This is a genomic window from Trichocoleus sp. Lan (assembly GCF_039961855.1).
GTDB lineage: Bacteria > Cyanobacteriota > Cyanobacteriia > Cyanobacteriales > FACHB-T130 > FACHB-T130.
Genome location: NZ_JAMPKA010000034.1, coordinates 1 through 57,671 on the forward strand (window position 1 = coordinate 1; position 57,671 = coordinate 57,671).

At 46.8% G+C, this 57,671-nt stretch carries 49 protein-coding genes (1 of these 49 running past the window's edge); 27 read left to right on the top strand and 22 right to left on the bottom strand.

All coding sequences use genetic code 11. The annotated features are described in order from the left end of the window. Positions 1-19 precede the first annotated feature (19 nt). A complete protein-coding gene (locus NDA03_RS23535) occupies positions 20-652 on the bottom strand; it encodes a Uma2 family endonuclease (RefSeq protein ID WP_348239305.1) in 633 nt (210 codons plus the stop codon). Between the two features lie 516 nt (positions 653-1,168). Between NDA03_RS23535 and NDA03_RS23540 the strand changes: the two genes are divergently transcribed. Continuing rightward, the gene (locus NDA03_RS23540) at positions 1,169-2,530 is read left to right on the top strand and encodes an NAD(P)/FAD-dependent oxidoreductase (RefSeq protein ID WP_190529562.1); all 1,362 of its coding nucleotides are present in this window, start codon (positions 1,169-1,171) and stop codon (positions 2,528-2,530) included. 83 nt (positions 2,531-2,613) lie between these two features. Here NDA03_RS23540 and NDA03_RS23545 read toward each other — a convergent pair whose 3' ends face one another. Further along, positions 2,614-3,387, bottom strand: coding sequence for an SDR family oxidoreductase (locus NDA03_RS23545; protein WP_348239306.1), 774 nt, complete (start codon positions 3,385-3,387; stop codon positions 2,614-2,616). 180 nt (positions 3,388-3,567) lie between these two features. Beyond that, positions 3,568-4,395, bottom strand: coding sequence for a nuclear transport factor 2 family protein (locus NDA03_RS23550; RefSeq protein ID WP_348239330.1), 828 nt, complete (start codon positions 4,393-4,395; stop codon positions 3,568-3,570). 147 nt (positions 4,396-4,542) lie between these two features. On the opposite strand from NDA03_RS23550, the gene murG reads away from it, so the two are divergent. From murG to NDA03_RS23615, 13 genes are all read left to right on the top strand, one after another. Continuing rightward, positions 4,543-5,601: an undecaprenyldiphospho-muramoylpentapeptide beta-N-acetylglucosaminyltransferase gene (gene murG, locus NDA03_RS23555; protein ID WP_190434002.1), complete on the top strand. Its 1,059-nt coding sequence runs from the start codon at positions 4,543-4,545 to the stop codon at positions 5,599-5,601. 147 nt (positions 5,602-5,748) lie between these two features. Continuing rightward, positions 5,749-6,099, top strand: a complete 351-nt coding sequence (locus NDA03_RS23560) for an S-layer protein (RefSeq protein ID WP_190411801.1) — start codon at positions 5,749-5,751, stop codon at positions 6,097-6,099. A gap of 138 nt (positions 6,100-6,237) precedes the next feature. Next, positions 6,238-6,753 carry a DUF29 family protein gene (locus NDA03_RS23565; protein ID WP_190411800.1) on the top strand — a complete coding sequence of 172 codons (516 nt, stop codon included), beginning with the start codon at positions 6,238-6,240 and terminating at the stop codon, positions 6,751-6,753. A 173-nt stretch (positions 6,754-6,926) separates the two neighbouring features. Then, positions 6,927-7,886 carry an RluA family pseudouridine synthase gene (locus NDA03_RS23570; RefSeq protein WP_190411799.1) on the top strand — a complete coding sequence of 320 codons (960 nt, stop codon included), beginning with the start codon at positions 6,927-6,929 and terminating at the stop codon, positions 7,884-7,886. Positions 7,887-8,442: 556 nt separating this feature from the next. Continuing rightward, complete coding sequence (locus tag NDA03_RS23575) at positions 8,443-8,961, top strand: phycocyanin subunit beta (protein ID WP_190411798.1); 519 nt, start codon at positions 8,443-8,445, stop codon at positions 8,959-8,961. Between the two features lie 92 nt (positions 8,962-9,053). After that, on the top strand, positions 9,054-9,542 hold the full coding sequence (gene cpcA, locus NDA03_RS23580; RefSeq protein ID WP_190411797.1) for a phycocyanin subunit alpha: 489 nt from the start codon (positions 9,054-9,056) through the stop codon (positions 9,540-9,542). Positions 9,543-9,674: 132 nt separating this feature from the next. After that, a complete protein-coding gene (locus NDA03_RS23585; protein ID WP_190986799.1) occupies positions 9,675-10,550 on the top strand; it encodes a phycobilisome linker polypeptide in 876 nt (291 codons plus the stop codon). Positions 10,551-10,615: 65 nt separating this feature from the next. Continuing rightward, entirely contained in the window at positions 10,616-10,993 is a 378-nt protein-coding gene (locus NDA03_RS23590) for a phycobilisome linker polypeptide (protein WP_242030379.1), read from the top strand. Between the two features lie 68 nt (positions 10,994-11,061). After that, positions 11,062-11,934, top strand: a complete 873-nt coding sequence (locus NDA03_RS23595) for a HEAT repeat domain-containing protein (RefSeq protein WP_348239307.1) — start codon at positions 11,062-11,064, stop codon at positions 11,932-11,934. Positions 11,935-12,181: 247 nt separating this feature from the next. Then, complete coding sequence (locus NDA03_RS23600; RefSeq protein ID WP_190529575.1) at positions 12,182-12,805, top strand: HEAT repeat domain-containing protein; 624 nt, start codon at positions 12,182-12,184, stop codon at positions 12,803-12,805. 72 nt (positions 12,806-12,877) lie between these two features. After that, entirely contained in the window at positions 12,878-13,711 is an 834-nt protein-coding gene (locus NDA03_RS23605; RefSeq protein ID WP_190411793.1) for a phycobilisome rod-core linker polypeptide, read from the top strand. 71 nt (positions 13,712-13,782) lie between these two features. After that, the gene (locus tag NDA03_RS23610; RefSeq protein WP_190411792.1) at positions 13,783-14,529 is read left to right on the top strand and encodes a phycobilisome rod-core linker polypeptide; all 747 of its coding nucleotides are present in this window, start codon (positions 13,783-13,785) and stop codon (positions 14,527-14,529) included. A gap of 80 nt (positions 14,530-14,609) precedes the next feature. Then, complete coding sequence (locus tag NDA03_RS23615; RefSeq protein ID WP_190411791.1) at positions 14,610-15,371, top strand: phycobilisome rod-core linker polypeptide; 762 nt, start codon at positions 14,610-14,612, stop codon at positions 15,369-15,371. A gap of 256 nt (positions 15,372-15,627) precedes the next feature. Here NDA03_RS23615 and NDA03_RS23620 read toward each other — a convergent pair whose 3' ends face one another. From NDA03_RS23620 to NDA03_RS23640, 5 genes are all read right to left on the bottom strand, one after another. Continuing rightward, complete coding sequence (locus tag NDA03_RS23620) at positions 15,628-16,074, bottom strand: NADAR domain-containing protein (RefSeq protein WP_348239308.1); 447 nt, start codon at positions 16,072-16,074, stop codon at positions 15,628-15,630. 57 nt (positions 16,075-16,131) lie between these two features. Further along, positions 16,132-19,008: a tetratricopeptide repeat protein gene (locus NDA03_RS23625; RefSeq protein WP_348239309.1), complete on the bottom strand. Its 2,877-nt coding sequence runs from the start codon at positions 19,006-19,008 to the stop codon at positions 16,132-16,134. A gap of 5 nt (positions 19,009-19,013) precedes the next feature. After that, complete coding sequence (locus NDA03_RS23630; RefSeq protein WP_348239310.1) at positions 19,014-20,174, bottom strand: AAA family ATPase; 1,161 nt, start codon at positions 20,172-20,174, stop codon at positions 19,014-19,016. A gap of 90 nt (positions 20,175-20,264) precedes the next feature. Continuing rightward, the gene (locus NDA03_RS23635; protein ID WP_348239311.1) at positions 20,265-21,854 is read right to left on the bottom strand and encodes an ADP-ribosylation family protein; all 1,590 of its coding nucleotides are present in this window, start codon (positions 21,852-21,854) and stop codon (positions 20,265-20,267) included. A gap of 486 nt (positions 21,855-22,340) precedes the next feature. Next, complete coding sequence (locus NDA03_RS23640) at positions 22,341-24,239, bottom strand: response regulator (protein ID WP_348239312.1); 1,899 nt, start codon at positions 24,237-24,239, stop codon at positions 22,341-22,343. Positions 24,240-24,509: 270 nt separating this feature from the next. On the opposite strand from NDA03_RS23640, the gene NDA03_RS23645 reads away from it, so the two are divergent. Next, a complete protein-coding gene (locus tag NDA03_RS23645; RefSeq protein ID WP_348239313.1) occupies positions 24,510-29,249 on the top strand; it encodes a PAS domain S-box protein in 4,740 nt (1,579 codons plus the stop codon). Between the two features lie 7 nt (positions 29,250-29,256). On the opposite strand, the gene NDA03_RS23650 is transcribed toward NDA03_RS23645, so the two are convergent. From NDA03_RS23650 to NDA03_RS23675, 6 genes are all read right to left on the bottom strand, one after another. Further along, positions 29,257-30,372, bottom strand: a complete 1,116-nt coding sequence (locus tag NDA03_RS23650; protein ID WP_348239314.1) for an AI-2E family transporter — start codon at positions 30,370-30,372, stop codon at positions 29,257-29,259. 379 nt (positions 30,373-30,751) lie between these two features. Next, on the bottom strand, positions 30,752-32,659 hold the full coding sequence (locus NDA03_RS23655) for an ATP-binding protein (RefSeq protein ID WP_348239315.1): 1,908 nt from the start codon (positions 32,657-32,659) through the stop codon (positions 30,752-30,754). Positions 32,660-32,727: 68 nt separating this feature from the next. Then, positions 32,728-33,618 carry a PhnD/SsuA/transferrin family substrate-binding protein gene (locus NDA03_RS23660; protein ID WP_348239316.1) on the bottom strand — a complete coding sequence of 297 codons (891 nt, stop codon included), beginning with the start codon at positions 33,616-33,618 and terminating at the stop codon, positions 32,728-32,730. A gap of 373 nt (positions 33,619-33,991) precedes the next feature. Then, positions 33,992-34,315 carry a hypothetical protein gene (locus NDA03_RS23665; RefSeq protein WP_190526401.1) on the bottom strand — a complete coding sequence of 108 codons (324 nt, stop codon included), beginning with the start codon at positions 34,313-34,315 and terminating at the stop codon, positions 33,992-33,994. A gap of 258 nt (positions 34,316-34,573) precedes the next feature. After that, positions 34,574-35,011 carry a DUF4079 family protein gene (locus tag NDA03_RS23670; protein WP_190411781.1) on the bottom strand — a complete coding sequence of 146 codons (438 nt, stop codon included), beginning with the start codon at positions 35,009-35,011 and terminating at the stop codon, positions 34,574-34,576. A 318-nt stretch (positions 35,012-35,329) separates the two neighbouring features. Then, positions 35,330-35,716 carry a DUF1830 domain-containing protein gene (locus NDA03_RS23675; protein ID WP_348239317.1) on the bottom strand — a complete coding sequence of 129 codons (387 nt, stop codon included), beginning with the start codon at positions 35,714-35,716 and terminating at the stop codon, positions 35,330-35,332. A gap of 655 nt (positions 35,717-36,371) precedes the next feature. Between NDA03_RS23675 and NDA03_RS23680 the strand changes: the two genes are divergently transcribed. The 5 genes from NDA03_RS23680 to NDA03_RS23700 all read left to right on the top strand — a co-directional run bounded on the left by NDA03_RS23680 (position 36,372) and on the right by NDA03_RS23700 (position 42,490). Next, entirely contained in the window at positions 36,372-37,943 is a 1,572-nt protein-coding gene (locus tag NDA03_RS23680) for a photosystem II high light acclimation radical SAM protein (protein WP_190526405.1), read from the top strand. 99 nt (positions 37,944-38,042) lie between these two features. Continuing rightward, positions 38,043-39,455 (top strand): DICT sensory domain-containing protein, encoded by a 1,413-nt coding sequence (locus NDA03_RS23685; protein WP_348239318.1) that lies wholly within the window; start codon positions 38,043-38,045, stop codon positions 39,453-39,455. A gap of 140 nt (positions 39,456-39,595) precedes the next feature. Beyond that, complete coding sequence (locus NDA03_RS23690) at positions 39,596-40,243, top strand: pentapeptide repeat-containing protein (protein ID WP_190411776.1); 648 nt, start codon at positions 39,596-39,598, stop codon at positions 40,241-40,243. Between the two features lie 198 nt (positions 40,244-40,441). Further along, positions 40,442-41,695 carry a pentapeptide repeat-containing protein gene (locus NDA03_RS23695; RefSeq protein WP_348239319.1) on the top strand — a complete coding sequence of 418 codons (1,254 nt, stop codon included), beginning with the start codon at positions 40,442-40,444 and terminating at the stop codon, positions 41,693-41,695. A gap of 300 nt (positions 41,696-41,995) precedes the next feature. Continuing rightward, positions 41,996-42,490: a hypothetical protein gene (locus NDA03_RS23700; RefSeq protein ID WP_348239320.1), complete on the top strand. Its 495-nt coding sequence runs from the start codon at positions 41,996-41,998 to the stop codon at positions 42,488-42,490. Between the two features lie 4 nt (positions 42,491-42,494). On the opposite strand, the gene NDA03_RS23705 is transcribed toward NDA03_RS23700, so the two are convergent. Then, positions 42,495-42,710, bottom strand: coding sequence for an RNA-binding S4 domain-containing protein (locus NDA03_RS23705; RefSeq protein ID WP_190429907.1), 216 nt, complete (start codon positions 42,708-42,710; stop codon positions 42,495-42,497). Positions 42,711-43,033: 323 nt separating this feature from the next. Here NDA03_RS23705 and NDA03_RS23710 point away from each other — a divergent pair, with 323 nt between their 5' ends. Continuing rightward, a complete protein-coding gene (locus tag NDA03_RS23710; RefSeq protein WP_190984958.1) occupies positions 43,034-43,456 on the top strand; it encodes a pentapeptide repeat-containing protein in 423 nt (140 codons plus the stop codon). Positions 43,457-43,458: 2 nt separating this feature from the next. On the opposite strand, the gene NDA03_RS23715 is transcribed toward NDA03_RS23710, so the two are convergent. Beyond that, positions 43,459-45,033, bottom strand: a complete 1,575-nt coding sequence (locus tag NDA03_RS23715; RefSeq protein WP_190425591.1) for an ATP-binding protein — start codon at positions 45,031-45,033, stop codon at positions 43,459-43,461. A gap of 235 nt (positions 45,034-45,268) precedes the next feature. Between NDA03_RS23715 and NDA03_RS23720 the strand changes: the two genes are divergently transcribed. Beyond that, positions 45,269-46,675, top strand: coding sequence for an AMIN domain-containing protein (locus NDA03_RS23720; RefSeq protein ID WP_348239321.1), 1,407 nt, complete (start codon positions 45,269-45,271; stop codon positions 46,673-46,675). Between the two features lie 103 nt (positions 46,676-46,778). Here NDA03_RS23720 and NDA03_RS23725 read toward each other — a convergent pair whose 3' ends face one another. Both NDA03_RS23725 and NDA03_RS23730 read right to left on the bottom strand, forming a co-directional pair. Then, positions 46,779-47,318 (bottom strand): DUF3172 domain-containing protein, encoded by a 540-nt coding sequence (locus NDA03_RS23725; RefSeq protein WP_190434040.1) that lies wholly within the window; start codon positions 47,316-47,318, stop codon positions 46,779-46,781. Positions 47,319-47,553: 235 nt separating this feature from the next. Further along, a complete protein-coding gene (locus tag NDA03_RS23730; protein WP_348239322.1) occupies positions 47,554-48,276 on the bottom strand; it encodes a hypothetical protein in 723 nt (240 codons plus the stop codon). A 260-nt stretch (positions 48,277-48,536) separates the two neighbouring features. Here NDA03_RS23730 and NDA03_RS23735 point away from each other — a divergent pair, with 260 nt between their 5' ends. Further along, positions 48,537-49,367: an ABC transporter permease gene (locus NDA03_RS23735; RefSeq protein ID WP_348239323.1), complete on the top strand. Its 831-nt coding sequence runs from the start codon at positions 48,537-48,539 to the stop codon at positions 49,365-49,367. A 42-nt stretch (positions 49,368-49,409) separates the two neighbouring features. On the opposite strand, the gene NDA03_RS23740 is transcribed toward NDA03_RS23735, so the two are convergent. From NDA03_RS23740 to ychF, 4 genes are all read right to left on the bottom strand, one after another. Continuing rightward, positions 49,410-50,588 (bottom strand): clostripain-related cysteine peptidase, encoded by a 1,179-nt coding sequence (locus tag NDA03_RS23740; protein ID WP_348239324.1) that lies wholly within the window; start codon positions 50,586-50,588, stop codon positions 49,410-49,412. Between the two features lie 198 nt (positions 50,589-50,786). Beyond that, positions 50,787-51,485, bottom strand: coding sequence for a hypothetical protein (locus NDA03_RS23745; protein WP_348239325.1), 699 nt, complete (start codon positions 51,483-51,485; stop codon positions 50,787-50,789). Positions 51,486-51,504: 19 nt separating this feature from the next. Continuing rightward, entirely contained in the window at positions 51,505-52,440 is a 936-nt protein-coding gene (locus NDA03_RS23750) for a hypothetical protein (RefSeq protein WP_348239326.1), read from the bottom strand. Positions 52,441-52,655: 215 nt separating this feature from the next. Next, positions 52,656-53,747, bottom strand: coding sequence for a redox-regulated ATPase YchF (gene ychF, locus NDA03_RS23755; protein WP_190984951.1), 1,092 nt, complete (start codon positions 53,745-53,747; stop codon positions 52,656-52,658). A gap of 85 nt (positions 53,748-53,832) precedes the next feature. On the opposite strand from ychF, the gene NDA03_RS23760 reads away from it, so the two are divergent. The 4 genes from NDA03_RS23760 to NDA03_RS23775 form a co-directional block, all read left to right on the top strand. Then, positions 53,833-54,087, top strand: a complete 255-nt coding sequence (locus NDA03_RS23760) for a hypothetical protein (protein WP_190432282.1) — start codon at positions 53,833-53,835, stop codon at positions 54,085-54,087. A 271-nt stretch (positions 54,088-54,358) separates the two neighbouring features. Then, positions 54,359-55,858 (top strand): aminotransferase class I/II-fold pyridoxal phosphate-dependent enzyme, encoded by a 1,500-nt coding sequence (locus NDA03_RS23765; protein ID WP_348239331.1) that lies wholly within the window; start codon positions 54,359-54,361, stop codon positions 55,856-55,858. A 110-nt stretch (positions 55,859-55,968) separates the two neighbouring features. Then, on the top strand, positions 55,969-56,559 hold the full coding sequence (gene cbiT / locus NDA03_RS23770; protein ID WP_190411764.1) for a precorrin-6Y C5,15-methyltransferase subunit CbiT: 591 nt from the start codon (positions 55,969-55,971) through the stop codon (positions 56,557-56,559). A 277-nt stretch (positions 56,560-56,836) separates the two neighbouring features. Beyond that, positions 56,837-57,671: the 5' portion of a phosphatidate cytidylyltransferase gene (locus tag NDA03_RS23775; RefSeq protein WP_190411763.1), read on the top strand. It continues 38 nt past the right edge of the window; 835 of the gene's 873 nt are visible here — the first part of the coding sequence; the start codon lies at positions 56,837-56,839; its stop codon lies beyond the right edge, outside the window.

The following is a 57,671-nucleotide window of genomic DNA, read 5'->3' on the forward strand; positions in this document are numbered from 1 at the left end:
ATTGCTGGGATTTAATCATTTAATTGCTGCAATGAATCAATTTAAACCCGGTTTGGCTTCTGGATAATTTAACTGATTTACTACTTGCTTCTCCGGAAAGTGACAGAAGAGGGATAATATTGGGAAAAAAACGGCTACTGGTTACAATCGTGTAGCGATCGCTCTGCAATTGGTAAATCTTAAGTTGGTTCTTTTTATACAACCAAACTTCCGGCACTCGATAGGGCAGGTAGTCATTTACATCCGTGTAGCTGGTTACATCTATCTCAATTACCAAATCGGGCGATGGCTCTATTTCCCAATTGATGCGGTCTTTGCCTGCAACTGCTGCCCAGTTATCGATATAAAAGCAGTAGTCCGGTTCAATGCCGCTAATCTCTGGGAGTTCCATCGTTAGGGGGGTAAATGCCTCGTAGTCCTGCCCTAAATGGTCTAGGAGAGCTGTTACCACCATTGCAATAATGTGGGCTTCTCGTCCGTGTCGGGGTAGCGGTGACATTAACAAAATCTCTCCGGGTCGATACTTGATACGAGGAATCGAGCGATCGCCTAAGTGCTGAGTTAGTGTTTGATAGTCCTGCCAACTACCGGGTAGCCGCACCACTGCGCCTGCGGATAACTGGATTTTCTCTGGTGTGATAATTGCAAACATGGAACTTACACCTCCACCTCCACTGTAATCCTTGTATTGCGCCTAACCATCCTGTCGCAGCACAAAACAATAAAAATGTTTTGCCTCAAAAAAAGCATTAATTGTCCGATAAAAAGGCTGATTAATCTTTTCCTAAACTCATAAAAATTGATAGGGTAAATTGTTGGAAAACCCTCTCGAATCAATGAATCAGTAATTTAGGCAATGTGAATATTCGGGTTTAGAGTAACAAGGCAAGTCAAAACGGCGATCGCGTCTTTTTTCATCCTCATTGCGAACTGACAAGTCAGCGCTTCGCGATCGCGCCATTCCCAAACATCGGCTTAAACGTGTGCTGAATACCTCTTATGGCAGACTTTCCAGGCACAACAATCTACCTGTAGCCGTCGCTACGCCTGTTTTAACCCTGGCACACTAGGCTAATATGAACATCTGTAACGGAAGCCTTGCCAGTTGGTAAAGAAATGTTAGTTCAACCGTAGCCACGGGCAACATAAAACAAAGGATGTCAATTTTATGGTAGTAGCAGTGGAAAATCAGTCTCCTCACCATGTTGTGATTGTCGGTGGCGGCTTTGGCGGACTTTATGCTGCCAAGGCATTGAGCGGCGCACCTGTCCATGTGACACTGGTCGATAAACGTAACTTTCATTTGTTTCAGCCACTCCTTTATCAAGTCGCTACCGGAACGCTATCCCCAGCAGATATTTCATCTCCTCTGCGTGCGGTACTCAGCGAGAGCAAAAATACTAAAGTGCTGATGGGAGAGGTAAAGGATATCGATCCACAACAGCGAAAAGTCATCCTCGCTGGCGAAGAACTGATCTACGACACGTTAATCGTTGCTACAGGTGTGAGCCATTTTTACTTTGGCAATGACCAATGGGCAACTGTAGCGCCAGGATTGAAAACCGTTGAAGATGCGCTGGAAATGCGGCGTCGCATTTTTATGGCGTTTGAAGCGGCAGAAAAGGAAACCGATCCCGAAAAACGGCGTGCCTGGTTGACGTTTGCGATCATCGGCGGAGGGCCGACGGGGGTAGAATTAGCGGGAGCGATCGCAGAACTCGCTTACAGCACCCTCAAGCGAGATTTCCGCAACATTGACACCGCTGAAGCCAAAATTTTGTTACTGGAAGGGATGGATCGCATCCTACCTCCCTACACACCAGAGTTATCTGCAAAAGCAGAAGCCTCTCTTCAGCGCTTAGGTGTCACTGTGCAGACAAAGACGCTGGTGACAAATATTGCAGAGAATATTATCACCACAAAACAAGGCGATAAAATCGAACAAATTCCAGCGAGAACAACCTTATGGGCAGCGGGAATCAAAGCTTCACCAATGGGGAAAGTTCTGGCAGAACGCACAGGCGCTGCAATTGACCGGGTGGGGCGGGTTATCGTTGAATCCGACCTGAGTATAGCAGGACATCCTAATATCTTTGTGGTTGGAGACTTGGCAAGTTTTTCTCATCAAAATGAGAAACCACTACCAGGTGTTGCACCCGTGGCGATGCAAGAAGGGGAATATGTTGCTAACCTGATCAAACAGCGGATTGCCGGTTACAGTATGGCACCTTTCCAATATGTTGACCGAGGCAGTATGGCTGTTATCGGGCGGAATGCTGCGGTAGTCGATTTGGGTTATGTGAAGTTTTCCGGTTTGCTCGCTTGGCTCACCTGGGTATTTGTTCACATTTACTTCTTAATTGAGTTTGATAATAAACTCATCGTCATGCTCCAGTGGGGTTGGAATTATTGGACTCGCAAACGTGGGGCAAGATTGATTACCGGCGACGAGGTAATTGGGAAGGTAGGAGTTGACGCTAACGGCGATTATTACGTGCCACTGAAGAGTAAAGAAACGGTGGAAGTTTAAACGCAAAGGTACGCGAAGGTTTACGCAAAGGTTCGCCGAGGAAAGATATTTCTTTGGGAACCTTTGTGTTTAAAAAGACGAAATTAATTTCGTCGATTAACTTGGGTAGCAGTGGCTTGATCGGTGGGGACTAAAAGTAATTCGCTGATATTAACGTGAGCAGGTCTAGTGACACAGAAAAATATTACATCGGCAATATCTTCTGGTGTTAAAGGGGTTAAACCTTGGTAAACTTTTTGAGCGCGATCGCTATCTCCGTGGAATCGCACTTGACTAAATTCCGTTTCAACTAACCCTGGATCGACTGAAGTGACTCGCACGGGCGTTCCTAGGAGGTCTTGCTTCAAACCTTCGGAAATTGATTTTACAGCGGCTTTAGAAGCACAGTAGACGTTACCACCGGGATAGGTTTGATGACCGGCAATGGAGCCAAGATTCACCACATGGCCTTTACCCCGGTTTACCATTCCTGGCACTAAATAGCGGGTGCAATAAAGTAAGCCTTTAATATTGGTATCGATCATTTCTTCCCAGTCTTGAATGCTGCCTTCGTGGAGTTTATTTAACCCCCGGCTAAGACCAGCATTGTTAATTAAGATATCGACCTCAGACCAAGCCTCTGGGAGAGAAGAAAAGGCGGATTCAACAGAAGCGCGATCGCGTACATCTAGTGCTAGTAGATGCAACTGGCAAGAAAATTCTTTGCTAAGTTCATCTGCGAGTTCCTGCAAGCGCTCTTGGCGTCGAGCCACTAAGATCAGTTTGGCACCCGCTTGGGCAAACATCTTGGCACAAGCAGCACCAATTCCACTACTCGCGCCAGTAATTACAACGATTTTGTCTTTGATAGAAATCATTCGGTTTAACGAAATTTTATGGCAATCTAAGTAAATCTTAAAACCCTCTTTTTTCTTTTATTCGCGTTTTTTGCAGTCTTTAAAAAGACTCCTTTTAAATCAAACAAAATTGCTATAAATTCTGAAAATTGAGCTTTGAATTCTTAATTAAATTAAAAACTCAAAACTCAAAACTCAAAACTATTTGGAAGGGCGACTGCCTTCTACAACCCGCAGGCGCTGAGTAACTGTTGTCATGCCTTGTTCGCGGATTACAACCGTTGATACCCAATAATTCCCTTTTGTCAGGGGAGCGCGACCTACCTTAAAAATTCCACCCGATGACAGTAACTCCAGATCCACCGGCGCGGGTTTGGCAAAGCGATCGCCCCGCACGGGTTCTTCCACTGCTGCTCCCAACATCAAATCGTCGCCTAGGGGTTCTTGGACGACTGCATCAAGGCTATAGGATTGACCAATGCGTACCTCTTCCGGTAACTTCATGTCCACCGTGGGAGGCTTTACGCCTGCGGTCGTCTGAGTGCGTTCTCCCAGAATCTCCTGCTGGACAATTTTTTGACCTTGAAAGCGCTGACGCGATCGCAAGGCGGACTCAAACTTCATATTTTTGCCATCGATTCGCTGGGTGCCAGTAATCTGAGTTACCGTCTCCGCAACCAGGGCATCGCCTTCCTTTTCCCAAGATTTGAGTTCTGTACGATAATTCAGGTTTGGATAGCGCTTCCAGAGTTGAGTTAAAGTCTGTTGCAGGCTCTGACGATTTAAGCCATCAGAATGGGTAAAATTCTGGCTATAGAACTGCATCACCGTATTGACATCCTGACGATTGGCAGCCGCATCAATTTGCGTGAGAGAATTTTTTAGCTCGACGGGTGCTGTTTCTGGACTCGCTGCCCGAACAGTGTTTGGATGAAGCAGGGACGTAAAAACTATAAAGGCAAAAATTTTCGACTTTTGCTTGATGAGAGAGTGGAACAAGCTGACGGACGGAGTTATCTGGTTACGCATCACAGACGTGTTTGAATAATTGGATAAAGAAAACCGTGTCGAGCAACAGACGTGCTAAAGAGTAGAAATCCTGGATGCTCTATTGGCTAATTTATAACTGATTTTTAATCTTATCCGAGCCAGGACAGCCAGTAGGAGATAGAAACTTTGGCAAATGAACCGAAACGATTGTTAATTGCAGCGAGTGGTACTGGGGGACATTTATTTCCCGCGATCGCGCTAGCCGAGAAACTGCCAGACTATGAAATTGAGTGGTTGGGTGTCCCGAACCGCCTGGAAACCCAATTAGTTCCGGCTCAATATCCCCTCAACACCATTGAGGTGGAAGGGTTTCAACAAGGGTTTGGACTGGGGACATTGGGCATTCTGCTGCGACTGACGGGTTCCATCCGGCAGGTACGCCAGCTACTTAAAGACAAGAATTTTCAGGGTGTATTCAGCACAGGGGGTTACATTGCTGCACCGGCGATTATTGCCGCGCGGTCCATTGGAATCCCGGTGATTATGCACGAATCCAATGCCCTCCCCGGCAAAGTGACTCGCTGGTTGAGTCCGTGGTGTAATAGCGTGGCGCTGGGGTTTGAATATGGAGCGCATTACCTACCCCGCGCTGGAACCGCCTACACAGGCACCCCAGTTCGCGCCCAGTTTCGCACCCCCCAAAAGCTGGAGTTGCCAATTCCTGAAGATGTCCCCTTGATTGCAGTCGTCGGTGGCTCTCAGGGCGCTGTTGCCGTCAATCAAATCGTCCGCGAGTGCGCCCCAGCGTGGTTGAATGCCGGTGCCTGGATTGTCCATCTGACGGGCGATAATGACCCTGATGCCCAAAGTTTCCAGCATCCTCAGTATCTTTCCATGCCGTTTTATGACAATATGGCGGCACTTTTGCAACGGACGAACCTGGCAATTAGCCGCGCTGGCGCTGGGACATTAACTGAACTTGCGGTTACGCAAACCCCAGCGATTCTCATTCCCTACCCTTTCGCCGCCGAAGATCATCAAGTCTACAATGGGGCAATTTTTAACTCAGCAGGCGCTGGTTTGGTATTCCGGCAGTCAGAACTGACGCCTCAGTTACTAGAAAGTAAGGTATTGAATTTATTGCAGTCGCCCGAACAGCTACAACAAATGGCTCAAAAAGCTGCTACGCTAGCAGTTCCTGACAGTGCCGAACGTTTAGCCGATCTGGTGCGCCGAACGTTGTAGCTAAAAGGCTTTCAGTCACAAAGCCTTTGGATGAGAAATTAGGATTTATCCACAAATTGGAACAGCCAATTTAACGCCAGTAATTGTTAGTTTTGAGGAGGGGCAACTTTAAGAGAAAGTTGCCCGTACAGTTGTTCCTTGCAAACCATGAAACTCAAAATCGCAACAGCTATACTCCTTGCCACTATTGGCTTCGTGGCTCCAGCTAAAGCGCAAGATTCCGAACCACTCAGCCCAACAACGCCCTCATCTCCAGCGCAACCGACTTCAGATCCAGTTTTGGAAGCCTGCGCCCAAGACCAAGCCGATACTTTACCCAATCCTTTCTCAGATGTGCCGTCGAATCACTGGGCATTCAAAGCGGTTCTAAGTATGTATTATTGTGGCGCTTATCGAGGGTCAAGTTCACCTGAGAGGGTTAAACCATTTCTGCAACAACAGATTCCTCAACAAAGCAGCAATCTGCCTAAAACTAGAGTGAAAGTTCCTCAAACTTAGGAGGATTTTGTGTATAAGTAAGGATGCGATCGCTCTCAGAAAAGTGCCGAGAGCGATCGCATCCTTCTGATAGTCAATAGCCTAGTCTATACCCGCGTACCACATAATTTTGCGATGTAAAAGTGAGGTCAGTTGACAATGACTCAAGAACTCACCGACTTAAAAGCTTCCATTCTGGAAGGAAGATACGAAGATGCTTTGTCCCTGGTGGATGATTTGGAAGGGATGAGTAAAAAAGCTATTTTGCAGAATATTGAGAGCTTTCTCAGTAGAATGCTGGTTCACTTGATAAAGAATAAAATTGAGCAGCGTTTAACTAATTCTTGGGCAGTTTCTATTCGAGATTCGCTTCTAAAGATTCAAGCTTTAAATATGAAAGAAAATAAAACTTCCTTCTATATTAACCAGGATGAATGGGAATCTTACCTGGAAAATTCTTTTGAAGATGCTATATTCGCGGCAAGTGTGGAAGTTTTAAATGGGAATTATACCCCATTTCAACTACAAGATATGGTAAGCAGGACGGAGATAATTGTCGCAGCAAATAAACTTCTAAGCTTGACCTATTCCAATTCAGCCAAGGCATTGCGCGACATTATTAGTGAGGAATTGAGTAAATTACCAGGCGCGGAAGAGTGGAAATTAGGAAAATAAAGTAAATTTGTTTCGGCTAGGATGCAGTAATTACACTGCTACTCTTAAGAAACAAGTCTTCCCACTCGTACTAAAATGCGATCGCGCCGCCCTCACTAACCTTTGTTCCTGTTTCTCTTCCTCCGCGTCCTCTGCGTCCTCTGCGGTTCGTTTCCAACTTAAACAGTGAATTCGTGAATTCCCCCCATTCAATCTCTCTCGAAGTTCAAGAAACAGGCAGTCGCATTGACCGCTATCTTTCCCAACAACTACCAGATTTATCCCGTTCGCGCATCCAGAAACTAATTGAAGACGGCAACGTGCTACTGAACGGCACCGTCTGCACGTCCAAGAAAGCAACCATGCAAATGGGCGACCGCCTATCTTTAACGATTCCAGAAGTGCGATCGCTAGACCTGCAACCAGAAGAAATCCCTTTAGATGTTCTTTATGAAGATGATTCCCTAATTATCATCAACAAACCGGCGGGTTTAGTCGTTCATCCAGCCGCAGGACACGAAGCAGGCACTCTCGTCAACGCTCTTTTAGCCCACTGTCCTCTCGCGGAAATTGGCGGGGTGCAACGTCCGGGAATTGTCCATCGTCTTGACAAGGATACGACGGGGGCAATGGTTGTTGCCAAAACCGACCAAGCCCACCAACACCTGCAAGCTCAACTAAAAGCTAAAACCGCACGTCGGGAATATCTGGGCGTCGTCTACGGTTCTCCCCGCGCTGAGGGCGGCACAATTGACCAGCCTATCGGTCGTCATTCGGGCGATCGCAAAAAAATGGCTGTCGTACCGCTAGAGAAGGGGGGACGAGCGGCGATGACTCACTGGCGGGTGCAGGAACGCCTGGGAAACCACACGTTGATGCTTTTTCAACTCGAAACAGGTCGCACCCACCAAATTCGCGTTCACAGCGCCTACATCGGTTATCCAATTGTGGGAGATCCCGTTTACAGTTCCGGTCACTCTGTCGGGGTCAATCTTCCCGGTCAAGCGCTCCATGCTTGGCGGCTTCGATTGCAACATCCAGTAACCGGGGAGTTGATAGAAGCGATCGCACCCCTACCCTCAGCATTTGTAAAGCTTCTCGATGTGCTGCGAAGACGAATTGCTGCCACTAATCCACAATCGATAGACCGATAAGGCTTTATATATTTACATAAAACTACATAATTACATTTAGCTCCAAAAAACACCTAACCCTTGCCGAGAAACTTTTTAAACAAATATTAAGAAACTATAAAGACAAAAACCTTGGTTTTTTTGAGTATAAATACTTGGAGAATTGTAACGAAGTATGTGGGAAATAAAATCCAAGACCCCTGGAAGAGTAAGGATTTGAGCTTTTATTCATGGCTCTTGAGATTGCTTAATAAATCTTAAAAAACAAAGCTGCGAAGGCGTTGTATAAAAATAACCGGAGGGATCAATAACAGACAAAAGTTAAACAAGACACGGATTTATCAAGGTTGCAAATCTCTCATAAAAGCACGGACTTTTCTCATATTTCTGTGAAAACCAATTTGTTGCAGGTAAAGTAACAGAAGGGATGGGAGAGCGACTTAAAAAGCGTGTTGGACTTATGTCTGGGCTTGACCAATCCAAGAGCTGATTCAATAGATTGAAGTAGCTCTGCTTGACAAATATCGACGTTTTAAAAAACCACACTCATCCAAATCAGTAGTAGGAGATTGAGTTCATGTTAGATGCATTCGCCAAGGTTGTTTCTCAGGCTGATGCCCGCGGTGAATTCTTGAGCACCGAGCAGCTCGATGCCCTGACCAATGTTGTCAAGGATGGCAGCAAGCGTTTGGATACCGTTAACCGCATCACCAGCAATGCTTCCAGCATTGTTGCCAACGCCGCTCGTGCTTTGTTTGAAGAGCAGCCTCAACTGATTCAACCAGGTGGAAACGCATACACCAACCGTCGTATGGCAGCTTGCCTCCGCGACATGGAAATCATCCTGCGCTACGTTACCTATGCCACAATTGCTGGTGATTCTAGCGTGTTGGACGATCGCTGCTTGAACGGTCTACGCGAAACCTACCAAGCTCTAGGCGTTCCTGGTGGTTCTGTTGCTGCTGGCGTCCAAAAGATGAAAGAAGCTGCGGTCAAAATCGCTAATGACCCCAATGGCATCACCAAGGGCGACTGTAGCCAACTGATGTCTGAAGTAGCTAGCTACTTCGATCGTGCCTCATCTGCTGTTGCTTAAGAACAACTAGCAAGCTTGCTGTTGGATAGACGCGAACATTCGCGTTGTTTAGTCGAAAACTTTGCAAACACTTTTAGGGAGATACCTCAACAATGAAGACCCCGATTACTGAAGCCATCGGCGCAGCCGATACCCAAGGTCGTTTCTTAGGCAACACCGAACTGACTGCTGTTAACGGTCGCTTTGAGCGTGCCGCTGCCAGCATGGAAGCTGCCCGTGCATTGACCCAAAAGGCTCAGCAACTGATTGATGGTGCTGCTCAAGCCGTGTACCAAAAGTTCCCATACACCACCCAGATGCAGGGGCCTCAGTATGCTTCTGACTCTCGTGGTAAATCCAAGTGTGCCCGTGACATCGGTCACTATCTGCGGATGGTTACCTACTGTCTAGTTGCTGGTGGTACAGGTCCAATGGACGAGTACCTGATTGCCGGTTTGGATGAAATCAACCGCACATTCGAGCTGTCCAACAGCTGGTACGTAGAAGCCCTCAAGAACATCAAGGCCAATCATGGTCTGACTGGTCAAGCTGCTAACGAAGCCAACACCTACATCGACTACGCCATTAACGCCCTGAGCTAGTATTCAGGTGCGGTGCCCGGAAGAATCAGCGAGTGTTGGCGTGCTTGCTAGCAGTTGCTAATTTTTCCGGGCATTGTTTTTCTCAATTTGAGTATAAAAATCTTAAAAAGTTGTTGCGTTGGGAGAGCAAGAATGGCCGGTTTAGTGGCGTCGAATTTAGCAGCAGCAGGCCGCCTAGGTCTTTCTGCATTTGATGAAACACGGGTGGAACTGCGGCCTGACTGGACAGAGGACGATCTGCAAGCGGTAATCCGCGCGGTTTACCGTCAGGTACTAGGCAACGATTACATCATGAAGTCGGAACGCCTAACCTATGCTGAATCGCAGCTTCGGCAAGGAAATATAACGGTAAGAGATTTTGTCCGCGCGATCGCTAAGTCAGATCTATACAAAAACAAGTTTTTCTTTCGCAATTCCAATACCCGCTTGATCGAACTCAACTACAAGCATTTGCTAGGGCGGGCACCTTACGCAGAGGATGAGATAAACTCCCACCTCAATATCTATGAGGAACAGGGGTACGACGCAGAAATCGATTCCTACATCGACAGCGTTGAGTATGAAGCCAACTTCGGAAACAACGTTGTCCCTTATTATCGTGGATTTATGGTAGAGCCGGGAGTGAGAACGACCGGCTTTACTCGTATGTTCCGCCTGTATCGGGGTTATGCGAATAGCGATCGCTCCCAAGTTGGAGGAAAAACTCCCCGACTGATGGGCGAATTGAGCCGAAATGAGGCTTCTACAATTTTCCAACCCTCTGGCAGTTCTTCGTCCTGGAGATCGGCAGCGATTCCTCAAGACGCAGCCCCCAGAAAAGCCCTCGGCGGTACTAAGGAACAAAGCGGACGGGTTTATCGCATTGAAGTGTCTGGAATTCTCAGCCCAGGCTACCCGAAAGTCCGTCGCAGTAGCAACGCCTTCCTAGTGCCCTACGAGCAGCTGTCCCAAAAACTACAGCAAATTACGAAACAGGGCGGCAAAATTGTCAGCGTTTCACCCGCTTAAGGTGAGCAGATTCTAAGTGTCATCGCACTTAGTCTTTTTTGAATGAATCTTTTTTGACAATGGTGATGACACCAACTATCAAGTTTCATGTCATCACCCCCTCAACTGTTTTCAACCCAATTACAGGAGCTATTTCAACGATGTTTGGACAAACTGCACTTGGGAGCGGTACTTTGGGTGACGCTGCCAATCGGGTATTTCGCTACGAAGTCGAAGGTTTACGTCAGACTTACGAATCTGACAAACTCAGCTATCCCATTCGCCGTAGTGGCAGTTTCTATATCACAGTGCCCTACAGCCGCATGAATGAAGAAATGCAGCGGATTAACCGCATGGGTGGCAGAATCGTCAACATTCAGCCTTTAACTCTGGATGGAGACAGCGAAGCTAAAAGCCAAGCGACAACAGCCCATCAAAATCATGACGCTGAAGGCAAGCGCTAAGCCGATTCAGCTTACCCAGAAAGCCCATTCAGCCATGTTCGTAAAAGCCAAGTCATTGCACTCCTACGATGCGATCGCCTAATCCCGATCGATATTCTGAATCAGACTCACCGTCCGGACATCCACCGGGTAGCGAACCGCTAACGGTGGAGCAGGCAATTGCCAATCTCCGCCATGAAGATTTAAGTCTCCGCTACTATGCTGCCTGGTGGCTGGGTAAATTCCGCGTGCGCGAGTCTGCTGCTGTAGAAGCTCTGATTACAGCTTTGGAGGATGAATCGGATCGGACAGAGCTAGGTGGATACCCCCTCCGTCGCAATGCCGCACGAGCGCTAGGGAAACTAAGCGATCGCCGAGCCGTTCCAGGGCTGATTCGTTGTTTGCGCTGCTCCGACTTCTATGTTCGAGAAGCCGCAGCTCAGTCTTTGGGAATGCTAGGCGATCGCACCTGCATTCCGGAACTGATGCAACTGCTAGAAGGGGGTGTGGTAGCCGCTCTGCCAGTACCAGGGCGACCTCATCTGACACAACCCTATGAAGCAGCGCTGGAAGCCTTAGGAGCACTTCAAGCGGCGGAAGCAACTGCTCAGATTCAACCGTTTCTGGAGCATCCTGTCGCGCGGGTGCAATATGCAGCAGCGCGGGCAATGTACCAGTTAACGGAAGATTCCGTTTATGGGGAACGCTTGGTTCAAGCATTGGAAGGCAGCGATCTGCAACTGCGCCGCATCGTATTATCAGACTTGGGTGCGATTGGTTATCTGCCAGCAGCGGAAGCGATCGCCAGTGCTGCCACCGAAAATAGCTTCAAACTCATTGCCCTCAAAGGGCTGCTGGAACACGTACAGGCACGAGCGATCGCGTCTTTACACCCAGATGAACCGAATTCGCTATCTGCTGACGCCATCAGGGTGATGACCCTGATGGATGCTTTGTTATAGTCAATTGTCGTTTTCTAATGGCTAATCGCAAGTAGCAAATGGCAATTAACAACTAGCAATCAGTAAGTAGCTAGACATAACTTAAACAGCACGTAGCCTATAGGTAGGGTGGGCACTGCCCACCCATTGCACGGCACGGGTGGCAGTGCCCACCCTACTGCTTCGTTTATTTATGCTCAGCTACTTAACAAATGGCAATTGACAATTCGCAATTCGCCATTGACCACCGAGCGCCGATGATGGACTAATGACTGATTCGCCCCAAGAACTGATTCGTGCCATTGAACAGGCAGATTCCCCCGGACGTTTGGTGGCGTCAGTCCGAGCCTTAGCTGCCGCCCGTCTAGAAGTTGGGATTCCTACCCTGATCGCCGTCTTAGGTTATAACAACCCAGGAGCGGCAGTAGCAGCAGTAGACGGGCTGATTCAGTTAGGGGAAATCGCCGTACAACCCTTGCTGGAAAAACTGGACGCCTATGACTACGGTGCCAGGGCTTATGCGATTCGTGCCCTAGCCGGAATCGCCGACCCCCGCGCTTTAGACATCTTAGTAGAGGCAGCAGTCACCGACTTCGCGCCCAGCGTTCGCCGCGCTGCTGCGAAAGGGCTGGGAAACCTCCGGTGGAACACGTTGAATGCCCAACAGATTCAAAGCGCGATCGCTAGGGCATTGGAAACCCTGCTGCTCATTTCTCAAGACCAGGACTGGGCGATTCGCTACGCCGCTGTCGTCGGCTTGCAAGCACTCTCCACTCAGTTGGAAGTCCGCCCGTCCATCCAAAAGCGATTAGCGGAAATGGCTTTAGATAATGACCCAGCAGTTCGTGCCAGAGTTCAGCTGGCTCACCAGTCATTAGTGATGAGTCCTTAGCAAAGGCCCATTCGTCTTTTATTCATGGACTCATCACTAACAGGTAACAACTAACAACTAACAACAAAAAATATGCCAATTCCACTTCTTGAAATTACACCAACCACGCAGAATCAGCGTGTAGAAGGGTACGAAGTACCTGATGAGGACGACGCACAGATTTATCGATTGACAGATGCAACCTCAGACACGGCAATTAATGACTTGATCTGGGCTGCCTACCGGCAAATCATCAGCGAACATTTAATTTTAGAAAGCTACCGCCAACCTTTTCTAGAATCTCAACTGCGGAATCGAGCCATATCCGTGCGCGAGTTTATTCGAGGATTGGGCAAGTCCGATGTTTATCGGCAGTTGGTGGCAGACACGAACTCCAACTACCGCTTAGTTGACATCACTTTCAAGCGGTTTCTGGGACGCGCTACCTATGGCAAAGACGAGCAAATTGCTTGGTCAATTGTAATTGCTTCCAAGGGATTGCATGGCTTTATCGATGCCGTTGTTGATAGCGAAGAATACCGCCAGAACTTCGGCGATGAGATTGTACCTTATCAGCGCCGCCGGTTTAACGAGCGACCCTTTAACTTGGTCAACCCCCGGTACAGTGATTACTGGCGCGGTCGCATGATGGGTCTAGATACTCGGAGTTACTTCCAAGTGGGGGGTCAAAACGCCGCGGGTAAAACCTCGGTTCGTCAAGCAATTCCAAACAACTTCTTGGAAATGGCTCGGAGTATTGCCCCTAGCGAAGTCAACTACCAGCGCACCAGAGATCGGGTACTCTCTCAAATTAAAAACATGGAGATTCCCGACACGAGGAGCAAAGCTGCCAACTTGCAACCTGCTGTAGGTCGCACCGACGTAGCCCTTCCTTACCGCTACCTTTATCCAACGCCCAAAGCCTAAAGGCTAATGGCTAATTGTTCATGGTTCATGGCAATTAGCAATCCAACAAGATAGGAACTAACAATTTACCTATGTCCATCCCTTTGCTTTCATACAAACCCAGTTCGCAGAACCAGCGAGTATCGGGTTACGAAGTGCCAAACGAAGATACTCCCCGGAGTTATCGCCTTGAAAACTGCATTGACAATAGCGACCTTGAAGAATTAATCTGGGCAGCCTACCGTCAGGTTTTCAGCGAACACGAAATCCTCAATTCTTTTCGTCAAGTTGACCTAGAATCTCAAGTGAAGAACCGCGCCATTACTGTGCGCGACTTCATCCGAGGTTTGGCGAAGACTGAGGGATTTTACCGCTTGGTTGTTGAGAAAAACTCCAACTATCGAGTCGTCGAAGTTTGCCTCAAACGGATCTTGGGCAGGGCACCCTACAACAAAGACGAAGAAATCGCCTGGTCAATTAAGATTGCCACTAAGGGACTGAGCGGCTTCATTGATGCCCTAGTCGATAGTGAGGAGTATCAGTCTAACTTTGGCGACAGTACGGTGCCTTATCAGCGTCGTCGCTACAAAGATCGACCCTTTAACTTGGTGACGCCTAGCTACGCCGATTACTGGCGCGATAAGGAAGAAAGTGCACGCTACAAATGGGGCAATGTGCAAAACTTCTTGGATATGGCACGGGCAATCAACCCGAAAGCTGTCACCAATACTGTTACCGTTAACACGGCTAACATCAAAATTCCCGACATGACACGGGATAATACAGCGCAAGAGACACGAGTCTCGATTAACTCGCAAGTAAGTTTTCCTCTCCGGTAGCACGGGGATTCCATCGACCAGAGGATACCCCGATGCTGGAAAATAGGAAGTCTCAACCACTTTATAAGGGAGATTTTTAAATGGCACTGCCATTACTTGAATACAAACCAACCACCCAAAACCAACGAGTTAAGAGCTTTGGAAAAGCGGATCTTAACGAAGATACCCCATACATCTATCGCGTGGAAGATGCCAATTCACCGATAGAAATGGAGCAGCTGATTTGGGCGGCTTATCGCCAAGTCTTCAGCGAGCATGAAATCCTCAGATTCAACCGTCAGATTACCCTAGAATCTCAGCTGAAAAATGCGACGATTACAGTAAGGGAATTTATTGCTGGTCTGGCGAAGTCAGAGGCATTTTACCGTGTGGTTGTCTCGGTCAATAACAACTATCGCCTTGTAAACATTTGTCTCAAGCGTTTTTTAGGTCGGGAGCCTTACAACAAAGCCGAAGAAATCGCTTGGTCGATTAAAATTGCCACTTTGGGCTTCAGCGGTTTTGTTGATGCCTTGGTGAACAGCGAAGAATATACCGACAACTTTGGGGACTTCACCGTACCCTACCAGCGCAAGCGGATGGAACAGCGTCCTTTTAACCTGGTGACGCCTCGCTATGGCGAAGACTTCCGCGAAAGTGCTGGCACAGTCAAGACCGATTGGCGCTTCACTGTGGAGAAGTTCTACAGCCGCAAGAACCAAGAACGGCAACTTCCCGAAGGCGATCCCCGCCGGTTCCGCGAGGTTGCGGCGTCGCTCAGTACCAAGCGCAACTACCCACAACGGGTCTCTGCGTTTGACATTGACTACCTCAGCCGAGTGCCCGTGCGTGGCAACCGCTAAGGGATAAAGTGCTAGTTTCCTAGACTGCTTGCACTTCTGATAAAACTAAACTGTGGCTCTGATTCCTGCTCTCAATACAGCTAGATAATGTCCTATAAAGACATCTAGTCGTTAGAGTGAGCGGTCATCAGAGCCACAAACTTTTTGGGTGCATACGGCATAGGCGATCGCCTACTCACACCTCATCTGGATTAATCCCTATTGAGCGCAATCTCTCTGCTAATTGCTCTGCTCTAGCTTGAGCCGATTCTTTCTGTTATTGCTGGTTGCTAAGGCGTAGTATCTCTCGCACTTCTACTAAAATTTGCCCCAACATATTCTTGCCACTACCATCAGCACCGCAACCCCAATAATAATCACCAGGTGCATTTTCAACAATTAACTCATCGCCTGTACAAAGTAATTCTTCGCGAATGTCGGCATGAGTCTCAAATTTACGTAGCACGGCTTTTCGCATAATGTCATCTTTTACCTGTTCCCAATCGGGACGCAGGGGCCGCGATCTCTCTCGTCCCATTCTCGCCGCATCCTTCGGTGTCTTTACCTGGCGAATTTGGTCAGCGTGAGGCGTTCCAACAAACTTTTGCGCTTGAAAATAATGTTCGCTGGTAGGCCAATAAAACTCATCTAATTCAAAGCCGTGAGGCGAAAAATTGGAGAAACAACCATATTTTTCGCAGGTACTGTAAAAGTAAATTGTCATTTTAAAAGTAGTTAGTCTAGTGAATCCCGCTCGACAAAGTTAGAATTAACGACTGAATTATTGCTCATCTATTTTTAGCACCTGTTTTAACAAATTGCGTTCTTCGGTAGGAAGCTTTAGCAAGACACGCGGATCGCTTTTTGTCTGGCGATAGGAAACAGCAGCATTGAGAAGACGTAGAGGGATTTGAAATTCTTTACAATCGCTCGTTAGTTCTTGCCATACCTCCAACCATGCCCGTGCTGATTTGTCGCTAACCATTTCTGACATCAAAGCGGGAATGCTCTCTACAAGTCCTTTTCCCAATGAGGGGAGAACTTTGTGCTTTTTGTAAAGCTCTACTAGGATTGTGATCCGCGATCGCCATATCGCTGCATCGTGCGTACTGTTGAACAGGTTGCGGATAATTGCCTTCGTGTCTCCGTTATCTGGTTTATCCCTATGAGCAAAGCGATTGAGCGCATTGTCTAAGGCTGCGATGCTTCTATCCCAGCATTGAATAGCTTCCCAGGATTGTCCTATAGAGTAGTAGACGCTACACAGATTGCTCAGAGAATTGACTTCCCCTGAACAATCTGCCATCTCCTGTGCAATTGCCAAAGACTGCTGATAGTAATCAATTGCTAAGCGATATTGCCCTAGCAATTGATAAGCATTGCCTAAATTCATCACACAAGTGCTTCCACCTCGGCGGTCTCCAATCTCCCGTGCAATTGCCAAAGACTGCTGATAGTAATCAATTGCTAAGCGATATTGCCCTAGCAATTGATAAGCATTGCCTAAATTCATCACACAAGTGCTTTCACCTCGGCGGTCTCCAATCTCCCGTGCAATTGCCAAAGACTGCTGATAGTAATCAATTGCTAAGCGATATTGCCCTAGCAATTGATAAGCATTGCCTAAATTCATCACACAAGTGCTTTCACCTCGGCGGTCTCCAATCTCCCGTGCAATTGCCAAAGACTGCTGATAGTAATCAATTGCTAAGCGATATTGCCCTAGCAATTGATAAGCATTGCCTAAATTCATCACACAAGTGCTTTCACCTGGGCGGTCTCCAATCTCCCGTGCAATTGCCAAAGACCGCTGATAGTAATCAATTGCTAAGCGATATTGCCCTAGCAATTGATAAGCATTGCCTAAATTCATCACACAAGTGCTTTCACCTCGGCAGTCTCCAATCTCCCGTGCAATTGCCAAAGACTGCTGATAGTAATCAATTGCTAAGCGATATTGCCCTAGCGAGTGATAAGCATTGCCTAAATTGCCAAGAGAATAAGCTTGACCTTGACGATCCTCTATCTCCCTTACCATTCTGAGAGACTGCTGATACAAAGCAATTGCTTGTTGGTATTGCCCTAGCGAGTGATAAACATTGCCTAAATTGCTGAGGGAATATGCTTCACCCTGGTGATAGTTTATCTTCTGTACTATCTCTAGAGACTGCTCATATAACCCGATTGCTTGTTGGTATTTTCCTAGGGATTGGTAAACATTCCCTAAATTACTGAGGGAATATGCTTCACTTTGGTAATCACCAATTTTCTTAGCAATAGTTAACGAGATATTATAATATTCAATAGCTTTCTGGTACTCTCCTATGGAGTAATCAGCATTGCCCTTTTTGACGTAAGTATTATATTCTTCTCTGTCCACTGCCACACGAGAATTTTGACAGTTTTTTTTTATTTCCTGTAGCGCCAGAAGTACATATTGTCGCTCAAGGACAGCATCAACCGAGAGCATCTCTAATCGCCGTTCCAACTCCGTCTGCGTGTACCAGAGACGCAAAAAGTCCACAAATAACCGAATTGGCTCTCCTCGCTGCTTCTTCACTTCAAGACAGAAGCGCATCAGCGGTTCGCGAATTTCATAATATGACTCGCGTCCAACAGGTTCGGAACTAACGTAGCGCATTTCCAGCAGTTTTTTGAGTTGGCTGGATGCTGTCTGATGAGTTATGAAACAGCGTTGAGCAATTTCTTTGACGGTGACAGCTTGGCGGCGATCGCATAACACATCAACAATCTTGCACTGCTGCGGCGAGAGACATTTCATCCGTTCCTGGTAGTAAGGCGTTAGGTCATCCAACATTGCCATAAACGCTTCCACCAGTTCATCAAGCGACTTGCGGGTGAGGAACGCGGAGAAAATAATATAGACGCGAGGACTGCCACCAGAAAGGTAATGAACTGCTTGGATGCGATCGCGTCCGATTGGGGTTTGGATAAAAGATTCTAGATCGCGATCACCCTCCAGTTTTGCCACATTCGTCAATAGCTGCACAGCTTCATCCAATGTCAGCGCCTTCAAGTAGCGGACGCGGAAGAAACCATAGAAGGGCGAAGTCTGAAGTTTAACTCCATTAAATAAGCTCTGAGCTGTCGCCACAATTGTGCAAAAGGCATTTTCTTGCAGGTATGCACGCAGTTGTTTTTGCCCTTCGTCATCCAACCCCGCAAACACTTCATCCAGGTTTTCCATCAGAAGGAGCAGCGTCCGATTCCCGATGACTTCTTTGAGTAATGCAGCGGCTACACGCTCAGCATCCTCAGCTGGTAATTCGTAAAGCGATTCAACACGCTCAACCAGTTGGGCATCCTCATACTCTTTGTGCAATGCTCGAAAGATACGCAGTAGCAAGTCTAGAAAGGATGTGACACCCCATTCGTCCTCTCGTAACCATGCGATGAGGAGGCGATTTTGTAGGTCATCCATCTTGCGGATGCGATGATAAACCAGTGAAATAAAGTGCGTTTTACCAATACCACGCGGCCCGATCAGTAGCGTGTAGTGCTTTGATGGAGTTGTAGTACTTTCGTGGATAAGTTCAACTAGCTGCTGTGCTAGCTTATGACGCTGGACAAAGATATTTTCTAACGCTTCGGGCGTCATCAAACTGGGGGTGAAGCGAGACAGGTATGTTACTTTCATACTGCTTAACACCTCTGCATCTGCCACCAACGTTGAATCAACGGAAAGCGAAAGTAATAGCCTTCAGGTTGCAGGCTAATGTAGCGATCTTGCTGAATTAGTGTCAGTACATCCCTTGCTCTTTCACGATCTGCGTTACTCAGCTGAGACTGAAGTCTGTTAAACAGTTCATCAAACGGCAGTGGTTGATTAGTAACAGCCAAAATATCCAGCAGGTTCAGCACCAGCTGTTTTTCGTCGTTGGCGTAGTAGGTGTCAATTCTCTCGCGGTAGTAACGCAAATCCCAAGGATCTTGTGCATCAATAAGATAAGAGTTGACAACCTCATCGACCATCGCAACATTCACTGTGTCATCCTCTTGTACCAGATGGTCAACAATGTGATGAATAAAGTAGGGAATGCCATCTACAGCAGTTGCGATCGCCTGCGCTGTTCCCTGTAAGTCGTCCGTATCGATACTTTCTCCCTCTAGCAACCGTCGCGCTAATTCCTGAGCGTCAGCAGGTGACAGTGGCGGCACATCTACAGTTTTCATATCGTTTGTTGGACGGTTGGCATACCCTGCTCTTTTTAGGTAAGTGAGGACGTTGTGTAAGCCAATCGAGCCTGTATAGACCATCCGCAATTCGGAGTGCGTCTGACGAAGCGATCGCAGCGTGTCCAGAATTTCCATTGCCGCACTCTCGCCTTCTCGCTTCTTAATGTTGTCGAGCATCAACGGCATTTCATCCCAAAAGAAAATGACCGTGCTGTCTTGATGCTCCACTAAGTCTTCTATGGTTTTAGAGAGCAGGGTTTTCCACTGCTGAGCTACATTATCCGGGAACTTGACTACACTACCAATCTCAATGCCCGCCAAGTTTTTCAGCAATTGCCTTGCTTTTGCCGCCGTCTGTTGTGAACGACTTAAATAGCCCTCTACATCCTCAAAGATAGTCTGGGCAAATTCCAAGGGTGATCGCACTTTTTCCAAGTCGCGGTACACAGGTAACTTGTCGGCTGGAGCCTCCGCTCTCATCTTCTTAAGAATGCTGGTTTTCCCCATCCGCCGTTCTGCACTGAGGACGAGGCTCTGTCGCTCTAAACTACGCCACAAGCTCTGAATCAACTTATCCCGCCCAAATACCTCAGATGGAGCGATTTCTCCCCCTGGATTGGCTCTCATTTGTCAGACATGGATCTACGTTGATTTTATTGTACGTCTTTAACGACGTATATTTAATGGATTAAGAGGAGTAGTACAGAAACTTTATCGCTAATAAATATTCACTGACTGGAGCGATCGCTTTTGAAAATGGACCAATGCGATCGCAGCCAAAGCATCTCGACCGAGTGCGCGGTAGGCAGCATCCAGCAGTTTGACAGCAGCCGCTTCTCGTTCTGGATTCCCGCCGGAAAGCCAGTGCAAGTCCCGACCGAATGCCAGCGCCTCAGCCGGTTGACCCTCGGCACAAGCTTCTAGTGCTGCCGCAATCCAGTCTTGGACAATGGGGGCATCCCCTAAGATAGCCGTTCTGATTACTTCAAGATCGCGCTGAGGGAAAGTTTCGGCGCTGAAGCCGGGAATTGCCACCCCCGCACCATCCTCAGTCGCAATCCTGGCACCCAGCCGCTGTTGTTTGTAGGCTTTCTCGTACAGACTTCCCATTTCAGGGCGTTCCGCGGTTTCAAACGCCATCACCGCATCGCGGAGTGCTGAGAGTCTAACTCGTCGATGCCGAGAATCGTTGTCATAGCGGTCATATTCCAGCTGAGAGACCGCTTTTTCGATTTGGAAGCGAACCTGTTGGAGCAATGTTTGACAACCGTCATCACAGACGGGAATGCCATCGTTGTTCCAGTAATACATCACACCCGTGGGCAGTTCTCTGGGGTCATCGTACCAAAGACCAAAATGCAGACCATCGCCGCCCCCGTACAGCAAAGTGAGAAACTCCGGCGGATCGCGGTAATAGCGGTAATGTAAGCGATGGTCAAGTTCTGGTATGGGTTTTCGCTGCAAACCTTCTTCACTGAATAAATCAAACAAACCGCAAGGTGTTGCAATCCAGTGCATTTCTTGCCGCTCAATCGGAGTTAAGCTGAGCCAGAAAGCCCAGAATGCAAAAACATGGTCGGGTAAGGTCAAGCCGTGGGTTTGTTGTACCAGCGATCGCACTCTTTCCACCAACGCTTGGGCTTTTTGTCGGGCATTTAAGCGCATCTGCTCGATCGTGGCAGCATCGGGCAGATTTTCCTGACGCCATGCCATATATTCCGCTTTCCAGGAACGTTCATTTGCCGCTTGCCACAGATGTCGCCAGATATCCGTCCAATGACCTGAATCATCAGGACATTCTTTTATTTGCTGACGCGCTGCTTTGTAGAATTCTTCGTGCCGATAGGCGTTTGGCGTCCAGCGTTCTGTTTCTGTTTCCCAGCGTTGTTTTGCCCATGAGACACCATGTTCTGCGATCGCGGTAAAAGATGCTTCAAAAGCATTGAGCAAAGTCTGTCGTTCTACAGCAACTTTCGCCTCAAATTCTTGACGAAATGCACAGAAAGCAGACCACTCGGCAACTAAATCATCCTCTGGTCGATCCAACTGCTTCAGCCACCAATTATCAAATTCCTCCTGAAGCATCTGGTCGATATCTTTTTCAATCTCGTCCCGGAAACGCGGACGGGGGTCTTCACCCAGTAGCTCGAATTGCTCTTGATTTAGGGTGATTTCTGCTTTGCGACCCAATATTTCGACTTCAACAACAATCTTTTCTCCAGGCTGCAACTTAACTACCACACCCTGAAAATCACTAAAGGGGCCTGCGGTTATCGCTCCTACGCTTCCTGGTTTGAAATTTTTCATTTCCTCCCTCCTCACAGCATCGCTAAGCGGATGCGGGGTAAGCGCAGCGGTCTTGCAACTAGCACTCCTCGCTTGTCTGAAGTTCTCTTGTCAGGCTCTTAAACCATCTTAATTTTACTCTGATGACTGGCGGCAAATCTAAACTGTTGGGCATCCTTCTGCTAGGCTCGGAATCACTGCTATTGACTTTTTGTTTCCTGTACAGCCACTGACAAGCAATCGAGAATCAGAAATTAAATTTCATTGTTTTATGAGTTTTATGATTGTAATTTTAAGTAAAATCTTCTAAAAATGTTGATAATTAAATCAAATAAAATATAATCATTGGTTTATATAGTTTTAATTTAAAAATAGTTGCATTTGTTATTTTCACTATCCTAAATTAAAAACTTTCTATTAATAAAGCTCAACGGTAAATACTGAAGTGCAAGCATTACTGTAACGCTCCGATCGCATCGTTGAGAGGATTAGCAACTCCAAACTAATTTAAGCGTGACCCATCTCAACAATATTTTCCCACGAGGAAAACATTCGTAGGCAATTTCTACCTTCATGCTTAGCTCTGTAAAGCGCTCGATCTGCTTGATGTAATAAATCTTGAGAATCAACTAAATTAACAGCACTAGCGATCGCGCCACCGACACTGATGGTAATGGGTAGCAGCAGCTCGTTAGAAATCTTGAAAGGGCATTCGGCGATGCAAGAGCGTAAACTTTCACCATACTCTAAACCATTGTGCAGATTCAGTCCCAGGGTGATGCAGACAAATTCTTCACCACCATAGCGATACAACAGACTGCTAGGGCGTGCATTGGACTGTAGTCGTCCGGCGATCGCTTGCAGCACACAATCCCCCACTGTGTGACCATACGTATCGTTCACCCGCTTAAAATGATCCACATCAATCAGAAATACACACAAATAACGGTAGCGAGTATTCGCATCGCGGTTGCCGACTTGCCGCAGCATATGAGGCAATGCCTGATCCATTGCCCGCCGATTTAATAAACCTGTTAACTGATCGGTCAGCGACAAAGATTCTAGCAATTCATTACGGGCAGTCAATTGCTGATTCGCTTGTCGCAGTGCCTGATTCGCTTCGCTCAATTCTTGCGTTAACCGCTGCAATCGCAATCCCGCGCCCACCCGCGCCCGTAATTCACTCATATCAATCGGTTTTGGGAGATACTCATCAGCGCCAGTATCTAAACCCTCCACCCGGTCTTTTACATCCCCACGAATCGTCAGCAAAATAAAAAATGCCAAAGATAATTCTGGATCGGATTTAACCTGGCGGCACACTTCCAGCCCATTGATGACTGGCATCATCCAATCACAAATAATTAGATGAGGGTGTAGCTGCTTTGCTTTCTTTAATCCCTCTTCACCATTCGCCGCTACTATGACTTCATGACCTAGAAGTTGGAGTGAGTTTTTGACGACTAACCGAACGCTAGGATCGTCATCAATAATTAAAATTTTTGACGTGGAACCAAGCTGCGTCCCTCCAGACCGATTGGCGTGAAGAAGGACTGGAGTTTCACCCTCCACCCTCTCCCAGTCAATTATCTCAAACAAAAAAGATTGAATCTTTTGGAAATGATTTTCTATTTGAATTACCAATTGAGTCACTTCCTTAAAGTTTTTTTGTTGGCTCTGAAGTTCTAATCGGTCGGCTAAATTTTTTAATTTGTTGACGCCAACATTCGCACTAGCACCCCGAATTTGATGGGCTTTATGTTCAATCGCTTCAAAATTTTTAGAAAAAGTTGCTGATTTTATCGATGATAAGTTTACTTTTGTATCTTCTAAAAAGGCTTGTAGAATTTCGTTTCGCAATTTCAGATCCCCCAAGGTTATATCGTCTAAGCGATTTAAATCCACCCAGTCATTGACGCTTGACTCGTCCGGGTTAGCACTGGAGTCAACGGGAATAATTTTACTTGTTAAATCTATAGATGAGGAGGCAGATGAGGATGCGATTGCCTGCTTATTTTTAATAATAACTTCAATCCAATTTTCTAATTTAGCTGCCAACTCTTCCTCACGAACCGGCTTAAGTAGATAATCATCCATGCCGACCTTTATACAGCGCTCCCGATTTGCTTTCATGCCGTTGGCAGTCATTGCAATCAAGATTGTCTGTCGCGCATCACCTTCTAATTGACGAATTCTTTGTGCAGTTTCATAACCGTCTAGTATCGGCATCTGGCAATCGAGGAGGATTAGGTCATATTTTCCTTGGGATCTCATCCATAATGCTTCTTGACCATTAGCAGCAACATTTGCTTCATACCCTAACTTCTTTAACTGTTTAAATACAACCGTCTGACTCACAAGGCTATCTTCAACTAATAGAATTTTTAGGTATTCTTGCTTGGTCATAGAAATGATGAATGATTTCACTCTTGCCTAAATGAGCGGAAATTTATTGTCTGTATAATTACTTACATTAGCAGGCAATCTGGAACGTTCCAGCAGTTTCTTGCAATCGGCATTTTTGTGGATGTTAACAGAAAATTTGGGCGATCGCTCTTAGGGAAGCCATAACGAGGCAGGAGATATAGCGATCGCCCTCGATTTGAATAACTTTACAAATATGCATTGCTTTGAATACACCTGTAAAAATTAGAATGCTACCCTTCAAAAACGTAGATGAAAGCACCTTTACCCGAAAACGAACCAGAACGGATTCAAGCGCTACAGCAGTATGAAATCCTTGATACCGCCGCAGAACAGGCATTTGACGATCTGACGCTTTTGGCTGCACACATCTGCGGTACACCAATTGCCCTCGTCAGCTTAGTTGATACGGATCGGCAGTGGTTTAAATCAAAAGTTGGCATCACGGCTCAGGAAACTCCTCGTGACATTGCTTTTTGCGCCCATGCTCTCCTGCAAACCGACCTATTTGTTATCCGCGATGCATCCACTGACGAGCGATTTGCCAATAATCCCCTCGTGACTTCCGATCCGAATATCCGGTTTTACGCGGGTGCTACTTTGTTAACGCCAGAAGGCTTGGCACTGGGAACTTTGTGTGTGATTGACTCCGTACCGCGAGATTTGAGTCCCCAACAGCGGGTGGCGCTGCAAGCACTCAGCCGGGAGGTGATGACGCAACTGGAGTTGCGACGGAATAATCGTGAATTGGCACAGGCGATAAAACAGCGCGACAAGGCACAAGAAGAACAGCTTCAATTCTTCACCCTGTCTCTAGATATGCTGTGTATTGCCGGGATGGATGGCTATTTTAAACGTCTAAATCCATCATGGTCAAAGACTCTCGGCTTCACCAATGAGGAACTGCAAAGCCAACCGTTTATCGAATTTGTGCATCCAGATGACCGGGAAGCAACGATTGCCCAAGTGCAACAACTTTCTACAGGTATAGATACAATTTCTTTTGAAAATCGCTACCGCTGCAAAGACGGCTCTTATCGATGGCTGTTGTGGAAAGCAACGCCCTTGTCTGAACAGCAAGCGATTTACGCAGTCGCTCATGACATTACCGAGCGCAAGCGTCATGAAGAAGAAATGCGGAATACCCAGACATTTCTGAACTCAATTGTCGAAAATATTCCCCACATTATTTTCGTCAAGGATGCTCAAGCACTTAATTTTGTGCGTTTCAATAAAGCGGGTCAAAAATTAATTGGTCGTAACCCTGAAGAGTTGCTGGGAAAGAATGACTATGACTTGTTTACCAAAGAAGAAGCAGATTTTTTCACCGCTACCGATCGAGAAGTGCTGGCAACCGGAAAAATTTTAGATATCCCAGAAGAGCGGATACAGACAAAAGATAAAGGTTTAAGAATATTACATACTAAAAAATTACCGATTTTAGATGCCCAAGGAAACTCACAGTATTTATTAAGGATTTCTGAAGATATTACCAGTCGCAAGCAGGCGCAGGAGGATCTGCGAAAAAGCGAAGAATGCTTCCGCTTAGTCGTAGAAGGGGTCAAAGATTATGCAATTTATATGCTCGACCCCAAGGGATATATTGTGAGCTGGAATGCGGGAGCAGAAAGGATTAAGGGATATCGAGCGGAGGAAATCATCGGTCAACATTTTTCTTGTTTTTATGAGCCAGGAGAAAATCAACAAGCGATCGCGCAAAGCGAACTAGAAATCGCGATCGCTCAAGGGAATAGCGTTGCCGAAGGCTGGCGCGTGCGGAAGGATGGTTCGCGGTTTTGGGCGCACGCTGTCGTAACCGCCTTATATGATGACGCTGGAAACCTGCGCGGATTCTCCAAAGTGACGCGGGACATTACCAACCACAAAAGGACACAAGAAGCATTAGCGCTGCAAGCCCGTCTCGCTCACTTCCGCGCCGAGGTGGATTCTGCCCTCACTCAAAGCGACACCCTGCAAAGCATTTTGCAGCGCTGCACCGAGGCAATGGTGAAGTATTTGGACGCAGCATTTGGGCGGATCTGGACGCTCAACCGGGAAGAGAGGATGCTGGAACTGCAAGCCAGTGCTGGGATGTACGCGCAGGTTGAGGGTTTATATCGCCGCGTTCCGATCGGCACCCTGAAAATCGCCAAAATTGCCCAAACTCGCCAACCCTACCTAACCAATTCTGTCGTAGACGATCCTCAGATTCTGGATAGAGAATGGGCGGTGCGGGAAGGAATGGTCGCCTTCGCTGGATATCCCCTGATTATTGAAGGCTCTGTGATGGGAGTGATGGCAATATTTGCTCGTCAACCCCTCAATGAATCTGTTCTCCAGTCGCTGGAATTTGCAGCGGACAGGATTGCCCTGTGGATCGAGCGTAAACAGGCACAAGAGGAATTAAAGCGGCAGAACTTGCGATCGCAATTATTTTCCGAAATTACCCTAAAAATTCGCCAGTCCTTACAACTCGAAGAAATTCTTCAAACCACCGTTACCGAAGTCAGAAAATCTCTCGCGTGCGATCGCGTAGTGATTTATCGTCTGGCAGCCGATAAAACGGGTACCATCGTCACTGAAAATGTCGTTTCTGGTCTGCCCGCCTTATTAGGGCAAACTTTCAGTGCGGAAATCTTCCCCGAAGCTTACCATGAGGACTACTGCCACGGAAAAATCAGGATTGTGGCTGACGTAGAAAATGCTGAGATTTCACCGTGTCATCGGGAATTTTTGCAGCATTTGGCAGTCAAGGCAAAATTAGTCATCCCGATCTTGCAGAAAAACGAACTTTGGGGACTGCTGATTGCCCACCAATGCACCTCACCCCGACAGTGGTCTAGCTTTGAAGTCGAACTGCTGCAACAACTCGCAGACCAAGTCGGCATTGCCCTGGCTCAATCCCAACTCCTAGAAGAAGAAACCCTCCAGCGCCAGGAACTAGAGATCGCCCGTCACCAAGCTGAGTCAGCTTCTCAAGCCAAAAGCGCCTTTTTGGCAAACATGAGCCACGAAATCCGTACCCCTATGAATGCCGTTTTGGGGATGACTGGGCTGCTTTTAGACACGCCCCTGACTACAGAGCAAAAGGATTTTGTTGAAACGATTCGCATTAGTGGAGATGCCCTGCTGTGCCTGATTAATGAGATTTTGGACTTATCCAAACTAGAGGCTGGAGAGATGGATCTGGAAGTTTTAGACTTTGACTTATCTACTTGTGTAGAAGAAGTCTTAGATTTATTAGCTCCCCAAGCTCATGCCAAGGATCTGGAAATTGCTGCCTTGGTCTATCGCAACGTTCCTACCCACCTCCAAGGCGATGTTGGTCGTCTGCGACAAATTCTTACCAACCTGATTGGCAATGGCATTAAGTTCACCAACGCCGGTGAAATTGTGGTGAGGGCAGAACTACAATCAGACACCTCCCTCAATTCTCTTGGGAAGGGCGAATCAGAGGACGTGGTAACGATTCGCTTCTCTGTCACCGATACGGGCATTGGCATCACCCCAGAAAATATGAGCCAATTGTTTCAACCCTTTTCCCAGGTAGACTCCTCTGCCACGCGCCAGTATAGCGGCACCGGCTTGGGACTGGTCATCTGCAAACAGCTCGTCACCTTAATGGGAGGAGAAATTGGCTTTGAGAGCCAACCAGGGAAGGGAAGCAAGTTTTGGTTTACAGTGCCTTTCAAAAAGCAAGCGGAACGGATAACACCACCCATCCAAACTTCTACCAATCTAGCGGGACGGCGTCTGCTAGTAGTTGATGACAATGCCACGAACCGCAAGGTGGTTCGCTCTCAGGCGGCGCACTGGGGAATGCAAGTAGATGAGGCGGATGGTGCTGCCGCCGCCATGAGAGTTTTGCAAGAAGCTCTGGAGTGGGGAATTCCCTATGATGTGGCGGTGATTGATATGCAAATGCCCAATGTTGATGGCATTACTTTGGGCGAGCAAATCAAAGGAAATCCCATGCTGGCTAATTTACCCTTGATTATGCTCACTTCTGCCGATCAGCGAGGGGAGGCGCAACGGGCGACGAAGGCAGGATTTGCTGCCCATTTGATTAAGCCAGTCAAGCCATCTCGCTTATTGGATACCATTGTCTCGATCTTGGGGAAGCAAGAGGAACAGCGGGACAGAGGCAAAGAGGTAGGCAAAGAAGTAGAGGAGAAGAATTTTTCACCCCAACCTTCCCGAATTCCAATTCCCCAAAGCAAGTTGCGAATTTTGCTAGCTGAGGACAATCTGATTAATCAAAAAGTTGCCCTCAAGCAGCTAAATACTTTGGGTTATGAAGCCGATGTCGCTGCGAATGGGAAGGAAGTCGTAGAGTTATTGGAAAAAATTCCCTATGACTTAGTTCTGATGGACTGTCAGATGCCGATTCTCGACGGTTATGAAGCAACGCGAGAGATTCGGCGGCGACAAGGAGGAGGTTCGCGCCGTACCACTGTCATTGCTCTAACCGCTAACGCGATGAAAGAAGACCGCAAACGCTGTCTTGATGCTGGGATGGATGACTATTTGAGTAAGCCAGTATCAAGGGAACAGTTAGCATTGCTAATCGACCATTGGACGAAAGTCATTTTTCAAGATGCAAATGCCAGCAGTGGGGGTGTTGCCACACGGGAAGATGTAGAAACGCGATTCTCGTCTTTACAAGATTTAGTGGATTGGGAACATCTGCATCAACTTTCTGAGGGAAGCAGGGAGTTTGAGTTGGAACTGTTGCAAATGTTCTTCACGGAAGTTCAGGCTCATCTAGAATCGGTGAAAAGAGCGATCGCTATCAATGACTTTGATAGTCTTGCAAAAGAAGCTCATCACATCAAAGGTGCGAGTGCCAACGTCGGAGTAGAGGGGATGCGAAGCAATGCCCAAAAGCTGGAGGAACTCGCCTCCCACTACCAACTTGCAGGAACGACTGAGATAGTATCTGCGTTAGAAACAGCGCTCAGCCGCATTCAATCTTGGGTTAAGGAAATTTAAGGAATTGCTAATTGCTAGAAATTCCCCTTTGCTCCTCTGTGGTGATAACGACTTCCTTCGCAAAGGGGTTGTGAAAAAACGATCCGGTTTGAGGTGGCAGCATGGGATCGAGGACAATTTCTGCAAGACTTTTCCCGACACCTGTTAGGGGAATTGCTAGAATCACTCCTAACAATCCCCCCAATTTCGCTCCGAGTAGGAGAGAGACAAAGATAATCACTGGCGATAGACCTGTCAAATTGCCCATAATTCGGGGTGCGACCAAATTATCTTTTATCTGCTGAAGTGCGATCGCTATGGCTAAGACTTGCAGCGCCTGAAACCAATTGATAAACGCTACCACAATCACAACCGTGGCAATTCCTAAAGTTGCTCCGATAAAGGGAATGATTTCCATCAACCCAATAAAAACCGCAAATACTAGGAAGAATGGCACGTGCAATGCCCAAAATGCGAGGGAAAGAGTCGTTGCCATAAACACACCCAATAACACCTGACCCGACACAAATCGCTGCAAATTTCGTTGCAATGATTCTGTCAAACCATCTTTAATTTTGGATGAGAAAATACTCGTCAGTCCCCGCCAGACTCGCTCACCATCAATGAGCATATAAAAAGAAATAACAAGAATTAGAATTAAGTCAAAAAACCAGTTAAAAGTGCCTAATACTAAGCCAAAGCCTCTAGTCGCGATCGCTTGGGCTTGCGCTTGTACTCGTGCCAACAACTCAGAAGCCAAAATTCGCACGTCAAACGGTAAATTGTGTTCGGCACTCCAAGCTTGGAAGGCGGCTAATTGCTGTTGTCCAGACTCTAGGAGCGAAGGTAAATTTGTCACCAATTGCCGCCCCTGATTAAACACTGGCGGTACTACAGTCAGACCAATGAGTACCAGAGTTAAGCCTGCTATTAAATAAACTAAGATTGCTGCCACACTCCGGGGCAAGAAAGTTTGCAAAACGGCAACAGCATAGTTAAGAAAAAAGGCAATCAGTCCGGCGGTGAGCAAAATGCTAATCAACTCACCCACATATCTCAGAGCCAAAATCGTCACCCAACCGCTTGTCAGAACGAGCAGCCAAGTGATTAGAAACTGTTGGAGGGGTGAAAAGGCACGATTCATCTTTGCTCTATCTCAATGGGGGAGAGTGGGTCGTAGGACTCCTGCTAAAGTTATTTAGAAAAAACTTTGCTTTCAAGACAGCAGCCGCTCTTTGGGGGCAAGCTGTGAAAGTCTTTGCAGAGGATCTTAAACAATTTAACATCCATCTGCGAGGCAACGATAGAGAGGACGGGGTTTGCGCGTGAAGCGATATACTATTTTGTTGTTTGTCTGCAACAGATAAACTTCTGCCTCCTTTTTTGTAGCCTTAGCAAAGGGATGCGCTCTTCACAGCGAAACCGAGATCCCGGAATTCGGAAGAGTTGCCCTAGGATCTCGCTTTCGCTGGCATCTCACAACTCAAATCGGATTGCTATAGCAGTTCTTTTAAGAGCTAACGCTAGTTGTGAGTTTTTATAGGCAATGCGATCGCAAACTCTGTTCCTTGTCCAAACTCCGAAATTACCTCGATTTTCCCCTTGTGCTTTTCAACGATTTGGTAGCAGATGGAGAGTCCTAAGCCAGTGCCTTTACCTACCGGCTTCGTTGTGAAGAAGGGATTAAACAGCTTGTCTCTAATTTGCAAAGGAATTCCAAAACCATTATCTCGAATTCTTACCCGAATATAGTTAGACTTGAACCGTTCCGTGTGAATCAGAATCTGCGATTTTTCGGTTATTATTTTTTTATTTTGGATGGGAAATCCCTTGTTTATTGCTTCCGCTTCTTCCTGTCTCTCATTTTTGCTCTTGGTCTCTTCCAAAGCATCAATTGCATTACTGATAATATTCATAAATACCTGGTTCAGTTGAGCTGGGTAACACTCAACGAGAGGCAAATCTTCATACTTTTTGATTACCTCAATTCCCCGCTTAAGGCGGTGATTGAGAATCAACAACGTGTTTTCTATCCCTTCATGGATATCGACTGGTTTCATCTCAGATTCATCTAACCGGGAGAAGTTTCGCAAAGACAAAACAATTTGCCGAATACGTTCAGTGCCCATCTTCATAGAAGACAGGATTTTGGTAAAATCTTCCGTAAGGAAGTCCACGTCAATTGCTTCAATCTCGTGTTGAAGAAGAGGGGTAGGGTGAGGGTACTGCTGCCGATACAGATGTACTAAATTAAGCAGTTCTTGCGTATAAACGTTAGCGTGTTCCAGATTACCGTAGATGAAATTGATGGGGTTATTAATTTCATGAGCGATACCTGCAACTAGCTCTCCCAAACTGGACATTTTTTCAGTTTGAATGAGTTGAGATTGGGTTTGTTGGAGTTCTTGAAGCGCTTGTGTCAATTCCTCGGTTCGTTGTTCTACTCGCTCCTCTAGTGTCTGACGAGCTAACTCTAGTTCGTGGGTATATTCTCCTACCCACTGCACTAGGCAATTTAGAGAGGTTGCTAATGACCCCACTTCATCCTCAGTGGTAACTGGACTGCGGAGGTCAAAATTAGATTCTTGAGTGATGGCTCTGGCAAGTTGAGTGACTGCTTCGAGGGGACGAGCGATCGCACGAGCCGTAATAATCGCCAACGCCACCGCGATCGCCACTGACAGCAGCATACTCCCAACAATAATTTGCAGCCTTAGTGTCTCGGCTTGCCCAAGCTTGTTTTTTGCTTCTATCTGTTGAGATTCTGCTGTCTCTTTCAGCCTAGTTAAACTCTCTGCTAATCGGTCGAAACTAACAATGATATTAGTCGCTGTTTTGCTTGTGATAGAATTCAAGAACTTTTGCTGCGCTACCGAAATTTCTTCTGTTTTCAAGTTAGCTGGATCAATCTGCCGCCAGAGAAACTTAATTAACTGAGTGTAGGATTCGGTATTGGTTTCATAACCATTCAATAAATTCTTTAAATCTGTAGGCTTTGTTGCTAAATTATCGGGGTAGCTGTCTATAAAAGAGTGGAATTCTGATAATATTGTCTGGCTCCGACTAACACTTGTAAAAAACTTAGCAGTTTCGTAGTCAAACCAAATTGGTTCTCCTAGTACAGTAACCAGCCGCTGTGGGTGCGCTCGCAGTTCACCAACAGCATTTTCTAAGTTACTGAGGAGATTTTGCTGCTTCTCGGCAATTATTAGCTGCTTTTGAGCCTTCTTTTCGTAATAGTCTCCGCTAATTAGACCAATCGTTGTTCCTAAAACCGCTATGCCGATAGCCAAGGAATAACCGTAACCAATTTTTTTGGCTATACTCAAGCGCGGAATGAAGCGTCTTACCCAGTTTGTAGAAAATTTCAAGGTGTTCCCTTGGTTATCTAAGTTAGGCTTATCTGCAACCCCATGTCTTTTGAGATCCATTGAGGAAAGTCTAGAGGTTTAAAAAAACAAGAAAAATATCCAAAAATAGTCGAATCAAGCGATTAAAGCTATTGAACAAAACTACCTTGTCCAATAGCTTTATAGACCTCGCGAATCATATTGTAATCAGCATCATTCACCGGAACTATCTGAGAGCCTTTGTACTTACCTTCCTCGACGGATAAAAGACTTTGAATTAGTTTGTCCTGATTTTTAATTGCGCGATCTCTCATCTCTTTAACGAATTCAGGAGCGAGCTTACTACTAGCAACAAATAAGTCCTTGGGGAGAAGCGGCCCTTTCACGATTAGCGGTAACTCACTCTCAGATAAGCCTTCATCTTGGAGGAATTTCTCATACTTAACAGTAGACCCTCCCCAAGCATCGACCTCACCTTTTTTCAAGGCGGGTAGTCCCTGACTTCCTAACATGAGGATTTTTAGGTCAGATTTAGGATCTAATCCAGCATCAATCAAAAACTTAGTGGGACCCAGATAACCGCTGGTTGAGCCTAACTGCCACATGGCAATTTTTTTACCTTTTAACTGTGCTACTGACTCGATCTTGCTGTTAGCAGAGACACAGATAGCTGCATGGTAGTTTGGTCGAGTGATGCCGATGACAGGAACCGCATTTGTCCTAGCACGCATGATTACATATTCCGAGGGGCCTGTGAGAACAAGATCCAGCTGATCTGACTGTAAGGCGGCGGCGGCGGCGATGTATGTTTCAACGGGAACAAACTCAAGTTTCGTTTCCAGTACCTCCTCTAGTGCCGTCCGCAATCCCCCATAATTACGCTGCAACTCTTCAAGGCTCGGAATCTCGGTTACTGTAAATCGGAGCTTTTCAGGGAAATTTCTGGCATTTGAAGGCGAATCTCTATCATTAGGGTTACTTGCTGCGGTACAGCTTGTGATTAATATTAGGGAATACCAAAAAAAATGGCGGCGACGCATAATTTTTGCCAACAAACAAATAGAAATAATTCTAACTAATTAAAATTAGATTTTGGTTAAGAATAGGTCGTAAGCTATTTAACTCTAATCGTAGAATAAAAAATTAACTTTAAAAGTCTTATAAAAAGGTTTGTCGTTATTAAAGTTGCAGGCATAAGCGGCTGATTTTCTTGCAGAACGCGAGATTAAAGCCGCCCATATTTCTATAAGTATTAACCTTGGCGATAGCGAAGCGCCGACCGGTCGGCGCTTCGCGCTTGTCTTACTGTAGGCGACGATACGACTTTATGGCGAGAGGAATGCGATCGCTTACACGAACCTCGTGTAGCGACTCCATCGCACGTTGTATTCCTTTGCAATTTCTAACAGCCGATTACCACAACGCTGGCACCGGATCTTCTTCGGGTGGTAGGTCTACCTGCGATGGGGTATAAGGATTGCTGCGGGTTGCAGGTTGTTGTTGTTGTTGTTGCTGTTGCGTTACTGGAGGGGTTGTTGCCGTAGGGGTTACGGTTGGAACTGGGCTAACCGTAGTGGTCGGTGTAGGAGAGGGCGATGGTGTTGTCGTTTGACTACCCGCAGGAACTACTTGCCCCGCACTCTCACTACCGAGGGGGAAGCGCACGCCCACGATACCGCCTAAAAAAATAGCAAGAGCTACTACGAAAATCACGCCTGGGATTATTTGATCGCGCATCGCTCAGCGGTAAAGGCTTACTTTAATTCATCTTAGTCGAGTCAAAAACCCTAAGCTGTTCGCTTAAGGAAATAACTTTGTGTATTTTCACGAATTTTCGGTTAGTGCCACTCACCCCACCGACGGATTTCCAGCCTGCTCCGTGAAAAAACTCTGTAGCGGCGGGGGTTTCCCATCCATGCTCACCAGCTTTGCGAAGAAAGATGGTTATCTAAACAGCATAGACTTTAGTCTGTGACCATCCTAGTAAGGTTAAATCTAGGGTAAATACTTTTGTACCACGCTCCAGCCGGTTAACGAAACCCAAGCTAATCCTACGAATAACACTAGATTAGTTGCAATATGAACCGAACGCGCCCAAGCTCGGTTGGGATTAATCAGAATTGCACTTCCCGCTGAGAGCAACACTAATACCACCACAGCCCACCCGGCAATCCAGTGCGCCGAGTGAGCGAGGCTACCATAATGACCTAAGGTGCCGACAATCCCAATGGCGAGCAGCAGCAAGACGAGAGCCACCAGAATTGCGCCAGTGGCGTAGTGAAAAAGACGCAACCATCGCGGTTGCGAACTTCTTTGCTGACGAGCCGCAAACATCCAACTGCCAGTAACTCCCAGCAATAGGTAGGCTAATATCGACAAGCCCATCGACCATGCAGCAATTTTCCAGAGCCAGAGAAAAGAAGGTAGATTCACTCGTTACTTACTTACATTCAGCTACAGCAGCATCTACTTTTCATCTTAAGCTGTTCGCTTGGTGCAATAGCAATCCTACTTTTAGCGGAGAGATACCAGCCCTTCAGCTCCCCGACTTCGGAAGAGGTGCCCTAGGATCTCGCTTTTACGAATCATAATAGGACTGCTAGATCGCTGAGAAAAAAGAATTTGTCTATCTACGTATACGAGAATTAACCAGTTAATTTCCCGAAAAGCTAATCGCTAATTGCTGAAAATCCACTAAAAAAGAGCTGTCGCTTATGACAACCCTGAAATTACTGAATTTTTTCAGCAAAACTAGCCAATATAAGCGGTTGTTAAAGATTCTACGGTTTCTAAATTTCTCTTTTTCTGGATTTCAAGCTTTCGGGTATTATCGTTGTTTTCTTGATCGTGTAGGTCGATTGTATTCAACTCGGAATCATTGCCTTCACTGATACACAGGCGATCGCAGGGAATGGTATCTGAGAGGATGGCACTTGCCATCATCCCTGTATGAATTTCCAGATTCGCTTCGGGCATTGCTTCAAACACTAAGCGTTGTCCTGGAAAGACAACGCGCTCAAAGTACCAGTTCGGAATGTTAGAGATCCGAGCAATTTGAATGTGGCTTGTAGCATTAACGTAGCAGCACAGAATGCGATCGCTGTTACCAGAAGGAAGGGGATCGAGTATTTGAGCCATAACTGCTGAGGAGCTTTGCGCCACTGCCTAGGATTACCATAACTAAGCTAACATTCGGCGATCCCGGCTTGTTGTAAACACGAATACCAACTGAATATTCTGGTGAGATATCCCCCCAAAGTTAGAGGAAAAAATTCCCGTTTTAGTAACCTTTGCTACTGGCGATTGTAACGGCAATTTTCCGTGCTTAAGCTTCCGACTCGCATATGACTCCCGGTAAAAATACCTCCCTCACGTCTCATGCCAGCATTGCCAGATGAAAATGCAAGCGAAGCCAAGGTTTTTCCAGGATAAGCAATGAATTGGTGCTGAATTTTGACTTTTTGTTGAGAACCGGCTGCCACTAGAGATCGATTTTGCAGTGTTCGGCTTTCTTTTTTGGCTCCAGAACCAAAATCAGGGCAAGACTAAGGATAGTCAATGTTATCGTAAAGTTATATAAAGACCTTTCAGAATCATTTCATTTATAGATACAGAGGTGCTGCTGTCGCCAGTAAGTCCTGCGGGTCAATGGCGGATTCACATCTAGTCGCTAAAGATACCAAACATGGCTCGAATCCTGAGAGCAAGTCATAGCCAGAATAATTTTTGACAAAGCGATCGCATTTGTCGCTTTCAGTCTCAGTAGTAGTAAATTTAGATACAAAAAACCACGATGAATAATCGAATTCTCTACGTCCGCCTCCCCTGCAACCCGATTTTCCCTATCGGAGTGGTTTACTTATCCGATCACGTACACAAGCAATTCCCAGAAGTCGAACAGCGGATCTTTGACTTAGGAACCGTGCCGCCTCTGGATTTCACTGGGGCGTTGGATACGTGTGTTGATGAATTCAAACCCACATTGCTGGTATTTTCCTGGCGCGATATTCAGATTTATGCGCCCGTGGGCGGCAGAGGTGGCAACCCACTCCAGCACGCCTTTGAGTTTTACTACGCCAAAAATCCGCTGCTGAAATTGCGCGGGGCACTGGGAGGGTTGCGCGTCACCACGGCATACTACACCGAACTGTGGCGCAACCTGGGATTAATCAAACGGGGACTCAAACGCGCTCAAAAATATCATCCAGAAGCCAAAGCCGTTGTCGGTGGCGGTGCTGTGAGCGTATTTTACGAACAACTCGGTAAGAGTCTGCCATCTGGGACAGTTGTTTCAGTGGGTGAAGGCGAAGCGCTGCTGGAGAAAATGCTGCGAGGGCAGGATTTTCGGGATGAACGATGCTATGTGGTGGGAGAGACAACGCCACGCGATCGCATGATCCACGAACGTCCTACGAATATCGAAAAAACCGCCTGCAATTACGACTACATCGAAACCATTTGGCCTGAGTTTCAATATTATCTGCAAGACGAAGATTTCTACGTTGGCGTGCAGACAAAGCGCGGTTGTCCCCACAACTGTTGTTACTGCATTTATACAGTGATTGAGGGCAAGCAGGTACGGATTAACCCAGCCGATGAAGTTGTCGCAGAGATGCAACAACTTTATAACCGAGGGATTCGTAACTTCTGGTTTACTGATGCTCAGTTTATCCCAGCTCGGAAATTTATCGATGACGCCGTTGAGCTATTGCAGAAAATCCTCGATGCTGGGATGAAAGATATCCATTGGGCAGCTTATATTCGGGCAGACAATTTAACGCCTGAGTTATGCGACTTGATGGCAAAAACCGGCATGAACTACTTTGAAATCGGCATTACCAGCGGTTCCCAAGAACTTGTGCGGAAGATGCGGATGGGCTATAACCTGCGAACCGTCTTAGAAAATTGCCGCGACTTAAAAGCAGCAGGCTTCAACGATTTGGTTTCCGTCAATTACTCATTTAATGTAATCGACGAAACGCATGAAACGATTCGCCAAACCATTGCCTACCACCGGGAACTAGAGCGGATATTTGGTGCAGATAAAGTCGAACCGGCAATCTTCTTTATTGGTTTACAACCCCATACTCATTTAGAAGAATATGCCTTCGAGCAGAATGTCCTTAAACCCGGATACAATCCCATGAGCATTATGCCGTGGACAGCCAAAAAATTACTTTGGAATCCAGAACCCCTCGGCTCATTCTTTGGGGAAGTTTGCCTGCAAGCATGGCAACAAAACCCCAACGATTTCGGGCGAGAAGTGATGAAAATCCTAGAGGAAAAACTTGGTTGTGCCGACTTAGAAGAAGCCCTTGCGGCACCGATTCAGCCAAAAGAAAAACACCTAGTTACGGTATCTTAGCTTCATAAATAGCTAAGTAGCGATTGCCCACCCTAGCCTGCATTGCTCTTCTTCCCTTGCTCTTTGCGTCTTTGCGGTTCATTTAATAAAACCAAAATTATGTTAGAAGGCTCCATTCTGCAACAGCTAGAAGTTGCCCACAGATCGAGTAAAAGACCAATTCGATTTGGGGTGTACTACAAAAACACCCTCGTTGCCCTGTGCCATGCGCTAGAAGACCACATCTTAACGGAGGACAGTTCTCCCTTGACCATTGCCGCTTTTCAAAGAGGCAAATGGTATCTGCAAGAAGCCGAGCGCTATGGAGACATCGCACAGAAAGCAGGTCAGATCGCGATTATGGCGGCGTCAGATTCGGGGTTTACCGAACACCCAACTAGCCAACGCCCAAACGTGGATTTAGTGGGCTTAGATCCCTCCGATCCGGTTGCCCAAGAGTGGCACTTAATCATCTTTTCGCCGACGTACACGGCGATGGTGCTGTGTCAAGAGCTTTCGGAAGAAGATTATGGTGCAGCAGGGCTACCCGCGTCTGACTTGGAGCGCAAATTCTATGGGCTGTGGACGTTTGAGCCAGAGTTAGTGAAAGAAACGGTGGATATAGCGATCGCCCATATTGGTCGCTACAACCCGGAACTAGAGAAAAAACTCATCGCCTGCAAGGAGTCCATACAGCTCTCCTTAGGAACCCCTCACAATCTCGGTGCAGTGGTGTCTTCCGTAGTGGAGTATCTCCAGCATGGGCAAGATGATATATCAACCGGCACCAATCTAGACATCCCCGCCGGATCTCGCCAACAAGCGCTGGATCGGAACTTAGTTTCCAACGAAATCCAGGCATTCTTGCGGATGGCGCAACTCATGGATATGGCAGATGTCACTAACCCAATGGCAGCAGCAGAAGTGGTAGCGTTCTCCGAAATGATCGGGCAAATGCTCGATTTACCCGCTTGGCAAATGAAACGCCTGCGCCTTGCCGGGTTGCTGCACCGCATCGATCCGTTGCAGGGGGCGGAAAGTGTATTGGCTGCGGCTAAGTCGAGTCGCTACGACGAGGAGGCACCGAGTTGTGCGCTGACTTGTCCGTTGGTCCCAGGAGCGCAAGTATTGAGAAGAATGTCACAATTGCGGGCAGTTGCCCAAATCGTCACTCACCAAACCGAGTGGTGGAACGGAACGGGTGAGCCAGCCGGGTTAGCGGGTGATGAAATTCCCTTGGAATCGAGAATTTTGGAATTAGTCTCAGACTTTCAGTGGCGACTGGCGCAAGCAAGAAATGCCAATCCCGACAGCGAAGAGAATTTATCCAAAGCTTTAGAAGAGTGTCGGCAACAACAGGGCGATCGCTTCGATCCCAAATTGGTTGAAACTCTATCACTCCTCGTCATGGGGATGCAACAGGGTTTGACTCTACCTGTCACGCCCACTAAAGTGACGGCGGGAATGTGGCTCTTGGATGCAAATCTCTATGCCGGTACAGCAGTGCAACCTTCATTAATGGGCAATGGGTAATGAAAGTGATGAGTTATGAGTTTTGAGTGAAAAGAGAGCTTTTTAATGCCATACTTCAGACGCGATAACCGCAAGCCTTTTACAACTTAAAACTTTTTTCCTCATTAGCAATCCTTCAATTAGCAATTAGCAATTAGCAAATGGACATTGAAGCAATTCGCTCCGGCAAACTCAAGCAACTGCCAGGTACAGATTTAGAAGATGAAGATTTTTCAGGAGTAGATTTGCGAGGTATCAATCTCGCCGGTGCCAACCTCGTCGGCACAAATTTTAGCGGCTCCAACTTGGAACGCGCCCGTCTTGATGGCGCAAATTTAATCGAAGCGCAACTTGTAGGCGCTGACTTGCGGGCAAACCTGCTGGGCGCTAACTTGATGCAAGCTGACTTATGCGGTGCTGACTTGCGCGGGGCAAATTTGCGAGGCGCTAACTTGATGGGAACCAAGCTCACTCAAGCGTCTTTTGCTGGTGCCTTCTTGAGCGGTGCCAACTTAATGAGTGTCAACTTGCAAGGCGTGGATTTGCGGAGCGCTGACTTGCGGGGTGTAAACTTGAGCGGTGCCAATCTGCAAGGTGCAGACTTAAGCCAAGCGGATTTACGTGGCGCTTTGCTTAGCGAAGCAAATCTAGAAGAAGCAGACTTGCGGGGTGCAAATCTTGCCGGAGCAAATTTGACAGGAGCAAATTTGCTCTGCGCTGAGTTAGATAGTGTTAACTTAACTGGTGTAACTTTGGATCGAGCTTGTTTGACTGGAACCTGTGCGGAGCGCATGGCTTCAAAAGCCTGAGAAAATCTCTGCTGCTAGCGGTTCTCAGTGGACTCAAAAAACCTAATCCTCAGCCCCTTCCCACCTCTCCCTAACCCTCTCCTACAAGGAGAGGGAAGCCGAATAAATGTTTTCTACGGGGAAGGGGAGCCAGCCCCTCTCCAGCCTAAAAAAAATTAATCTTCCTGCCTTGTAGGAGAGGATTCGGGAGTGAAGAGGATGCCGGGGAGCGAAAAGTTTGAGCCTCGAAAAGCTTTACTTCATCTGTACATTGCGGTGATGATCGACGAAGCGAACCGACTACTGAAACAAGGAATTGAGCAATATCAGACGTATGTAGAAACAAAGGTTCTTACATCTCTACAAGAGGCAATGCAGTCTTGGCAACAGGCACTTAGCCTCTGTCGAGGCAGCGAAGCGAGTATCGTTGAGGGAGCGGCTTTAGGCAATTTGGGGGCTGCGTATAAGGCTTTAGGAGATTTACCTCAGGCGATCGCATTCTATCAACAGCACTTGAGTATAGCTCAACGTATCCAAGACAGGCGCGGCGAGGCAAATGCGCTAGGAAATCTGGGAAATGCTTACTACATTCTCGGTGAGGATACACAAGCGATTGAGTACCAGCAACAACGGTTAGCGATTGTGCGGGAACTCCAAGATCGTCCAGGTGAGGTGCAAACGCTCTCGAATTTGGGGGCGGCTTATCATTCTTTGGAAGAACATATAAAAGCGATTCTCTGCTTTCACCAGTCAAAAGCGATCGCCAAAGAATTACAAGACGTTCGAGGGGAAGGACAGGCGCTTAAAAATCTCCGACTTGCTTACACCGCCCTCGGAGACTTGCCGGCGGCTCGCGATTACCAGCAGCAGTATCTGACAATCATACGGGAACTGTTGGCAGCAGCCAAGGCAGATGACTTCATCAGCGGCGCGAAGATGCTGGGCATCAATCCATCTGAGGATTTTGCTGAAGCCGACTTGAGTGGTGTTAACCTCCGCAGCGCCAACCTCCGCAACGCTGACCTCAATCATACCAATCTCAGCAATGCCGATCTCACCTTTGCCGACTTGAGCCGTGCCAACTTAAGCGGTGCCAACCTTTCCCATGCCTGCCTTTGTAATGCGAATCTGCGGGATGCTCATCTGTTGCACGCGAACCTTACTCAAGCAGATTTGCGGACTAAAATGCCCCGTGCCAATTTAACTAGTGCCGACCTTAGCGGTGCAAATTTAACCAGTGCATACCTTCCCAATGCCAATTTGACGAATGCCTCCCTGACGGCTGCCAATCTCAGCGATGCTGATTTAAGCGGTGCTAACTTGAGCGGCGCAAATTTCAAAGATGCTGAGCTTAAGCGTGCCGATTTCAAGGGTGCAAATGTGGAGGATGCTTTGTTTGAAGGAGTTTTGGGGCTTTCTGAGGCAATGAAGCTCGATCTCAAGCAGCGAGGGGCAATTTTTGAGGAGGACTAGCGATCGCTTCGCTACCTCAGCGTCACCACTCCAGCTATAAAATCAGCCACTAACCGCAGCATTTTCAGCCACTGTAAACCCATCAAACTTTCTTGAATCACTGCTTCAGCAACAACGATAAGATTAAACTTTTATCTATCCACCAATCTTTTTCTGCATAAATATTAAAAATTTTCAGTCTTTTTTTTATATAAATTGTCTAGATTTAATCATAAATCACTCCAACGATTAAACCGCAAATATTTGGTTGTTATTATAATTCAAAGAAAGCCTTGATTAATTTTCATACTTGTTAAGCGGATGTTTCATTCAATAAATCCAGACAACAATTTTAGGTTGGACGGCGTTTACACTTGTCCAGTTTGTCGGCACGGTGAGATTGCAGCAATGCCCTTAATGGAGGCATGGGCTTGTAACTTTTGCAATCATATTTTCACTGCCGATCCGATTCAACAATCTGTGAAAATGGCAGATAGCGCATCACCAATAACTTGGCGCTGGAATGGTCGAACTTGGCAAGGTGCCCATCGTAAGGGGAATGAGTTGGGTTGGGGTGTTGGGTTGGCAGCAGTTGCCTTAGTCTTATTACCGGCTACTCTTGTTGCCTTGTCTACCTACTTTTTCCCCCCAATACCCGGTACTCCCTTATCTTGGGTGCCTACTCTTTGGATTGGGTTAACCTTTTTAGCTCATCTTGCTTTTGTCGTAGATGTTGTTGTTGAGTATTATCAATTTCCAGTCTTTGCTTACGTCAACGCAATCCGACGACATCTGTTAAAAGGAACAAATTTCTAAGTTGCTAGGACTCAACATTGTTCAACTCAACCTCAACAGTTCGTTTTCCCACCGTTACGCGATCGCCGGAAACTAACTGTCGTCCTCGCCGGGTTTCCAGGGTGCCGTTGACTAGAACAAAACCCTGTTGAATCAAAAGCTTAGCTTGCCCACCCGTCTGCGCCATCCCTACCCACTTTAAAAACTGATCGAGCTTAATTGTGCTGTCATTTACCGCCATAAGAAGTGTTGCACTCCAACGTAACCGTATTATGCTGAGGGCTAATATAGCAATCCTAATTGATATGGGAATAACAGTTTTTGGGTAAGTGGTAAAAAGTTTTAAGTTGGAAAAGACTTGCAGCGATAGCGTACAGCCCTTTGGGCATGAAAACAGCGAAGCGAGGCGTTAGCCTAGCGCTGACTTGTCACTTCGCGTCTGAGTTTTGAAAGAAAAAACTCTTTTGCTGCCTCAAAACCCAACCGAGCGCTACAGATTTACCACTACCAAAAATTTCAGCAGTTGCGCCAAGCTACATTAACCAACCAGAAAAGGAGGAGTGGATGATCGTTGAGAAGGATGAACTGCTGGAGCGATATGCGGCGGGAGAACGAGATTTTAAAGGTGCAGACTTAATTGGAACCGATCTTAAAGGCGTAAATCTGAGTCTAGCGAACTTCCAGGAGGGATCGCTCAGCGAAACTGACTTGAGTGGAGCTAACCTGAGCCAAACCTCTTTAATGGAGGCAAGTTTAGGCACAGCCAATCTCAGTGGAGCAAATTTGAGCGGGGCGAATCTTAGTGGAGCGAATTTGTTTCGGGCAAATCTCAGGGGTGCCAATTTGAGCGGGGCAAACTTGAAAATGGCAGATTTGACAGAAGCAGACTTGAGCGGGGCAAACTTGGACGGAGCAAACTTGTGGGGGGCTTACCTGACGGGCGCGAAACTAGACGGTACCAACCTGCTAAAAGATACTTATTCCTAAATTTACTGCCGAATCGGAATTTCGATGACGAACTCGGTTCCCTGCTCTGGTGCTGAATTACACTTCAAAACGCCGCCGTGTCTCTCGACAATGATTTGATAGCTGATTGACAAACCCAGCCCCGTGCCTTTACCAGTGGGCTTTGTCGTAAAGAAAGGTTCAAAAATTCTAGTGCGGATTTCTTCGCTCATTCCGGGGCCATTGTCGATAATCCGGATACTTGCTTTTCCGTTGTCGAGGACATCGGTACGAATCCGAATACAAGGCAGGGGAGCCGGGGAAGAGCCGAGCAAGGAAGAATGTAGCATCTCCTGTGCGCTGCCTCTTCGCGCCTCTGTCTCCTCCAGGGCGTCAATCGCATTAGAAATGAGATTCATAAATACTTGGTTGAGGAGTCCGGCATAACACTCTATGGATGGCAAATCGCCGTATTCTTTGAGAATGGCAATCCCCGTATTGACTCCTCTGGATTTCAAGCGGCTGTGGAGAATCAGTAGAGTGCTGTCAATGCCTTCGTGGATATCAACTGCCTTCATCTGGGCTTCGTCAATCCGCGAGAAGTTTCGCAGGGACTGGACAATTTGCTGAATGCGGTCAGCCCCGATTTGCATGGAGGATAAGGTTTTGGGGAAATCCGAAATTAAAAAATCCAGATCGATTGCCTCAGCTTCCTCTTCAATCTCAGGCACTGGCTGGGGATAATGTTTGCCATAAAGCTGTAGGAGGTTTAGCAAATCTTGGGCATATTGATTCGCATGAACCAGATTGCCGCAAACAAAGTTAACTGGGTTGTTGATTTCGTGGGCAACCCCAGCAACTAACTGCCCTAGACTAGACATCTTTTCACTTTGGATCAGAAGCGTCTGGGTTTGTTGAAGTTCGCACAGAGCTAATTGCAGATGGTTCGCTTGTTGTTTGAATTCTACTGCCGATGCTTTTAAGGCTGCTTCAGCAGATTTTCGTTCGGTGATGTCGGTGACGAAGCCTTCGCAGTAGAGTAAGGCACCCGCGCGATCGCATAATGTATGACCGAAGCACTGCTCGTCCTTAGTGTATGCCACACTATAGCTGCTTACCGTTTCGTATTGCTTTGCAGATCGCAGCTCTTGGCGTACTGCCCGTACATTTTCCGAAATCCAGATGATGCTGCCGTCTTTTCGATAAACCTGAGACTCAAACCCACTCACCGAACCGTGTTCTTGCAGTAAATACAGAAATTCGTCACGCCGATTGGGATCTACATACAGCTGGCGCTTGATGTCCGTCAGATGGGCAATTAGTTCCTCTGGTGAAGCGTAGCCGTAAATCCTTGCCAGTGCTGGATTCACACTCATGTAACGCCCATCCGGGGTTGTCTGAAATATTCCCTCGACAGCGTTTTCAAAAATACTCCGATACTTTTCCTCTGCTTGCTGCAAAGCCTCTTCCACCTGCCGACGCTCGGTGATTTGCTGCGCTAGTTCTCGATTGGCTTGCTGCAACTGCATCGTTCGCTTGACAAGCTTTCTCTGGACTTTTTTCCACCGCTCCACCCAGCTAGAAGCATCAATTGGCACATTGTCACGGCTTAGGAACATGGGACGTCTCAGAGTTTAGTTAGCCAATACTCGTAGTATGAAACCATCCGAGAAATTACTGGGTGATAGCACTCGCGTTTGAAGTGTGATCTTTTATGTGATGATTTGGTGATATAAATCCATTTTATTTGTGATGTAGATCGCTGAAATTACGGAGACAATTGTTGTACCTGGAACGTTATTTCAGTCAATTGCGATGTGGGGAGAAAAATTGATACTGGGATTTCGACTTTTTATGAGTAGATTGAAAACGCTTAGTTTGGTTGGCGCGATCGCGATTATAGGGAGCGGCATGGAGTTAAAAGCGATCGCTGCCCGGTTAACAAATTGGCGATTTGACCCAGCGCTGAATCAGTTAGAAATCACTCTGGATGAGGGAACGACGCCGCGTTATTTTCTTCTGGCTCAACCGTCTCGGATTGTTCTGGATTTACCCAATACTCAAGTGGGAATGGTGGAAACTCAACAAAGTTACTCTGGCCCAATCCGCCAAATTCGAGTCTCTCAGTTCGAGGCTGGCATTACCCGAATAGTGCTGGATCTCGCACCAGAGGTAGTTTTATCCCCCCAACAAGTGCAATTGCAAGTAGAACCTGGGAATCGCTGGGTATTGCGTCCCCTGATTGCTGGCGTTCTCGCTCCAGAAGCAGTGCCTCCCAGCAGGAGCGGGGTTTCTCCGTCCCTGCCTCCCCCTATCTTTCCAGGGAACCCAACGCCGGGTGTCGTGAGCGTGCCGTCTCTGAATAACTCAAGTACGTTACCCAATTTAGCGCCGCCAACGGTTCCTCCAGGGAGAATTGCGACGAATAATCCTGTGTTGGTGAGCGTACCTCCTCTTTCTGGCGCGATCGCTACAGCACCACCAGTACCCGTGAGGCAGCCTCAGTCTTCCTCTGTCACCAGAGTGGTTGAATTTGGTCAACCGTTGCCGATGGAGGAAAATCCCCCCCCAGTGCCTGCAAGGAGAACCAGAGTAGCCCCAGTCCCTTCTCTAGAAGCGGGTGCGTCCGTACCCATGTCTATACCTGCCACACCGACAACCGCCGCACCGAGAACCACCGCCTCTCCAATGGTTATCGTGCCGCCCCTACCTAAGACGGCGACGGTTGTGCCCGATCCTTCCAGCTCCACATCGGCACCGATACAAGCGCCAACGGCATCTCTAAATCCAGACATTCTGCTGCCTTCTGGCACTCCGCTGAGCCTGCGTTATCCGGGCGACAAGGTTTTAACACTGCGAGATGGTGTCTCGCGCCAGGAAGTGTTGCTGCTAGAGGAAGAAATACGCGATCGCACTGGTAAACTTATCGCCCCAGTTGGTACGCAGGTGATTGGACGCTTTGAGATCGACCGACGCGGCAGTCGCTTTATTACCCAAGCGATTAGCCTGGGTGGACGCAATTTTCCCCTTCTCGCCCAATCAGACTCCCTAGACGGCAACCGTCAAGTTTCACAGAACCGAGTTGTCCGGAATTCTGCCATTGGCGCTTTAGCCTTAATTCTATTAGGAGGCTTTTCAGGCGTCGGTTTGTTGGGAGGCGCTGCCGCCGGTGCTGCCACCACCTATCTGACAGCTCCTCAAACCGCTATTATTCAACCGAATCAAATACTGCAAGTTCAGCTCAGCGAAGATTGGCGGTAAAGTGAGTTGCTAATGGCAAACAAAGGCGATCGGTAATGGGTTATTGGAACGAACAAATCCCGATTACCAATCCCGATTACCGATTAGCCATTAGCCATTCCCCTTAGAAATTATTTGTTTCTGGTGGCGGTGCGCCTGCTCCTGGCTGATTCAGGAAGAAATTCTGGGCACCATCATTCTGATAGATGCAGCGGATATCTGGTTGCCCGTCCAAACTGCCGGTATAGCCAAAGGTGTTCATCCGGTTCTTGCAATCCCGCACCTGATCTGCTGTTACCAGCTTTCTTTGTTCCAAAATAGACCAGTTGTTACTACGCAAAACACAACCCGGTCGCATATTGGGCTGCGAAACGTAAACGTTAAAGGGATTTAGGGTTACATAGACGCGAGTATCCATCACCATCGCGCTGGCTCCAAACTGCACGCAAAGCTCAGGATTCGGCGCAGCACGGTCAATGAAATCACGCGATGCGACGTTTTCTGGGCTAAACGTCGCTGTAGAGCTAAAGCCAATCCCTACCCCGATTCCCAGAACGAAGACGCCGCCGATCAAAGCGATGGAAGTGTAATTGAAAGGGGATGATTTAGCGGATTTAGGGGCACTATAGGGAGTATCGGCAGGGTATCTAGATTTACGTTTCATCGTCGCTTAGGTAATTTCACGCCTACTGGACAGGGAGTAATCAAACTGCTCTCCTTTCTCCCAGTATGGCTATAGATTGTGCCGCTAGGCGGAAGGGAAGAGAAGGGGAAAGAGGAAGGGAAAGGGGCAAAGAGGCATCGAAGAGTTTGAAACTACAGTTTCCCAGCTACCAGAAGTGATGCATCGCGTCTCTACAAGATTTCTTGCAACTGTAGCTGCTTTGCCTCCCCAGTGCTTACTCCTCGCTCGCTAAGTTTCTACTTTCATTCAACAATTGGGAGTAGGCATGGGCGACATCTTTGAGATGTTGATATTCTTCTTTCATTCGTTGATACTGCAACTCAAAAGCCAGATGTGAGACGATAAGCCGATCGGGATTGTACTCAGCTACCTTAACTCCAATTAAAGCCTCTCTAATTAAACGAACATATATTTTTTGTAACTGTTCGGCTTTCCTTAACAGCTTTTCAACCTCAAGTAAAGCTTTCTCATAGGTAGCTACTTGGACAGAATACACATCAGAGGTAGAGACTAAATCAGCTAAGTCATTAATTTTACGATATTGCTCTTCAAGTACGGACATTTCTGGCTCTAATTGCCAGTGTTCGTGAATGATGGGAGCTAGTTCTTTGATGGTAGTCAGCTTTGGATCGTTCGTTTTAGAGTTCTGCTCGATCACCTCCACATCATTGAGGGGATGCCAGGAATAAATATATTCAACATCCCCTTCAGGCGTCAGTCTGGGAAAGACAACTTGGACTCTATTCTGACGCCTAACCATCAGCGGAATTCCATAGTTTTTCAGAGGTAAGCTGGGATACTTCTGTTCTGCACCTTTCACCAAAACAACAGTATTATTTTTAATTTGTTTAATCTTGGCTTTCCGTTTTTCATTAATCAGATAGGCAATGACCAAAGGTACAAGTATTACAAGAATGATTAGAAATCTTTGCAGCACAGCGATCGCCTCCAGCCTCCATCTGTTGCACGGGAAGGTAGTCGTTGATTTATTGTGACTGATTTTGCCTTCGACTGACGAGTGTAGGAGGAACAGGGGTGCGGAGGTACAGAGGTGCAGGGAGAGGCACAGGGGAGAGGTGCAGGGGAGCGAAATCTCATTGCCTCCTCGCCTCTGCTTGGCTTCTGTCTCAAGCTAGGTGGGGACTGGATTAAATGTAAAGTAAAAATTAAGCAGTTCTCTGTTGTTGGCTTGCATCTGTGAAATCACAAACGTCGCTACATCTGGGCAAAACCTTAAAAAGCTCCCAGTTTCAAACTCTGATTGTCGATAGTCTCACCGTTTTTTGGGGGGATTGGTTAGATTTACGTGTCCGAATTGTGCAGGTGGCGGCGTCTGGGCTAATATCGCCTCTGATTTACATTCTGGCGTTTGGATTGGGGTTGGGTAGCTCTATCAAGCCTGGTGTGGGGATTAGCGGTAATTACAATAACTATCTGGAATTCATTTTGCCGGGGATGGTGGCGCTATCGTCGATGGTGATTAGTTTCACCGGCACGACATTTTCCATCTGTGGCGATCGCTTGTTCTCGAAAACTTTTGAAGAAATGCTGCTGGTACCAGTGCATCCTCTCGCTTTGCACTTAGGAAAAATGCTAGCTGGCGTGGTGCGGGGGTTGATGACAGCGGGTTCGGTGATTTTAGTGGCGGTACTCTTTACTGGCAAGGTTTGGAGTTTTTTGAACCCTTTGTTTCTGCTGCTGGTCGTGCTGAATTGCGCGGTGTTTGCTGGGTTGGGTGTGATTGTTGGTTTAAGCGTGCGATCGCTCGAAGCGGTTGGGCTTTACAATAATTTCGTTATCATCCCCATGTCGTTTTTGGGCGCAACTTTCTTCGATCCCGCCACTCTCCCGGCTGCCCTCAAGATAGTTGTCTATCTGTTGCCCCTGACTTATACCAGTATTGGCTTACGCGCCGCAGCTTACTTACCAATGTCGCAGTTTCCCTGGTACTCGGTGCCGATTTTAGCGGTGATGGCGATCGCGCTTTCCTTCGTTGGTGCTTATCAATTTGCTCATCAACAAGATTAATTGGTTCAGGAAGGGTGGGCACTGTCCACCTTCCTGAACTAATCAGCTAACGATAATTGCGTCGAAAAGTTTCAGAAGTTTCAAGTTCTCAAAAGCCTGGAAATCGCGGTATTTTTCCAGCTCCTGCTTGCTTTCCGGGAAAAAGATACCAAGCCCCGAAAAATTTTCATATTCTGGAATAGGGCGAAATAATGTACCATTTCGTTTTACTTTATAAATGATTGAATTATTTAAAAAATCAACGAATTCATTGTATCTATTTTGATTTGCGCCTGACTGATTGGTGATAGTTTGAAAAAATGAGACAACATCGACAAACCGTTCGCCCATATACTTATAAGTTGTCAGGTTGCTCAAATTTATATTTTTTATATTAGCTGCCAGAACTGCATCAATAAGCGGATTAATTTTTGCAGATAGTTGCGTGATAGCACGATTATTGATAGCGGTATAGCTATGGTACATATCGCTAGATTCAAACTCCATAATCTTTTCCGCTAGCTGTCCTCCACTAATTTCTGGTTGACGCCCCAAAAAATTAAATAATTGCTCGTAATAATAATTGGGAACACCTAGCAGTAATTGGGAAGAAAGAGTATATTTCGCTGTATCTCGAAAAGTATAGTTGGCTTCAATAGTTCCTTTATTGCAATTTTGAAAGAAAACTAACTCCACCCGCTTGCCTACTTGCTGATTAAAATTTGCGATCAGATCGCTTAATTTTTGGATATTCATCCACTGAGTTTTTAAATTCAAGCCTGGTTCAGGGTGTTCATCTGGGCTAATTTCATCTAAACGACCCCCATGTCCTAAGAATACAATTGCCCATTTTTTAGCTTGAAATTGCGACTTAGCCCAATTAAGGTATTCAGAAAAAGCTTCCTCACTGGCGCTGTTTGCTGTATTTAAGCTTTGAGTAGAAATATTTCCTTTAGTAAGGATGTTTCTTGAATTTTTTTTAGCTCCGCTAAAATCAGATTGTATCGCTACAAGAATATTATCGCTATTCACACTTTTGGCAAGCATATCCATAATAGAACGGCCAAACTTTGAGAGGTCGTTATCATAAGGCATCCAATATAAAAAAATCCATTCGTAGAGTCGCTTATTGCTCATGCTTGTAGCAATAATATCTGGCTGATTTTGACTGAGTAAAATCAGGTTTCCTAAAAAGGATGCACTACCTAACGCCGAATACTGAAGCAACTTTCTGCGCTTCATAGAGCTAGTAACTCAGTAGATTATGGATGAATGCTTCGATGTTAACCCCTGGCAAAGCAAACTCGCAAGAGCAAGCGACACCCTTTCCTTCGTCGGTGCTTACCAATTTGCTCATCAGCAAGATTAAATTTTGAACTGCCAAAATGCTAAGGATGCTCAGAAGAGGATTTAATTGCGATCGCTCTGTTGACTCAGCCTTTACCTCAACCGAGTCGCTATCTGCACTCGGCTAGTGGAGTGCCATCTTTGGTCTTTCCAGATATCAAAAACATCATTGTTTTGACTATCAACTCGATGACATCCCATCCAATGCTTGTCATCTCTGGCTCGTAAAAATGTTGCAGCCTTGACTCGAATATCATTATGCCATGTATTATCATCAACTTTCCATACCTGGAAAAAATGATGATTGATGCTATCAAGTTTGCAAAATCTCATCCAATGGTTGTCATCTTTACCTTGTAACATTAAGGCTTTCTGAGCAACAATTGAACCATTTTCAATTCCAGCTTTAACAGATTTAATTTCCGCAAAAACCGCATTAACGGTGTCTTGAGCAGTCTTAGATTCTTTGTGAGCATATTCAGCTATTTTTTCGGCTTGTGTTACTGCATTCTCAAAGCGTTCATTGGTAGCCTGAAGTTCTGCTTTTGTCATTATAGGCTCTGCTTTAATAGCTTGAAGCTCATCTTTCAGAGTTTTAATTTCTGTCTTACAATTTTGGATTTCTGTTTTAGCAGCCTGAAGTTCTTTTTTCAGATTTTCCTGAGACGCCTGAAGCTCCTTTAAAATCTGTAGTTCTGCCTGAAACTGTTCGCGTGTTCGTTCTAGTTCTGCGATCGCTCTTTCGTAGTACCCCAGCGGCGTTTTCCAGTCACCAGCACCAGCTTTACTCATAAAAAACCTCTTTCTTACTTTATGTATCCTCTTTATCTGTCAAGAATCGCTGCGACTTCTCAGGCTTTAGCAAAAGAGGTTCGGTAGAATCATAAGTCTTGATTGTTCCACGCCAAAACTCACAAAGTACGCCATATTTAAGCCAATCTTGAATAGCTATCCTTTTCAACTCTGGAGCTTTTTTGACTAAAGCAGCCATCATCGCTGCATTGTGTTGAAGTTGTCCATAAATCTTCAGTACCTCGTCAATAGAACTTTTCTCATTCAACTTGCTCAATTCATAGCATTCGCTTAGTTCATAAAGCTCAATGTCCGACAGCCTAGCACCAGGCTTCAATCCGATTTTGAGCCTCTGTCTACATTTATCAAAAGGATTCGGCAATGCATGAGCTAAATGTTTCTTTAACTCATTCCGAATCTGTTCAAGCTTTCCATCTATCGCTTCGTCTATTTTATCTACAAGCTGATTAGCATCTTTAAATAGTTTTTCTTCTAGCAAATTAACCTCTACCAACATTGGTGCGATTAACTTGTTATTAATTTCTTCGGGAGTGAATTGACTACCTAACTGCAAGGCTTCCATTACCACTAAAGAAATTTGATTAATTCTATTTTCTAAATAGGTGTCAGTTATTCCGATAGTTTCTCTTACATCTCTAAGCGCTACTTCCCGCACTTGATTAATGTTTTCTAAAGCCTTCTTTACTTGCTCATCAGCCTGGTTAATTAAAGACTCAATATCACCTACCGTCTTAGTTTCTAATTCCTCCATTTCATTTTTTGCTTGGTTGATTCGGTTTTGAGCTATATAATCAAGCTTGTCAGCTAAGGGATATAGTTTTTCATCAAATAATTCACCAATTTGTTTCCCTGCCGATTTCACAAAATCCTGCGAAACGTCTTTAGAAGCACGTTCTAATTTTTTAATCAAACCTCCAAAGAGCCATCCCAGCATTTCTCACCATCCTTGCATCGCTAAGCTAGCAGCAAACTTCATCAAAGTCTATCGCACTAGCTGCTTTTGCGATTTCAGTACAAATACTGAAAAACCCGATTTCTATAAGAAACCGGGTTTTTAGAAACGCGATAAAACGGCCTTTCTACACAAAATGAGAGAGGGGGCTAAAATGCGTCCAGCCACTTATCGATAATAGAGTTGATAATGCTAACCTACACATTGAAACGGAACAGCATTACATCGCCTTCTTTGACAATATATTCCTTCCCTTCACTGCGGACTAAGCCTTTTTCCTTCGCAGCATTCATGGAACCAGTTGTTACTAAATCTTGGTAAGCGACTGTCTCCGCCCGAATAAAACCGCGCTCAAAATCAGAGTGAATGACGCCTGCTGCTTGGGGTGCTGTCATTCCGGCGTGAATTGTCCAAGCGCGAGTTTCTTTAGGACCAGTTGTAAAGTAGGTACGCAAGCCTAAAAGTTCGTAAGTGGCGCGAATCAGAGATTTTAATCCGCCTTCTTCCACCCCAAGAGAACCCAGAAATTCAGCTTTATCTTCTTCTGGCAATTCGACTAGTTCTGCTTCCACTTGGGCAGAAACAATGACGACTTGGGCATTTTCTTGGGTCGCAATTTCCCGCACTTGTTCTACATATTTATTGCCGGTTGCCAAATCATCCTCAGAGACATTGGCAGCATAAATAATTGGTTTACCTGTGAGCAATCCTAATCCTTTGAGCGCTTCAGCTTCTTCTTCATTTAAGTTGGCCCGCCGCGCTGGTTTGCCCTCATTTAATAAAGCGCTCAATTTTTCTAGCGCAGCGAGTTCAATCTGTCCTTCTTTGCTAGTACGGGCAGCTTTGCGGGTGCGCTCAATACGTCGCTCTACTTGAGATAAATCTGCTAAAGCCAGCTCCAAATTAATAATGTCAATATCTCGCGCTGGATCAACAGATCCGGCAACGTGGATAATGTCATCATTCTCGAAACATCGCACTACATGAACAATGGCATCAACTTCTCGAATGTGGGACAAAAATTGATTACCCAGTCCTTCCCCCTGACTAGCACCTTTCACTAAACCAGCAATATCCACAAACTCAACCCGTGTCGGGATAATTTGCGCCGAACTGGAAATATTAGCCAGGGCGTTTAACCGTTCATCTGGCACCGACACGACACCAACATTGGGTTCGATGGTGCAAAAAGGGAAATTGGCAGCTTCAGCCTTGGCATTGGCAACCAAGGCGTTAAATAAGGTAGATTTTCCGACGTTGGGAAGTCCGACAATTCCGGCTCTAAGCATCTTAGTTCAAGAGGTAAAACTGGGTAGAATCAATTAGATAGGTTCAGGAATCGGTTGAGGAATCGGACCTGGAACCGGCTGGGGAATGGGCGCTGGCACTGGCTCTGGCACAGGTGAGGGAATCGGCTGGGGAACGGGGGCTGGCACAGGCTCTGGCACAGGTGAGGGAATGGGTTCTGGTACAGGTCCCGGTACGGGTTCTGGTACTTCTGGCGGCGATCCAGGAATCGGATTAGGCTCCGATCCGGGGATCGGGCTGGGGATGGTTGGTTGGGGGATAGGATTAGGACTGGGATTAATCATGGCGATCGCATTGAACAATTTAACCCTATCAAAATAGGTAAGAACGCATAACAATGACATCCCCCGGAATAACGACATTCCGCGACACTTACACTTGAAGATTCATCCAACCGCATCCAAACTCATTACTGTAGCAGGTATTGAGAACGCATTAACTCGTCTGCGATCGCTTTTCGATGCAAGTTGAACTGCCCCTACGAAATTGTTGGGCAGAAACGATCTATCCTAAACCGGCAAAGGCAAAAAGCGCTCGGATTTTCTCCCCCGCTTACCTTCCGGATATCACCGATTTTAGAAAAATTTCCAGCATGGATTTTATCCCAGGGTCTCAAACAACTACCCCATTAGTGGACGCCCTTCAAGCGTGCGCCAAGAAGCATCATGCACCCTTTTACACGCCCGGACACAAGCGGGGGCAAGGAATTTCCCAACGGTTAGCGGATTTGCTCGGAACCGCCGTGTTTCCAGCAGATTTACCAGAATTACCGGAGTTAGATAACTTGTTTGCCCCAGAGGGCGTGATCCAAGAAGCCCAGGAACTGGCAGCGGCAGCGTTTGGGGCAGAACGCACTTGGTTTTTGGTCAATGGTTCGACTTGTGGATTAATGGCGGCAATTTTAGCCACTTGTAGCGAGGGAGACAAAATTATTCTGCCTCGGAATATCCATTCCTCGGCAATCCACGGCTTAATCCTTTCGGGTGCGATTCCGATTTTTGTGAATCCAGAATACGACCTAGAGCTAAATATTGCCCACAGTATCACCCCATCGGCGGTAGCAGACGCCCTGCAACAGCATCCGGACACCAAGGCGGTGATGATGGTTTACCCGACTTACTATGGCGTTTGCGGGGATATCAGAGCGATCGCGCAAATTGCTCATCAGCACGGTATCCCTTTGCTCGTAGACGAAGCCCACGGTGCCCATTTTGCCTTTCATCCAGATTTGCCCACTTCTGCCCTCGCCGCTGGAGCCGACTTAACGGTACAATCCACCCACAAGGTACTGGGGGCACTCACCCAGGCATCAATGCTGCACGTCCAAGGCAATCGAGTCAATCGCGATCGCTTGAGCAAAGCTTTACAACTGTTACAGTCTACCAGTCCCAGCTATTTGTTGTTGGCTTCCCTGGATGCAGCACGTCAGCAAATGGCATTGCATGGGAAAGCGCTAATGGAGAAAACCTTACACTTGGCTGAGGAAGCGATTACCCAAATTAGCCAAATTTCTGGGTTATCCGTGTTAAGAACTGCCAATACACCGGGTTTTGTTGCTCTTGACAAAACGCGGCTGAGTGTGAAAGTTTCTGACTTAGGTTGGACGGGATTTGAAGCGGATGAAATTCTCCATCAACAGCTAGGCGTGACTGCTGAGTTACCATCGCTGCACAGTTTGACTTTTATCATCAGTTTGGGAAACACTCCATCTGATATTGTGCAGATGGTATCGGCACTCCGAATTTTAGTGCAAGAGCGATCGCCCACCACATCAATAGCCCCATACCTGGATGTCTTCACCCGGTGGAAAGCTGAATTTCTTCAGATTCATCCTTCCTCCTTCGTGCTTCATCCTTCCATCTCTCCCCGTCAAGCATTTTTTTCCCAAACCCAAACGTTGCCGGTGGAAAAGACTGTAGAACGCATCAGTGCCGAACTTATTTGTCCCTATCCACCCGGAATTCCCGTGTTGATGCCAGGGGAAGCGATCGCTCCCTCCGCCTTGGATTACCTGCAACAGATTCTCGCCTTGGGTGGAAGTATTACGGGTTGTAGCGATCCGACCCTCAAAACGTTAAAGGTTGTTCGCTAATTGGAGACAGGCTTAAACTCAAAACTTAGACGCGAGCGATCGCGTCTCTAGTACTCAAAACTTCAGACGCGAGCGATCGCGTCTCTACTACTCAAAACTTAAAACTTTCTATGTGGCCCTACGTAACTCCTGGTATCCCAGATGACCTCTTCGAGCGGTTGCCCGGTATTCCCCTCAGCAAGCGCGAGGTGCGGTTACTGTTGATTTCCTTACTCAGACTCAAACCCGATTCTGTGTTGTGGGATATTGGCGCGGGAACCGGCACGATCCCCGTAGAAACCGGCTTATTGTGTCCGAAAGGTCGAATTATTGCCGTAGAACGCGATGAGGAAGTGGCAAGTTTGATTCGCCGTAACTGCGATCGCTTTGGGGTTCGTAATGTCGAAGTCGTTGAAGGAAGCGCCCCAGAGTGCCTAAAAGACTTACCCGTTCCCCCCCATCGGGTTTGCATCGAAGGCGGACAACCCATCAAGGATATTCTCAAGGTCGTTTGGCAATACTTAGAACCGCAAGGTAGGGTGGTTGCAACGGCGGCTAATCTAGAAAGTCTCTATGCCGTTTCCGAAGGCTTCGCCGAATTACAAGCTCGAAATATCGAGGTGGTTCAATCTGCCGTCAATCGTTTGGAAACGCGAGGCACCCATCAGATCTTTGCCGCAGTCAATCCAATTTTTATCTTGAGTGGCGAGAAACTGGATTGAAAATCTTAATCCTAAAGGCTAGAGCAGCATTCTTGACGATTGAGAACACAAAAATTCCCGTTAAGATGCGTACCATCAAGAAATTTATTTTTTGTCGGGATTGACGAACGGTGTCAGGAGAAATGAGCAGGATGCTGAAAAAAAGCGTTGGCTTTATTCTAAATTAACGGCAGCAATTGCCTAAATCTGTTTTAGATCGGTTAAAGTGTGCAAAAGTAATTCTTAATCTTATTAAGACTAGATTAACTTCGTTGTTGCGGTCTCAAGAGCGCATCTTATGCCTTGGTCTCGTATTTTTAGTGGAATCGTCGCGATCGCTGTCGCCCTCCTGATGCTCTTTTTTGGAGGATGGTTCTTTACAGTTGGTCTGTGCATCATCGTCTATCTCGGTCAGTTAGAGTATTTTCAGATGGCACGAGCCAAGGGCATGGCACCCGCTGGCAAAACTACTCTGGTAGTGAGCCAAGTTCTGTTAATCACAGCGTCTCTGGCACCAGCCTTGACAGATGCCATGTTTCCCCTGGCAGGAACGTTGATTTGTTTCTATCTTCTGTTTCAGCCCAAGCTTGCCACAATTGCCGATATTTCCGCCTCTATATTGGGGTTGTTCTACGGCGGCTATCTGCCCAGCTACTGGGTGCGCCTGCGCGTCGGACTCGCTCCCGCGATCGCGATTGCAGAGCCATTGAATGGCTATTTGCCCGCTTCCTGGCACGAACTTAGCACTTTGCCCCAAGGTTTGACGGCAACGCTTTTGGCCTTCCTCTGTATTTGGGCTGCTGATATCGGTGCTTACATCTTTGGTAAATTCTTTGGTCGCACGCGCCTTTCTGAGATTAGCCCCAAAAAGACTGTCGAAGGAGCTGTATTTGGGGTTCTTGGCAGTGTGGTAGTGGCAATTGCTGGAGCTTGGTATCTGAATTGGCCCAGTTGGCAGTTCAGTGGCTTGGCTTTAGGGCTGCTGGTTGGGATTGCGAGCTTGCTGGGAGACTTAACGGAGTCGATGATGAAGCGAGATGCTGGGGTAAAGGACTCAGGGCAACTGATTCCGGGTCACGGCGGCATTTTAGATCGGGCTGATAGTTACGTGTTTACCGCTCCCCTGGTGTATT

Coding starts and splice junctions, on each gene's coding strand:
- NDA03_RS23535 (WP_348239305.1), bottom strand. CDS start 652: ATGTTTGCAATTATCACACCAGAGAAAATCCAGTTATCCGCAGGCGCA.
- NDA03_RS23540 (WP_190529562.1), top strand. CDS start 1,169: ATGGTAGTAGCAGTGGAAAATCAGTCTCCTCACCATGTTGTGATTGTC.
- NDA03_RS23545 (WP_348239306.1), bottom strand. CDS start 3,387: ATGATTTCTATCAAAGACAAAATCGTTGTAATTACTGGCGCGAGTAGT.
- NDA03_RS23550 (WP_348239330.1), bottom strand. CDS start 4,395: ATGCGTAACCAGATAACTCCGTCCGTCAGCTTGTTCCACTCTCTCATC.
- NDA03_RS23560 (WP_190411801.1), top strand. CDS start 5,749: ATGAAACTCAAAATCGCAACAGCTATACTCCTTGCCACTATTGGCTTC.
- NDA03_RS23565 (WP_190411800.1), top strand. CDS start 6,238: ATGACTCAAGAACTCACCGACTTAAAAGCTTCCATTCTGGAAGGAAGA.
- NDA03_RS23575 (WP_190411798.1), top strand. CDS start 8,443: ATGTTAGATGCATTCGCCAAGGTTGTTTCTCAGGCTGATGCCCGCGGT.
- cpcA (WP_190411797.1), top strand. CDS start 9,054: ATGAAGACCCCGATTACTGAAGCCATCGGCGCAGCCGATACCCAAGGT.
- NDA03_RS23585 (WP_190986799.1), top strand. CDS start 9,675: ATGGCCGGTTTAGTGGCGTCGAATTTAGCAGCAGCAGGCCGCCTAGGT.
- NDA03_RS23590 (WP_242030379.1), top strand. CDS start 10,616: ATGACACCAACTATCAAGTTTCATGTCATCACCCCCTCAACTGTTTTC.
- NDA03_RS23595 (WP_348239307.1), top strand. CDS start 11,062: ATGCGATCGCCTAATCCCGATCGATATTCTGAATCAGACTCACCGTCC.
- NDA03_RS23600 (WP_190529575.1), top strand. CDS start 12,182: ATGACTGATTCGCCCCAAGAACTGATTCGTGCCATTGAACAGGCAGAT.
- NDA03_RS23605 (WP_190411793.1), top strand. CDS start 12,878: ATGCCAATTCCACTTCTTGAAATTACACCAACCACGCAGAATCAGCGT.
- NDA03_RS23610 (WP_190411792.1), top strand. CDS start 13,783: ATGTCCATCCCTTTGCTTTCATACAAACCCAGTTCGCAGAACCAGCGA.
- NDA03_RS23615 (WP_190411791.1), top strand. CDS start 14,610: ATGGCACTGCCATTACTTGAATACAAACCAACCACCCAAAACCAACGA.
- NDA03_RS23620 (WP_348239308.1), bottom strand. CDS start 16,074: ATGACAATTTACTTTTACAGTACCTGCGAAAAATATGGTTGTTTCTCC.
- NDA03_RS23625 (WP_348239309.1), bottom strand. CDS start 19,008: ATGAAAGTAACATACCTGTCTCGCTTCACCCCCAGTTTGATGACGCCC.
- NDA03_RS23630 (WP_348239310.1), bottom strand. CDS start 20,174: ATGAGAGCCAATCCAGGGGGAGAAATCGCTCCATCTGAGGTATTTGGG.
- NDA03_RS23635 (WP_348239311.1), bottom strand. CDS start 21,854: ATGAAAAATTTCAAACCAGGAAGCGTAGGAGCGATAACCGCAGGCCCC.
- NDA03_RS23640 (WP_348239312.1), bottom strand. CDS start 24,239: ATGACCAAGCAAGAATACCTAAAAATTCTATTAGTTGAAGATAGCCTT.
- NDA03_RS23645 (WP_348239313.1), top strand. CDS start 24,510: ATGAAAGCACCTTTACCCGAAAACGAACCAGAACGGATTCAAGCGCTA.
- NDA03_RS23650 (WP_348239314.1), bottom strand. CDS start 30,372: ATGAATCGTGCCTTTTCACCCCTCCAACAGTTTCTAATCACTTGGCTG.
- NDA03_RS23655 (WP_348239315.1), bottom strand. CDS start 32,659: ATGGATCTCAAAAGACATGGGGTTGCAGATAAGCCTAACTTAGATAAC.
- NDA03_RS23660 (WP_348239316.1), bottom strand. CDS start 33,618: ATGCGTCGCCGCCATTTTTTTTGGTATTCCCTAATATTAATCACAAGC.
- NDA03_RS23665 (WP_190526401.1), bottom strand. CDS start 34,315: ATGCGCGATCAAATAATCCCAGGCGTGATTTTCGTAGTAGCTCTTGCT.
- NDA03_RS23675 (WP_348239317.1), bottom strand. CDS start 35,716: ATGGCTCAAATACTCGATCCCCTTCCTTCTGGTAACAGCGATCGCATT.
- NDA03_RS23680 (WP_190526405.1), top strand. CDS start 36,372: ATGAATAATCGAATTCTCTACGTCCGCCTCCCCTGCAACCCGATTTTC.
- NDA03_RS23685 (WP_348239318.1), top strand. CDS start 38,043: ATGTTAGAAGGCTCCATTCTGCAACAGCTAGAAGTTGCCCACAGATCG.
- NDA03_RS23690 (WP_190411776.1), top strand. CDS start 39,596: ATGGACATTGAAGCAATTCGCTCCGGCAAACTCAAGCAACTGCCAGGT.
- NDA03_RS23695 (WP_348239319.1), top strand. CDS start 40,442: ATGCCGGGGAGCGAAAAGTTTGAGCCTCGAAAAGCTTTACTTCATCTG.
- NDA03_RS23700 (WP_348239320.1), top strand. CDS start 41,996: ATGTTTCATTCAATAAATCCAGACAACAATTTTAGGTTGGACGGCGTT.
- NDA03_RS23705 (WP_190429907.1), bottom strand. CDS start 42,710: ATGGCGGTAAATGACAGCACAATTAAGCTCGATCAGTTTTTAAAGTGG.
- NDA03_RS23710 (WP_190984958.1), top strand. CDS start 43,034: ATGATCGTTGAGAAGGATGAACTGCTGGAGCGATATGCGGCGGGAGAA.
- NDA03_RS23715 (WP_190425591.1), bottom strand. CDS start 45,033: ATGTTCCTAAGCCGTGACAATGTGCCAATTGATGCTTCTAGCTGGGTG.
- NDA03_RS23720 (WP_348239321.1), top strand. CDS start 45,269: ATGAGTAGATTGAAAACGCTTAGTTTGGTTGGCGCGATCGCGATTATA.
- NDA03_RS23725 (WP_190434040.1), bottom strand. CDS start 47,318: ATGAAACGTAAATCTAGATACCCTGCCGATACTCCCTATAGTGCCCCT.
- NDA03_RS23740 (WP_348239324.1), bottom strand. CDS start 50,588: ATGAAGCGCAGAAAGTTGCTTCAGTATTCGGCGTTAGGTAGTGCATCC.
- NDA03_RS23745 (WP_348239325.1), bottom strand. CDS start 51,485: ATGAGTAAAGCTGGTGCTGGTGACTGGAAAACGCCGCTGGGGTACTAC.
- NDA03_RS23750 (WP_348239326.1), bottom strand. CDS start 52,440: ATGCTGGGATGGCTCTTTGGAGGTTTGATTAAAAAATTAGAACGTGCT.
- ychF (WP_190984951.1), bottom strand. CDS start 53,747: ATGCTTAGAGCCGGAATTGTCGGACTTCCCAACGTCGGAAAATCTACC.
- NDA03_RS23760 (WP_190432282.1), top strand. CDS start 53,833: ATGGGCGCTGGCACTGGCTCTGGCACAGGTGAGGGAATCGGCTGGGGA.
- NDA03_RS23765 (WP_348239331.1), top strand. CDS start 54,359: ATGGATTTTATCCCAGGGTCTCAAACAACTACCCCATTAGTGGACGCC.
- cbiT (WP_190411764.1), top strand. CDS start 55,969: ATGTGGCCCTACGTAACTCCTGGTATCCCAGATGACCTCTTCGAGCGG.